57 protein-coding genes and 1 tRNA gene (1 of these 58 cut by a window edge) are annotated in these 55363 nt (G+C 67.9%); 32 read left to right on the forward strand and 26 right to left on the reverse strand.

Annotated features, from left to right (window positions below; all coding sequences use genetic code 11):
• From BLV57_RS44465 to BLV57_RS40520, 5 genes are all read right to left on the reverse strand, one after another.
• Positions 1 to 260 (reverse strand): helix-turn-helix domain-containing protein (locus BLV57_RS44465; protein WP_143047288.1); only part of this gene is annotated, 260 nt, incomplete at its 3' end.
• Positions 261 to 361: 101 nt separating this feature from the next.
• A complete protein-coding gene (locus tag BLV57_RS40505) occupies positions 362 to 1369 on the reverse strand; it encodes a beta-ketoacyl-ACP synthase III (RefSeq protein ID WP_091299516.1) in 1008 nt (335 codons plus the stop codon).
• 117 nt (positions 1370 to 1486) lie between these two features.
• Positions 1487 to 2122, reverse strand: coding sequence for a LuxR C-terminal-related transcriptional regulator (locus tag BLV57_RS40510; RefSeq protein ID WP_091299519.1), 636 nt, complete (start codon positions 2120 to 2122; stop codon positions 1487 to 1489).
• Positions 2110 to 3309, reverse strand: a complete 1200-nt coding sequence (locus BLV57_RS40515; RefSeq protein ID WP_091299522.1) for a sensor histidine kinase — start codon at positions 3307 to 3309, stop codon at positions 2110 to 2112. Before BLV57_RS40515 ends, BLV57_RS40510 begins: the two co-directional genes overlap by 13 nt.
• Positions 3310 to 3354: 45 nt before the next feature.
• Complete coding sequence (locus BLV57_RS40520; protein ID WP_218134994.1) at positions 3355 to 4890, reverse strand: APC family permease; 1536 nt, start codon at positions 4888 to 4890, stop codon at positions 3355 to 3357.
• 155 nt (positions 4891 to 5045) lie between these two features.
• Here BLV57_RS40520 and BLV57_RS40525 point away from each other — a divergent pair, with 155 nt between their 5' ends.
• A complete protein-coding gene (locus tag BLV57_RS40525; RefSeq protein ID WP_218134995.1) occupies positions 5046 to 6224 on the forward strand; it encodes a Glu/Leu/Phe/Val dehydrogenase dimerization domain-containing protein in 1179 nt (392 codons plus the stop codon).
• Positions 6225 to 6398: 174 nt separating this feature from the next.
• On the opposite strand, the gene BLV57_RS40530 is transcribed toward BLV57_RS40525, so the two are convergent.
• The gene (locus BLV57_RS40530) at positions 6399 to 8630 is read right to left on the reverse strand and encodes a beta-glucosidase family protein (protein WP_091299528.1); all 2232 of its coding nucleotides are present in this window, start codon (positions 8628 to 8630) and stop codon (positions 6399 to 6401) included.
• A 112-nt stretch (positions 8631 to 8742) separates the two neighbouring features.
• On the opposite strand from BLV57_RS40530, the gene BLV57_RS40535 reads away from it, so the two are divergent.
• Both BLV57_RS40535 and BLV57_RS40540 read left to right on the forward strand, forming a co-directional pair.
• Positions 8743 to 9219 (forward strand): Lrp/AsnC family transcriptional regulator, encoded by a 477-nt coding sequence (locus BLV57_RS40535; protein WP_091299532.1) that lies wholly within the window; start codon positions 8743 to 8745, stop codon positions 9217 to 9219.
• Positions 9220 to 9394: 175 nt separating this feature from the next.
• Complete coding sequence (locus tag BLV57_RS40540; RefSeq protein WP_091299822.1) at positions 9395 to 9799, forward strand: SsgA family sporulation/cell division regulator; 405 nt, start codon at positions 9395 to 9397, stop codon at positions 9797 to 9799.
• Positions 9800 to 9876: 77 nt separating this feature from the next.
• Here BLV57_RS40540 and BLV57_RS40545 read toward each other — a convergent pair whose 3' ends face one another.
• The gene (locus BLV57_RS40545) at positions 9877 to 10962 is read right to left on the reverse strand and encodes a S1 family peptidase (protein WP_091299535.1); all 1086 of its coding nucleotides are present in this window, start codon (positions 10960 to 10962) and stop codon (positions 9877 to 9879) included.
• Between the two features lie 445 nt (positions 10963 to 11407).
• Here BLV57_RS40545 and BLV57_RS40550 point away from each other — a divergent pair, with 445 nt between their 5' ends.
• On the forward strand, positions 11408 to 14275 hold the full coding sequence (locus BLV57_RS40550; protein ID WP_245757729.1) for an ATP-binding protein: 2868 nt from the start codon (positions 11408 to 11410) through the stop codon (positions 14273 to 14275).
• Positions 14276 to 14317: 42 nt separating this feature from the next.
• Positions 14318 to 14644 (forward strand): antibiotic biosynthesis monooxygenase family protein, encoded by a 327-nt coding sequence (locus tag BLV57_RS40555; RefSeq protein WP_091299538.1) that lies wholly within the window; start codon positions 14318 to 14320, stop codon positions 14642 to 14644.
• Between the two features lie 113 nt (positions 14645 to 14757).
• On the opposite strand, the gene BLV57_RS40560 is transcribed toward BLV57_RS40555, so the two are convergent.
• From BLV57_RS40560 to BLV57_RS40570, 3 genes are read right to left on the reverse strand one after another with little or no spacing between them, the layout of a single operon-like run.
• Positions 14758 to 15801, reverse strand: a complete 1044-nt coding sequence (locus BLV57_RS40560) for an ABC transporter substrate-binding protein (RefSeq protein ID WP_091299540.1) — start codon at positions 15799 to 15801, stop codon at positions 14758 to 14760.
• Between the two features lie 10 nt (positions 15802 to 15811).
• A complete protein-coding gene (locus BLV57_RS40565) occupies positions 15812 to 16690 on the reverse strand; it encodes an ABC transporter permease (protein ID WP_091299544.1) in 879 nt (292 codons plus the stop codon).
• On the reverse strand, positions 16680 to 17486 hold the full coding sequence (locus BLV57_RS40570; RefSeq protein WP_091299547.1) for an ABC transporter ATP-binding protein: 807 nt from the start codon (positions 17484 to 17486) through the stop codon (positions 16680 to 16682). Before BLV57_RS40570 ends, BLV57_RS40565 begins: the two co-directional genes overlap by 11 nt.
• A gap of 163 nt (positions 17487 to 17649) precedes the next feature.
• Between BLV57_RS40570 and BLV57_RS40575 the strand changes: the two genes are divergently transcribed.
• Together BLV57_RS40575 and BLV57_RS40580 are read left to right on the forward strand one after the other, a co-directional pair.
• A complete protein-coding gene (locus tag BLV57_RS40575) occupies positions 17650 to 19239 on the forward strand; it encodes a sensor histidine kinase (protein WP_091299828.1) in 1590 nt (529 codons plus the stop codon).
• Positions 19236 to 19895 (forward strand): response regulator, encoded by a 660-nt coding sequence (locus BLV57_RS40580; protein ID WP_091299550.1) that lies wholly within the window; start codon positions 19236 to 19238, stop codon positions 19893 to 19895. Before BLV57_RS40575 ends, BLV57_RS40580 begins: the two co-directional genes overlap by 4 nt.
• On the opposite strand, the gene BLV57_RS40585 is transcribed toward BLV57_RS40580, so the two are convergent.
• Complete coding sequence (locus BLV57_RS40585; RefSeq protein WP_091299552.1) at positions 19892 to 20473, reverse strand: hypothetical protein; 582 nt, start codon at positions 20471 to 20473, stop codon at positions 19892 to 19894. The two genes, BLV57_RS40580 and BLV57_RS40585, sit on opposite strands and share 4 nt — an antisense overlap.
• A gap of 72 nt (positions 20474 to 20545) precedes the next feature.
• The gene (locus BLV57_RS40590) at positions 20546 to 21919 is read right to left on the reverse strand and encodes an ABC1 kinase family protein (protein ID WP_091299555.1); all 1374 of its coding nucleotides are present in this window, start codon (positions 21917 to 21919) and stop codon (positions 20546 to 20548) included.
• Between the two features lie 77 nt (positions 21920 to 21996).
• Here BLV57_RS40590 and BLV57_RS40595 point away from each other — a divergent pair, with 77 nt between their 5' ends.
• The gene (locus BLV57_RS40595) at positions 21997 to 22665 is read left to right on the forward strand and encodes a TetR/AcrR family transcriptional regulator (RefSeq protein ID WP_091299557.1); all 669 of its coding nucleotides are present in this window, start codon (positions 21997 to 21999) and stop codon (positions 22663 to 22665) included.
• On the forward strand, positions 22662 to 23267 hold the full coding sequence (locus BLV57_RS40600; protein ID WP_091299559.1) for a TetR/AcrR family transcriptional regulator: 606 nt from the start codon (positions 22662 to 22664) through the stop codon (positions 23265 to 23267). Before BLV57_RS40595 ends, BLV57_RS40600 begins: the two co-directional genes overlap by 4 nt.
• Before the next feature lie 41 nt (positions 23268 to 23308).
• Here BLV57_RS40600 and BLV57_RS40605 read toward each other — a convergent pair whose 3' ends face one another.
• The 3 genes from BLV57_RS40605 to BLV57_RS40615 are packed head-to-tail and all read right to left on the reverse strand — an operon-like array spanning position 23309 to position 26447.
• Positions 23309 to 24895 carry an AMP-binding protein gene (locus BLV57_RS40605; protein WP_245757730.1) on the reverse strand — a complete coding sequence of 529 codons (1587 nt, stop codon included), beginning with the start codon at positions 24893 to 24895 and terminating at the stop codon, positions 23309 to 23311.
• Positions 24892 to 25500 (reverse strand): TetR/AcrR family transcriptional regulator, encoded by a 609-nt coding sequence (locus BLV57_RS40610; RefSeq protein ID WP_091299561.1) that lies wholly within the window; start codon positions 25498 to 25500, stop codon positions 24892 to 24894. Before BLV57_RS40610 ends, BLV57_RS40605 begins: the two co-directional genes overlap by 4 nt.
• The gene (locus BLV57_RS40615) at positions 25497 to 26447 is read right to left on the reverse strand and encodes an alpha/beta hydrolase (protein ID WP_245757731.1); all 951 of its coding nucleotides are present in this window, start codon (positions 26445 to 26447) and stop codon (positions 25497 to 25499) included. The genes BLV57_RS40610 and BLV57_RS40615 overlap by 4 nt, the downstream gene beginning before the upstream one ends.
• 257 nt (positions 26448 to 26704) lie before the next feature.
• Here BLV57_RS40615 and BLV57_RS40620 point away from each other — a divergent pair, with 257 nt between their 5' ends.
• From BLV57_RS40620 to BLV57_RS40660, 9 genes are read left to right on the forward strand one after another with little or no spacing between them, the layout of a single operon-like run.
• Entirely contained in the window at positions 26705 to 27484 is a 780-nt protein-coding gene (locus tag BLV57_RS40620) for an MlaE family ABC transporter permease (RefSeq protein ID WP_091299565.1), read from the forward strand.
• Positions 27484 to 28341 (forward strand): MlaE family ABC transporter permease, encoded by an 858-nt coding sequence (locus BLV57_RS40625; protein ID WP_091299568.1) that lies wholly within the window; start codon positions 27484 to 27486, stop codon positions 28339 to 28341. The genes BLV57_RS40620 and BLV57_RS40625 overlap by 1 nt, the downstream gene beginning before the upstream one ends.
• Positions 28338 to 29588, forward strand: a complete 1251-nt coding sequence (locus BLV57_RS40630; RefSeq protein ID WP_091299570.1) for an MCE family protein — start codon at positions 28338 to 28340, stop codon at positions 29586 to 29588. The genes BLV57_RS40625 and BLV57_RS40630 overlap by 4 nt, the downstream gene beginning before the upstream one ends.
• Complete coding sequence (locus BLV57_RS40635) at positions 29585 to 30598, forward strand: MCE family protein (protein WP_091299573.1); 1014 nt, start codon at positions 29585 to 29587, stop codon at positions 30596 to 30598. The genes BLV57_RS40630 and BLV57_RS40635 overlap by 4 nt, the downstream gene beginning before the upstream one ends.
• Positions 30595 to 31578, forward strand: a complete 984-nt coding sequence (locus tag BLV57_RS40640) for an MCE family protein (RefSeq protein WP_091299575.1) — start codon at positions 30595 to 30597, stop codon at positions 31576 to 31578. Before BLV57_RS40635 ends, BLV57_RS40640 begins: the two co-directional genes overlap by 4 nt.
• Complete coding sequence (locus BLV57_RS40645) at positions 31575 to 32630, forward strand: MCE family protein (RefSeq protein ID WP_091299577.1); 1056 nt, start codon at positions 31575 to 31577, stop codon at positions 32628 to 32630. Before BLV57_RS40640 ends, BLV57_RS40645 begins: the two co-directional genes overlap by 4 nt.
• Positions 32627 to 33655 carry an MCE family protein gene (locus BLV57_RS40650; protein ID WP_091299579.1) on the forward strand — a complete coding sequence of 343 codons (1029 nt, stop codon included), beginning with the start codon at positions 32627 to 32629 and terminating at the stop codon, positions 33653 to 33655. Before BLV57_RS40645 ends, BLV57_RS40650 begins: the two co-directional genes overlap by 4 nt.
• Positions 33652 to 34812, forward strand: a complete 1161-nt coding sequence (locus BLV57_RS40655) for an MCE family protein (protein ID WP_091299581.1) — start codon at positions 33652 to 33654, stop codon at positions 34810 to 34812. Before BLV57_RS40650 ends, BLV57_RS40655 begins: the two co-directional genes overlap by 4 nt.
• Positions 34813 to 34823: 11 nt before the next feature.
• Positions 34824 to 35345, forward strand: a complete 522-nt coding sequence (locus tag BLV57_RS40660; protein WP_091299584.1) for a hypothetical protein — start codon at positions 34824 to 34826, stop codon at positions 35343 to 35345.
• Positions 35346 to 35438: 93 nt separating this feature from the next.
• Here BLV57_RS40660 and BLV57_RS40665 read toward each other — a convergent pair whose 3' ends face one another.
• Positions 35439 to 36020 carry an AfsR/SARP family transcriptional regulator gene (locus BLV57_RS40665; RefSeq protein WP_143047289.1) on the reverse strand — a complete coding sequence of 194 codons (582 nt, stop codon included), beginning with the start codon at positions 36018 to 36020 and terminating at the stop codon, positions 35439 to 35441.
• A 363-nt stretch (positions 36021 to 36383) separates the two neighbouring features.
• On the opposite strand from BLV57_RS40665, the gene BLV57_RS40670 reads away from it, so the two are divergent.
• On the forward strand, positions 36384 to 36815 hold the full coding sequence (locus tag BLV57_RS40670; protein WP_091299590.1) for a hypothetical protein: 432 nt from the start codon (positions 36384 to 36386) through the stop codon (positions 36813 to 36815).
• 51 nt (positions 36816 to 36866) lie between these two features.
• Here BLV57_RS40670 and BLV57_RS40675 read toward each other — a convergent pair whose 3' ends face one another.
• From BLV57_RS40675 to BLV57_RS40690, 4 genes are read right to left on the reverse strand one after another with little or no spacing between them, the layout of a single operon-like run.
• The gene (locus BLV57_RS40675; protein ID WP_091299592.1) at positions 36867 to 37676 is read right to left on the reverse strand and encodes an SDR family NAD(P)-dependent oxidoreductase; all 810 of its coding nucleotides are present in this window, start codon (positions 37674 to 37676) and stop codon (positions 36867 to 36869) included.
• Complete coding sequence (locus tag BLV57_RS40680) at positions 37676 to 39151, reverse strand: flavin-containing monooxygenase (protein WP_091299594.1); 1476 nt, start codon at positions 39149 to 39151, stop codon at positions 37676 to 37678. Before BLV57_RS40680 ends, BLV57_RS40675 begins: the two co-directional genes overlap by 1 nt.
• Positions 39144 to 39989 (reverse strand): alpha/beta fold hydrolase, encoded by an 846-nt coding sequence (locus tag BLV57_RS40685; protein ID WP_091299596.1) that lies wholly within the window; start codon positions 39987 to 39989, stop codon positions 39144 to 39146. The genes BLV57_RS40680 and BLV57_RS40685 overlap by 8 nt, the downstream gene beginning before the upstream one ends.
• Positions 39986 to 40888: an AurF N-oxygenase family protein gene (locus tag BLV57_RS40690; protein WP_245757732.1), complete on the reverse strand. Its 903-nt coding sequence runs from the start codon at positions 40886 to 40888 to the stop codon at positions 39986 to 39988. The genes BLV57_RS40685 and BLV57_RS40690 overlap by 4 nt, the downstream gene beginning before the upstream one ends.
• A gap of 68 nt (positions 40889 to 40956) precedes the next feature.
• On the opposite strand from BLV57_RS40690, the gene BLV57_RS40695 reads away from it, so the two are divergent.
• The 4 genes from BLV57_RS40695 (at position 40957) to BLV57_RS40710 (ending at position 43101) form a co-directional block, all read left to right on the forward strand.
• Positions 40957 to 41610 (forward strand): TetR/AcrR family transcriptional regulator, encoded by a 654-nt coding sequence (locus BLV57_RS40695; protein WP_091299600.1) that lies wholly within the window; start codon positions 40957 to 40959, stop codon positions 41608 to 41610.
• 92 nt (positions 41611 to 41702) lie between these two features.
• On the forward strand, positions 41703 to 42566 hold the full coding sequence (locus BLV57_RS40700) for a trypsin-like serine peptidase (RefSeq protein WP_091299602.1): 864 nt from the start codon (positions 41703 to 41705) through the stop codon (positions 42564 to 42566).
• Positions 42567 to 42578: 12 nt separating this feature from the next.
• Positions 42579 to 42800 carry an RNA-binding S4 domain-containing protein gene (locus BLV57_RS40705; protein ID WP_091299604.1) on the forward strand — a complete coding sequence of 74 codons (222 nt, stop codon included), beginning with the start codon at positions 42579 to 42581 and terminating at the stop codon, positions 42798 to 42800.
• Positions 42801 to 42822: 22 nt separating this feature from the next.
• Complete coding sequence (locus tag BLV57_RS40710; protein ID WP_091299606.1) at positions 42823 to 43101, forward strand: DUF2277 domain-containing protein; 279 nt, start codon at positions 42823 to 42825, stop codon at positions 43099 to 43101.
• Here BLV57_RS40710 and BLV57_RS40715 read toward each other — a convergent pair.
• Entirely contained in the window at positions 43089 to 43547 is a 459-nt protein-coding gene (locus BLV57_RS40715; RefSeq protein WP_091299609.1) for a hypothetical protein, read from the reverse strand. The two genes, BLV57_RS40710 and BLV57_RS40715, sit on opposite strands and share 13 nt — an antisense overlap.
• 136 nt (positions 43548 to 43683) lie before the next feature.
• On the opposite strand from BLV57_RS40715, the gene BLV57_RS40720 reads away from it, so the two are divergent.
• Both BLV57_RS40720 and BLV57_RS40725 read left to right on the forward strand, forming a co-directional pair.
• Positions 43684 to 44421 (forward strand): carbonic anhydrase family protein, encoded by a 738-nt coding sequence (locus BLV57_RS40720; RefSeq protein WP_176969031.1) that lies wholly within the window; start codon positions 43684 to 43686, stop codon positions 44419 to 44421.
• Between the two features lie 138 nt (positions 44422 to 44559).
• Entirely contained in the window at positions 44560 to 44988 is a 429-nt protein-coding gene (locus BLV57_RS40725) for a hypothetical protein (RefSeq protein ID WP_091299613.1), read from the forward strand.
• 13 nt (positions 44989 to 45001) lie between these two features.
• Here the strand turns inward: BLV57_RS40725 and BLV57_RS40730 are convergent.
• Together BLV57_RS40730 and BLV57_RS40735 are read right to left on the reverse strand one after the other, a co-directional pair.
• Positions 45002 to 45086: transfer RNA gene (locus BLV57_RS40730), tRNA-Ser, on the reverse strand.
• A 107-nt stretch (positions 45087 to 45193) separates the two neighbouring features.
• Entirely contained in the window at positions 45194 to 45670 is a 477-nt protein-coding gene (locus tag BLV57_RS40735; RefSeq protein WP_091299616.1) for a MarR family winged helix-turn-helix transcriptional regulator, read from the reverse strand.
• A gap of 524 nt (positions 45671 to 46194) precedes the next feature.
• Between BLV57_RS40735 and ypfJ the strand changes: the two genes are divergently transcribed.
• Positions 46195 to 47112: a KPN_02809 family neutral zinc metallopeptidase gene (gene ypfJ / locus BLV57_RS40740; RefSeq protein ID WP_091299617.1), complete on the forward strand. Its 918-nt coding sequence runs from the start codon at positions 46195 to 46197 to the stop codon at positions 47110 to 47112.
• A gap of 58 nt (positions 47113 to 47170) precedes the next feature.
• On the opposite strand, the gene BLV57_RS40745 is transcribed toward ypfJ, so the two are convergent.
• The gene (locus tag BLV57_RS40745) at positions 47171 to 48709 is read right to left on the reverse strand and encodes a M28 family metallopeptidase (protein WP_176969032.1); all 1539 of its coding nucleotides are present in this window, start codon (positions 48707 to 48709) and stop codon (positions 47171 to 47173) included.
• Between the two features lie 82 nt (positions 48710 to 48791).
• Between BLV57_RS40745 and BLV57_RS40750 the strand changes: the two genes are divergently transcribed.
• Positions 48792 to 49769, forward strand: coding sequence for an NAD(P)H-quinone oxidoreductase (locus tag BLV57_RS40750; RefSeq protein WP_091299623.1), 978 nt, complete (start codon positions 48792 to 48794; stop codon positions 49767 to 49769).
• On the opposite strand, the gene BLV57_RS40755 is transcribed toward BLV57_RS40750, so the two are convergent.
• Positions 49766 to 50965, reverse strand: a complete 1200-nt coding sequence (locus BLV57_RS40755) for a cysteine desulfurase-like protein (RefSeq protein ID WP_091299626.1) — start codon at positions 50963 to 50965, stop codon at positions 49766 to 49768. The genes BLV57_RS40750 and BLV57_RS40755 overlap by 4 nt on opposite strands.
• 91 nt (positions 50966 to 51056) lie before the next feature.
• On the opposite strand from BLV57_RS40755, the gene BLV57_RS40760 reads away from it, so the two are divergent.
• The 5 genes from BLV57_RS40760 to glfT1 all read left to right on the forward strand — a co-directional run bounded on the left by BLV57_RS40760 (position 51057) and on the right by glfT1 (position 55179).
• The gene (locus BLV57_RS40760; protein WP_091299629.1) at positions 51057 to 51590 is read left to right on the forward strand and encodes a bacterial proteasome activator family protein; all 534 of its coding nucleotides are present in this window, start codon (positions 51057 to 51059) and stop codon (positions 51588 to 51590) included.
• A 55-nt stretch (positions 51591 to 51645) separates the two neighbouring features.
• The gene (locus BLV57_RS40765) at positions 51646 to 52458 is read left to right on the forward strand and encodes a class I SAM-dependent methyltransferase (RefSeq protein WP_091299632.1); all 813 of its coding nucleotides are present in this window, start codon (positions 51646 to 51648) and stop codon (positions 52456 to 52458) included.
• 70 nt (positions 52459 to 52528) lie between these two features.
• Complete coding sequence (gene wzm / locus BLV57_RS40770) at positions 52529 to 53464, forward strand: galactan export ABC transporter permease subunit Wzm/RfbD (RefSeq protein ID WP_091299636.1); 936 nt, start codon at positions 52529 to 52531, stop codon at positions 53462 to 53464.
• 6 nt (positions 53465 to 53470) lie between these two features.
• Positions 53471 to 54274: a galactan export ABC transporter ATP-binding subunit Wzt/RfbE gene (gene wzt / locus BLV57_RS40775; RefSeq protein ID WP_091299639.1), complete on the forward strand. Its 804-nt coding sequence runs from the start codon at positions 53471 to 53473 to the stop codon at positions 54272 to 54274.
• Positions 54275 to 54276: 2 nt separating this feature from the next.
• Positions 54277 to 55179, forward strand: a complete 903-nt coding sequence (gene glfT1, locus BLV57_RS40780; RefSeq protein WP_176969033.1) for a galactofuranosyltransferase GlfT1 — start codon at positions 54277 to 54279, stop codon at positions 55177 to 55179.
• On the opposite strand, the gene BLV57_RS40785 is transcribed toward glfT1, so the two are convergent.
• Positions 55173 to 55363, reverse strand: partial view of a hypothetical protein gene (locus BLV57_RS40785; RefSeq protein ID WP_091299643.1) — the end only. It continues 271 nt past the right edge of the window; only the last 191 of its 462 coding nucleotides appear in the window; its start codon lies beyond the right edge, outside the window; the stop codon is at positions 55173 to 55175. The genes glfT1 and BLV57_RS40785 overlap by 7 nt on opposite strands.

The raw sequence follows: 55363 nt of genomic DNA on the forward strand, positions 1-55363 counted from the left end.
CCGGCCAGCCGGTGGGCTTTCGGGCGCCGGCCGCGTTCGAGGGCCAGACGCTGGGCTCGGTCGGCCCGGTAGCGGCGAGGCCGGCCAGTGATCGTGGCGCCGGGCCTGGAGCACCGCGGCCCACCACCTCGGCGCACTTCCCGTGAAATCGTCGAGGGTGACCTACCCAGGACTCTCGCAATCACATCCTGGGTAAGTCCCTGATCCAGACCGTTCTGGATCTTTTCCCGTTCCTCGCACGTCAACCGGGGTCCTGGCATGACGATCTCCTATCAGCCACCACTACTTGCAACAACCGATTGAGACCAAGCCACTTTCGTCAGATCGCATCTGACGAAAGTCACTTTCGGGCTTTCGGCGGCTAGGCGGGGGTGAGGTTGGGCCAGGTGAGGACTGTGGAGCCCCAGGTCAGGCCCGCGCCGAAGGCGCTGAGGAGTACGCGGTGGCCGGGGATGAGGTCGCCGGCGCGGGCGGCGTCGGCGAGGGCGAGCGGGATCGAGGCCGCGCTGGTGTTGCCGGTGTGCTCGATGTTGGCGACGACCGCGTCGGCGGCGAGGCCGAGTTGTTTGGCGCAGCCCTGGAGGATGCGGATGTTCGCCTGGTGACCGACGAATCTGTCCACATCGGACACCGTGAGACCGGCGCGCTCCAGCACGGCGCGTGACGACTCGGCCATGCGCGCGCAGGCGTGGCGGAAGACCGCCTGGCCTTGCATAGTCAGGAAGAACTCGCTCGGGTCGTCGGACTGGCGCTTCTTGGAGCCACCCGCGGTGATCCAGAGCAGCTCGGCCAGTTCGCCGTCGCTGTGCAGGTCGAACGGGCCGAGCGCACCCGGCTCGTCGGCGGAACCCGAGCGCAGCACGACGGCGCCCGCGCCGTCGCCGAAGATCGGGACGGTGCCGCGGTCTTCGGGGTCGATCATCGTCGTGAACGTGTCGGCGCCGATGACCAGCACGGACGACGCGACGCCGCCTGAGATCAGCCCGGCGCCGGTGGCGAGCGCGTAGACGAAGCCGCTGCAGACCGCGTTGACGTCGAGCGCGCCGACGCCGTTCATGCCGAGGCGCGCGGCGACCTGCGGCGCGCTGCCAGGGCACAGCTGATCCGGGGTCGCCGTCGCGAGGAGTACGAGGTCGACTCTGTCAACTCCCGCGGACGCCAGCGCCCGCTTACCCGCTTCGACCGCCAAGTCCACTGTGGACTCACCGGGGGCGACGACATGACGTTGCGCGATACCCGTGCGAGTGCGGATCCACTCGTCCGAGGTATCAAGTCGTTGGGACAACTCGTGATTGTCGACGACACGTGAAGGCAGCCAGGAACCGAGACCACTGATTACCGCCGTACCGCGCGCTTCTTGCGTGGGCACCTGGAATTTCCTCCCGACCGACCTGAGACCCCGACCTCTCCCTTGTAGGTCCTACCCTCCGGTAGACCCGTCAGTTGTGTTCCAGGTCACATTGCGAGCAAAGCTCACGTTATGCGGTCACTCCAGGTAGGCCAGTACGGCGAGCACGCGCCGGTGACCGCTCTCACTGGCTGGGAGGTCCAGCTTCGAGAAGATGTTCCCGACGTGTTTCTGCACGGCCCGCTCGGTGACGACGAGTTTCGTGGCGATCTCGCCGTTCGCGAAACCCTGCGCCATCAGGTGCAGCACCTCACGCTCGCGCGCGGTCAGCGCGGCGAGCGGATCATGCTTACGGGTGAGCAGCTGGGCGATCACCTCGGGGTCCATCGCGGTGCCGCCGGAAGCCACCCGTTCGAGCGCCTCGAGGAACTCCTCGATCCGGGCGACCCGGTCCTTCAGCAGATAGCCGACGCCGCCGTTGCCGTCGGAAAGCAGTTCACCCGCATAGGTCTCCTCGACGTACTGCGAGAGCACCAGCACCGGCGTGCCCGCGACCTCACGCCGCGCGCGCAGCGCCGCGTGGATGCCCTCGTCCGAGAACGTCGGCGGCAGCCGGACATCCACAATGGACACATCGGGCCGGTGCTCGCGGACGGCCTCGACGAACGAGTCGGCGTCCTCCACCCGCGCGAGCAGCTCGTGCCCCGCGCTCTGCAGCAGGTGCCGCATGCCCTCGGCGAGCAGCACGTTGTCCTCGACCATCACGACCCGCACGGGACCTCCAGCGAAATACGGGTCGGTCCCCCTGCGGGACTGTCCACCTTGAGCGTGCCATCCAGCGCGGCCAGCCTGCGCCGCATGCCCCCCACCCCGGTGCCGCGCGTCTCGTCGACGCCGCCTTCGCCGTCGTCGACGACCTCGGCGAGCAGCACGTCCACATGCCGGGTGACGGTGACCTGGGCGCCGGTCGCGCCGCTGTGCTTGGCGACGTTGGTGAGCGCCTCGGTGATCACGAAGTAGACGGCCGACTCGACCGGCGCCGCGACCTTCTCCAGCTCGCCGACCGTGAGTTCCACCGGCACCGGGCAGCGCGCGGCGACCGCCGCGAGCGCGCCGTCGAGGCCGCGGTCGGCGAGGATCGGCGGGTACATGGTCCGCAGCACGCCACGCAGCTCGGTCATCGCGTCCTCGGCGCCTTCCCTCGCGCCGGCGAGCAGCTTCGCGACCTTCTCCGGGTCCTTCTCGCGCTCGGCCATCCCGACCATCATCGCGAGCGAGACGAGCCGCGCCTGCGTGCCGTCGTGCAGGTCACGCTCGATGCGCCGCAGCTCGGCGCCGTGCGCGTCGACCGCGCCAGCCCGGCTCTCGCGCAGCGTCTCGACCAGCTGATCCTTCTCCGACGGCGCGAGCATCCTGGTGCTGAGCCTCGCGGAGACCCTGGCGAGCCCGGGCGCTCCGCGCCACGCCGCCAGCAGCCCGATCGCGATCGTCGGCACGCCGGTGGCGAGCGCCGTGTCCCAGCTGCGGATCGGCACGTTCACCAGCATGGTCGCCGGTTCGTTCCCCGGGTAAGCCCACCAGAAGAAGGTCGTGGACAGCGCCGCGAACGGCAGCAGAACGCACGTCAACCCCACGATGCCGAGAATCGTGCCGACGAACATCTCGACCGGCACCCAGCGCAGGTCGCGGCGGGTGCCGGGCTCGGCGAGCAGCGGGCCGAGCCGCTTCGCCCGCGGCCCGTGGCCTGGGATCACCAGGTCGAGCAGCTTGCCGGCGCGGTGGCGCTCGTAGTCGGTGAGCTTGCCCAGCAACCGCAGTGCCTGTGGCATGACGAACGCGCCCGCGGTGAACAGCGTCAGCACCCCGGCGAGCATGAGCGCCGGGAGCGCGAACATGCACACGAGGCCCATGACGAAGCTCTGCACCGAGTACAGGAGCGCGCGTCCCGTTCGCTGGATCATGCCGTCGATTGTTCACTGCGCCGGTCGGCCGCGCGGTGGGGGTGGCTACACCATTTCGTGTAGCGGATCCCGCACCTCGCGACGCCGCCCGATCAGCTGGAACAGCACTCCGATGCCGATGACCAGCGCCAACGGGATCAGCTGGCTCCAGAAATAGGGCCAGCGCTGGCCCGCGAACGAGGACGGCAGCGAGTCGTCGGGGCTGCCAGAGGTGCCGAACCAGCCGACTCCGATGCCCGGCCAGATCAAGGTCGCGACGGTGAACGCGACGAACGCCGTCGGCACCAGCGTGACGATCGCGACACCCCAGGTCCCGCCGCCGACGCGGAACGGGCGCGGCACGTCCGGCTGCTTCCGGCGCAGGGCGAGCAGTGAGGGGAACGTCACGACGTAGGAGATGAAGGTCGTCGAGATCGTCAGCGCGAGGCCCGCGCTGAAGTACTTCTCGGCGTCGCCGCCGGTGATCGCGAGCGCGGCGACCATGACCAGGGTGGCGAGCACGCCGGAGAGCACGTTGATCCGGATCGGGGTGCCGTGCTTGGCGGAGATCTCGCCGAAGTAGCGCGGGCCCGCGCCGTCCGCGCACGCGACGGCCTGCGCCCGGTGTGCGCCGATGGCCCAGCCGACGCCGCTGGTCAGCACGCCGACGATGAGCCCGGCCGCGCAGATCATGCCGAACACGTGCCCGGCGCCGGTCAGCGTCACCGTGCCGTCGCCGGCGATCGAGCCGCCGTAGACGGTGAGCACGCTCTTGCAGGCGTCGATGAACCCGCCGAGGCTCTTGATCCGGTCGGCGGGGACGACCAGCAGGATGCCGAGGATCGGGCCGCCGTAGAGCAGGAACGCGCCGATCCCGGAGCGGAGGATGGCGAACGGGACCGTCCGCTGCGGATCGGTCATCTCGTCGGTGGCGGTGCTGGGCAGTTCGAAGCCGACGTAGTTGTAGATCACGAACGGCACGAGCGCGAGGAATCCGGCGTAAGTCGGCGCGAAACTGGAAGCCGTCAGCGGCTGTACGCCGTTTTTGATCGCGTAGACCACGACTGAAACGGTGAAGAAGCCGAGAAGCACGATTCGGGCGAGTGCTCCGGCAGTCGGAACCCATTTGCCGACTTTGAGTGAAGCGGCCACGCAGAGCACGCCGAACCAGATGAAGAGGACGCCCGCGATGTACTTACCGGCGGTGCCGAGTGGAATGAAGAATTTCTCGGTGGTTGCCACGGCGATGATGGTGAGACTGCCACCCATCCAGATCGGGTTCGTGAGCCAGTAAAGAACCTGGTTGATCCCCGCGACCGTCTTGCCGAACGCCAGTTTCGTCCAGATGTAAGGGCCGCCCTCGACCGGGAACGCGGTGCCGAGTTCGGCGACCAGCAGGCCGTACGGGAGAAAGAAGAGCACGGCGAGGATGACCATCCAGGTCAGCCCCTGCGGGCCCTGCGCCGCGACGCTCCCGATGGTGTCGAGCCCGACCAGCGTGCACAGCAGGAAGAAGACGACATCCTTGCGGCGTAACGACTTTTGCAACCGAGAGCGCTGCTCCTCGAACCCGCCGCCCAGACCGTCCACAATGTCCACCACTGGTGTACCCCCGCTCGCCCGGTGAGAGCGCTTACCGTGACGCCGGACACAGTGCTTGTCAAGGCGCGGACAAGCGTTGTCAGGAAGCTTGACAGGCGGGCACGAGCCCGGCTATTGACTGAATCGTCTCTTTGCGCAACCTGGACAGGAGCACCGTGGGCGACGAGCCTTATCTGCAGATCAGCTGGCATGACCGCGAGACCGGAAGCCGCGGCTACCTGGTGATCGACCGACTCGTCCGCGGCGTCGCGAGTGGCGGCCTGCGCATGCGCGCCGGATGCACACTTGACGAAGTACGCGGGCTCGCCGCCGGAATGTCCGCCAAAGAAGCTTTGAATTACGACCCGAACGGACGATATGTTCCGCTGGGCGGAGCAAAAGGCGGCATTGATTTCGACCCGCACGATCCACGCGCCGTCGACGTGCTGCGCCGATATTTGCAGGCGATGCGGCCGTACATCGAACGGTTCTGGACGATGGGCGAGGACCTCGGCCTGCGCCAGGACACCATCGACGAGGTGCTGGCCGAACTCGGCATGGACTCGTCGATCCCGGCCGTCTACCCGCTGCTGGACGACGAAACCAAGGCCAGGAAACGACTTTCGGACGCCTTCGCGATCGACGTCGACGGTGTCAGCCTCGACGAGCTGGTCGGCGGCTACGGCGTGGCCGAAGCGGCACTGACCGGCGTCGACCGGCTGGGGCTGCCCCGCGCGGGCACCCGCGCGTTCATCCAGGGCTTCGGTTCGATGGGCGGCGCCACGGCGCGGTACCTGGCGCGCGCGGGTCTTTCGGTGGTCGGTATCGCCGACGCGGTCGGGGTCATCCACAACCCGGACGGCCTCGATGTGGAAAACCTGTTGCTGACAAGGAATTCCTACGGCGAGATCGATCGCGCGGAGCTACGCCGCGAGGACCAGCAGCTGCCGCTGCGCCAGTGGCTCGACATCGACGCCGAGGTGCTCGTGCCCGCGGCCGTTTCGTACACGATCAACGCGGAGAACCAGGCTTCGGTCCGCGCGCGGCTGATCGTGGAGGCCGCGAACATGCCGGTGACCGCGGACGCGGAGGCCCCGCTGACCGAACGCGGCGTGCTGATCCTGCCCGACGTGGTGGCGAACTCGGCGACCAACGCCTGGTGGTGGTGGACGCTCTTCGGTGACGTCGAAGCCGACGCCGACCAGGCCTTCGCGAAGATCAGCGAGGCCATGGCGAAGCTGGTGACCTCGACGCTGGACCGGGCCGAGATGGGCGGGGTGACCCCGCGGGCGGCCGCGGCGACGATCGCGGCCGAGGCCTCGGCCCGCATCGACCGCCGCTTCGGAACGCTCTAACTCCCGGGCGGGCGCCCGCCCGATCCGCATGAGCGCCACTTTCGCAACGCTGAAGGTTGTGAAAGTGGCGCTCACGTCACCCGGGGCCGGGCTGGCGGACTTTGCAAGGGTGGCCCTTGTGAGGCTGAGCGTTACAAGGGTGGCCCTTGTAACGTCTCGCGCTCGGGGCGTGGGTTAGTTGGGGAAGAGGGCGGGGAGGGGGTTCATGGGTGGGATCACCGCTTGGGCTGCTCGGGGCAGGCCGACCAATGAGACGGCGCCGAGCAAGGCGCTGTAGGCCGCGGCGCTCGGGCAGGTCAGGACGTTGGCCAAGGCGTCGCCTACCGAGTCACCGCCGGAGGGGGCGCCTGGCGGCGGAGGCGGGGTCGGGGCGCTCGTGACGGCGCGGGGCACCGAGAGGTGGCCGGTCAGGGGCAGGTCGCGCGAGGACGTGCCGACCGAGATCCCGTAGTAGCCCGCCGTCCGTACCCACTGGTGCGCGGACGAATCCCAGTGCGAGAGGTCGCGCGGCGTCAAGGAAAACCGCACCCGTTGCGTCTCGCCGGGCGCCAGGAAGACCTTCTCGAAGCCTTTCAGCTGACGGGGCGGTTCACGGTCGGAGGCCGGGTGCGACACGTAGAGCTGGACGACCTCGGCGCCGGGGCGGGAGCCCGTGTTCGTGACCGAGGCTTCGACGACGTCGCCGGAAATCCGCAGCGACGACAGCTCGAACCGGGTGTACGAAAGGCCGAAACCGAAGGGGAACAAGGGGTTCAGGCCCTGCTGGTCGTACCAGCGGTAGCCGACCGCGAGGCCCTCGGTGAAGCGGCCGTCCGGGAACGCGCGGGCAGGCACCTGGCCGAGTGAGGCCGGGAAGGTGACCGGGAGCTTGCCGGACGGGTTCACGTCGCCGTACAGCAGCGAGGCCAACGCTTCGCCGTACTCCTGGCCGGGGTACCAGGCGGCGAGTACGCCTTTGACGCGGGCGAGCCAGGGCATGGTGACCGGGCCGCCGGTGTTCAGCACGACGACGATGTTCGGGTTGGCCGCGGCGACCTTGTCGATGAGGGCGTTGTCGGCCAGCGAGATGTCCGGGGCGTCCTTCGATTCGGTCGACCACTTGGCGGCGAAGACCACGGCGACGTCCGAGGCGGCGGCGACGCGGGCGGCTCGGTTGGGGTCCGTGCCGTCGTCGAAAGAGACTTTGCCGTGTGCGGCGATGCCGTCGTACGGGGTGTCGATGGCTTGGGCGACGACGTGGGCGCTGCCGCCGCCCGAGCCGAGCACACCCGCGCCCGCCGCGGTGCCGATCACCGCGACCGAGTCCGACCGGCGCAGCGGCAGGACGTCGTCGGCGTTCTTCAGCAACACGGTGCCTTGCTCGGCGACCTCGCGGGCGATGGCGGCGTGACGCGGGGTGGTCACCACCGCCGACGGGGAACCGGTGGCCGGGCGGTCGAAAAGGCCGAGGCGGAACATCTGGCCAAGAATCCTGCGGACCATGTCGTCGAGGCGGGCGCCGGGGGCGAGCCGCTTGCCGAAGTAACAGCCGTCCGGCATCTGCAGGTCCAGACCCGCGTTGGCGGCGGCGACGCTCGCCGTCATGCCGTACCAGTCCGAGGTCACGAAACCGTCGAAACCGAACTGTCCTTTGAGGACTTGGGAGAGCAGGTACGTGTTGTTGCAGGCGTGCACGCCGTTGAGATAGTTGTAGCCGCACATCACCGAGCCGACGCCGCCGTCGCGGACCGCGCGCTCGAACGCGGGCAGGTAGATCTCCTGCAACGTCCGTTCGTCGACGGTCACGTTGCCCAGCGACGTGTTCCGCAGCGTTTCCTGGCTGTACGCCGCCAGATGCTTGGCCTGCGCGATCACCCCGTGCTGCTGGATGGCGCGGATCTGAGCGACCGCGAGTTCCCCGGTCAGCTCCGGGTCCTCGCCGAAGGTCTCGTACGACCGCCCGGCACGCGGGTCGCGCGCGACGTCGATCGCGGGCGCGAGTGCGACGTTCGCGCCTTTGCCACGCACCTCCGCGCCGAGCACGTCGCCGTACGCGGCCGCGAGCGACCGGTTCCAGCCCGCCGCCATCGCGGTCGGTGAAGGCAGCTGCGTGACGCCGGTCTGGCCGTTGCCGATCCCGGCCGATCCGTCGGAAAGCCCGAGCCGCGGCACGCACAGTCGCGGGATCGGCTGGACGAGCCCGGCGTAGACGGGGCCTGCCAGATCGAACGGCCCGGCCGAACCGTGCACCATGTTCAGCTTCTCGGCGGGGGTCATCGCAGCGAGCACTTGGTCGACGCGCTGCGGTATCGGCGCTTCCGAACCGACCCAGGGACACACCGGATCGGCGGCTTTGGCGAGTGGCGGCAGCCCGCCCGCGGCCAGTCCGAGCACGGCCATGATCACGAAGGGTCGCCGAATGTGCATGGAGCGTGAATACCTTTCATGATCCACGGTCGTCAACCGGCGTCCGGATACTGCACCACTGAGCACTCTTTAAAACCCGAACGGCTGAACGCCGGGCGGATAACCTGGCAGGGTGCACCCCGATCTCGACCGCCTCGACCACGCCATCCTGAGCATCCTGCAGACCGACGCCCGCACCATCGCCGAGACGATCGGCGCGAAGGTGGGCCTGTCCGCGGCGGCCGTGCAGCGCCGGATCAAGCGGCTGCGTGAAGCAGGCGTCATCGAGCGCGAGGTCGCCGTGCTCGATCCGGCCGCGCTCGGCATGCCGATGACGTTCATCGTGATGGTCGAAATGGAACGCGAGCGGCTCGAAGTGCTCGACGCCTTCCGCAAACAGGTACAAGCCGAGGAACACGTCCAGCAGTGTTACTACGTCACCGGCTCCGCCGATTTCGTGCTGGTCGTCACCTGCCGGGACATGTCGGAATTCGAAGCATTCACGCACCGTATGTTCTTCAACAACGGAGAGGTACGGCACTTCACCACCAGCGTCGCCATGGAGCGGGTGAAAGTGGGCCTCACGCTGCCACTCGAGCAGCAACGCTGACCGTCCACTGTGGCCACAAGAGGTTTGTGTCCCGCGTTACACCATTTTGGACGGCTTCCACCAATAGCGTGAACGTGAATGCTTTGTCGTCACGAACGTCCGGCCCGCACATCTCACCCTCGACCGACGAACGAGTTCGCAGACAAGCGAGCGAGGGATTCATCGAGGAGTGGCCGTGCAGACCGACGCAGTTCACCAGAGCCAGTTCGTGTTGCTGAACGACAGCACCACGCCGGTCCTTTCGCGCTTGTCCTACCACGCCGATGAGCCCTTCGCGGTCACCGTCGCCTTCCGCACCGAGCGCGGCCGCTGGGTCGAGTGGACCTTCGCCCGCGACCTGCTGGTCGACGGCCTGGTCGAGCCCGCCGGTCTGGGCGACGTCCGCATCCGCCCCGATCTCGTCCAGGACGAGGAACTCATCATCCTGGAAATCGAGTCGCCGGACGGCTATGCGTCGTTCGAGCTGGAGCGCGCCGACATCGAGCGCTTCCTCGCCGCGTCCTACGAACTGGTGCCGCTCGGCGCCGAGGTCGACTACTTCGACGTCGACACCCTGATCGATGAGATCACCAATGTCTAACTAACTCCCGCGGTAATAGGCAAAGGGCGGGTTGAGTGCTCTGGAGGCACTCAACCCGCCCTTTGTCGTTGTCGGGACTAGCCGCGGATCAGGGTCGCGCCCAGCGCGGAGAGCGCCTTGTTCAGCGGGAAGAAGTACATGGTGGTCGAGTTGCCACCGGACAGCAGGCCCTGGCCCTGGTTGCCCGCGATGATCGAGCCGCCGGAGTCACCGCCCTCGGAGTGGATGTTGGTCGCGGTCATGCCGTAGACCGTGCCCTCGGCGTAGCGGACCGTCTGGTTCTTCGCACCGATCGTGCCGCAGGTCCAGCCGGTGGTCGAACCGCTCTTGCAGGCCGACGTGCCCGTGGCGGCCTCGGTCGAGCCTGCCACCCGGGTGCCGTTGTTGATCACGCCGCGCGGCGTCCAGTTCGAGTTCGTGCGCGCCAGCGAGTAGTCGTTCGTCGGGAAGCTGTAGCGGCTGAACGAGCCCATAGCGACCTGGTTGTAGCCGGTCAGTGAGCTGCCGATGGCCGCGCAGTGCCCGGCCGAGACGAAGCCGCCGGTGACCGAGAAGCCGATCGAGCAGCGTGCCCGGTTGGCGATGTAGTACGCGTCACCGCCGCGGACGTCGTACTGCAGCGACGGCCGGTCGGCCGACTCGACCACGGTCACCGCGCCCTTGTCGACGCCGGTCTTGGCCAGGTAGGAGTCCACGTCGCCCGCCTTGCCAGGCTCGACGGTCACCGTGACGCGGTTCGTCTTCGAGTCGACACCCCAGGTGGTGACCGACTTCGGCGCGGTGGCTTCGGCCGAGTTCAGTCTGTCGACCGTCGAGTTGAGCTGGGTCGCGCTGAACCGGGCCACCCCGGCGTCCGCGCCCGCCGCCTTGACCTGGTCCAGCTTCGAAGCGTCGGTGACGTCGACGTGCAGCCGCTTGGTCGTGGCGTCGTAGTACGAGCCGGCGAAGGTGTCGCCGAGCGCGGCCGTGAGTGACTCCGAGAGCGTGGACGCGGCGTTCTCCGTCGCCAGCGCGGCGACCGCCTGGTCGTAGGTGAGTCCGAGGTCCTGCTGCATCGCGGGCATCATGTCCGGGTTCAACGGGGTGAACGCGGCGGCGGGCGACGCGGCGATCGCGCTGACCGCCAGTGCGGCGGCCGCTGCTGCTCCGAGCACCTTCTTCATGGTTCTCCCTCGACTACCGATTACGGTGCGACTCCGGTCGGTCACACCCATGGGTGACCTTGCGGCAGGCACCCCGGGGACACAATCCGGCTGCGAAGAGATAGGTATACGCAATCTTTTTGGGGTAGAGCCGCTGCCCCAGCCGGGCTTCGCCCCTTGCAACCCCCAGGTCCGCGTAGGTCCTTAAGTAGGGTTTCGGTCAACTACTTTGCGCCACGTACACCTCTACCTGATCGAGCGAATCGACGCCCAAACGTGGGAAGAACCGAAGTTTCGTACGCTTCGTGATTTTTTCCCGAACAAACCATCGGTCACCGACGAGTTCCAGCCCGCAGAAGTGTGAGCGGGCGGTCGTCACGCGGATCTACCGACCGGTTTACTCCCGGTTAGCTACTGCTTAAGCTCCGGGCAAAGAGGACGACGTGCTCAGCCGTCGAGGAGCGCCATGGTGTGGATGGCCAGCCAGCGCCCGACCTCGGTGTCGGTGCGAACCCGCTCGCCGAAGCTCGTCGGGAGAGAGAAAGAACTCGGCACCATCGTCGAGGTGGTCACCGAGCGCCCTGCCGTCGTGCTCATCGAGGGCGAAGCGGGCATGGGCAAGACCCGGCTGATGACGGAACTGGCCGGTCGCCCCGAACTGCGCGGCGTCCGCTTGCTCACCGGCACCTGCCAGCCGCTGCGCGACCCGTTCCCGTACGGCCCGATCCTCGAAGCGCTGCGGTCGTTGTCCGAACCACTCGGGCCGCTGAGCCCGGTCGCCGGCGTGCTGCGCCCGCTGCTGCCGGAACTCGCGGAAATCCTTCCACCGCAACCGGAACCGCTGGCCGACCCGGCCGCCGAGCGGCACCTGCGGTTTCGCGCGATACGAGAACTGCTTGGCGCGTGCGGCCCGGCGCTGCTGGTGCTCGACGACCTGCACTGGGCCGATGAGGACACCCGTGACCTGCTGCGGTTCGTCGTTTCGATGATGCCGCCCGACCTGGCGGTCGTCGTCGGTTACCGTGGTCCGTTCGGCTCCTCCTTCCGCTCGGCCGAGCACGCCCGCGTCACACTCGGCCCGCTCGACGTGTCGGCCGTGCGACGGCTCGCCACCGGGATACTCGACCTGCCAAGGGTTTCCGACGAGTTCGCGGCGAAGCTGCACGAGAGCACCGCTGGAATCCCTTTCGTGGCAGAGGAAACGCTGCGCGCACTCAAGGAGTCGGCCGGTTCGCAGCCGCTCGGCGAGACGCTGACCGACCGGCTGCTGGAAAGCCTCGAAGTCCCGGTGCTGCTGCGCGAAGCCATGACCGAACGACTGGAGACGCTGCCCGAGCCCGCGGTCAAGCTGGCCAGGGCGGCGGCCGTGCTGGGTGTGCCGATCGAGGCCAAGGTGATCGGCAGGCTGGCCGGGCTGGCTGGGGACAACCTGCGGTCCGCGCTGCTGACCGCGATGGACGGCGGCGTGCTCGGCGAGGTCGACGAAGACCGGTACGGCTTCCGGCATCCGCTCGCGCGCAAAGCCGTCTACGACACCATCAGCGGGCCCGAACGCACGATGCTGCACGGCGAAGCCTTGGCCGCGCTGGCCGGTTCGCCGGTGCCGCCGGTGCTTCAGCTGGCCAGGCACGCGAGATCCGCCGGACGGCTCGACCAATGGCAGCACTACGCCGAGGCAGCCGCCGACCAGGCGACCGCGCGCGGCGACACCTCGCTGGCCATCGACGTGCTGCAATCACTGCTCTCGGCCGGGAAACTGGCTGAAGCCGACGTCGCGCGGCTCGCCACGAAACTCAGTCAGATCGCGCTGCGCGGGTTCCGGCGTGACGTCATCGCCACGCTCGAGCATGTGCTCGAAGACCCACCGCACGACCCGGCCACGCGCGGGACGATCCGGCTCAGTCTCGGCAGCCTGCTGGTCCGCACGGTCGGGCAGCTCGGCCGCGGCCGCGTCGAAGTCGAGAAGGCCATCAGCGAGCTGGTCGACCGGCCCGAGCTGGCCGCGCGCGGCATCAACCTGCTGGCCCAGCCCATCGACGGGCTCACCTCGCTGGCCTGGCATCAGCGCTGGTCACGTCGCGTCGAAGACGTCTTCGACCAGCTCACCGACCCCGAACTCCGGCTCGCGCTGACCGTCGACCGCATCGCCAGCCGAGCGCACACCGGCGACGGCACCGCCTGGGCCGAGTTCGAAGCGCTGCCGGAGGAAACGAGCAGCGTCGCCGAGCGCGTCCAGCTCGCGCGGCTGTGGTGCAACCTCGCCGACGGCCAGTCCTGGCTCGGTCATCTCGGCCGCGCGGACCGCCTGGTCACCGAGGGCACGCGCCGCGCCATCGACGCGGGCGCGCTCTACGCGGCCGGGCTGGTGCAGGGCACCAGGGTCCGGCTCGACTGGGTCACCGGGCGCTGGGACGGGCTCGCCGAGCAGGCGGAAGCGTTGCGGGACAAGTACTCCGACCTCGGCCCGATCGTCCAGGAGACCTCGCTCGTGCTCGGCGCGCTGGCGGCGGTACGCGGTGAATTCGCGGCCGCGCACCGGCATCTGGCCGAGACCAGCGTGCTGGCGCCCGAGCACGGCGCGATCCCGGTCGTGCTCTCGGCCGCCGGCGTACTCGTGCGCGTCAAGCTGGCCACCGGCGACCTGGCGGGCGCACTCGCCGCCGCCGACGAAGGCATGACCGTCGCGCGGCGCAAGGGTGTCTGGGTGTGGGCGGCCGACCTGGTGCCCGCTGCCGCCGAGGCCTACGCGCAGGACGGTCGCTGGGATGAGGCCGACGGCGTCGTCGAAGAGTTCGCGCGCGGCATCGAGGGCCGCGACGCACCGGCCGCCGAAGCCGCTTTGCTCGCCGGACGGGCGGCTCTGCTTGCCGCGCGCGGCAAGCATCAGGCCGCGACGGTCGGCTTCGAGCAGGCCAGGGAGCGCTACGCGGAACTGCCGATGCCCTACCCGGCGACGGGCGCGCAGGAACGCGCGGCACTCAGCAGGCTCGCGGCAGGCGACCGGTCCGCGATCGAGGAACTCGCCTGCGCTGCGGAGTCCTACGAACGCCTCGGCGCGACCCGCGACGCCGGGCGCTGCCGTCACCAGCTCAGGGAGAACGGGGCGTGGGCGCCGTCGCAACGCGGACGCCGCGGTTACGGCCGCGAGCTTTCGCCGCGCGAGCGCGAGGTCGCGCGGATGCTGGCCGACGGCCGGACCAATCGGGAGATCGCCGACGGGCTGTTCCTGTCACCCCGCACGGTCGAGCAGCACGTCGCGAAGGTCCTGCGGAAACTCGGCGCGCGATCGCGGGCCGACGTCGCGCGCCACCTGTCGACCTACGCGCTCCCGTAAATCCGGTTGCCCGGTGCACGGGACGGACATATACATCGGCTCATGCATATCAAGGCGGAACCGCCGTACTACGCGGTGATCTTCACGTCGCGGCGCACCGAGGGCGACAACGGCTATGCCGAGGCCGCGGCCCGCATGGGTGAGCTGGCCGCTCAGCAGCCGGGTTTCCTCGGCTGGGACGCCGCGCGCACCGGCCCTGAGCTGGGCATCACCGTCTCGTACTGGAAGGACGAGGAGTCGATCGCCGGGTGGCGGAACCACCTCGAGCACGCGCCGACCCGCGAGCACGGGCGCGCGAACTGGTACGAGGACTTCGAAGTGCACGTGGCCCGCGTGGAGCGCACCTACCGCTGGACCAAAGAGTCGTGAGTGTTCCGGCCGGTTCTAACCGGCCGGAACACTCACGACCCCAGTAGAAAGAACGCCTTCCCCGCGGCGGGCGGGGAAGGCGTTCTTCACCCGGTATGCCGGGTGACCGGGCCTTAGTCGAGCTGAGCCTTGGCGGCGTCCACGAACTGGGTCGTGTACGTCTTGCTCAGGTCGATCTTGTCCTTCTTCGGCTTGACGTTGCTCGACGACTCACCGAGCACCTTGAGCACGTTCTTCGCGCCGTCGGCGTCCATCCGGCCGTCGGCGGTGAACATCGGCAGGCTGTCCTTGAGCGACTTGACGTACAGCGCCTTGTCGCCGCCGGCGAACGACGGCGGCATGATCGCGGCCACCTCCTCGGGCGTGTGCTTCTTGAGCCACTGCAACGAGGCGACGAACGCGTTGGCCAGCTTCTGCACGACGTCCGGGTGCTTTTTGACGAGTTCGCAGCCCATGTAGAGCGAGCTGGCCGGGTAGAGGCCGCCGAGTGCGGCGCGGGTGCCTTCCTCGGTGCGCATGTCGTAGAGCACCTTGGCCTTGCCGGTGTTCGTGAGCTGCGCGATCGTCGGGTCGGTGGTCATCCCGGCGTCGATCGAACCCTGGTTGATCGCCGAGATGAACGTCTGCCCGGCGCCGACCTTGACCGGCGTGTACTGGTCGGTGCCGACGCCCGCCTTGGTCGCCAGCGCCTTGGTCAGGAAGTCCGTCGACGAACCGAGCGACGTCACGCCGAGGTTCTTGCCCTTGAAGTCGGCCGAGCTGCGGATCTTGTCGGCCTTGTCGGTGGCCACCACCTCGGCCTCACCGGGCACGTTCGCGAACTGCACGACGCTGGTGATGCACTGCTCCTTGGCCTGCAGATCGACCGTGTGGTCGTAGAAACCGACCACGGCCTGGACCTCGCCGGTGAGCAGCGCGGTCTCCGCGTTGGCGCCGGACGGCTGGTCGAACAGCTCGACGTCCAGTCCCTGCTTGTCGTACTCGCCAAGTTGCTTGGCGAGCTGTCCTGGCAGGTAGATGACCTTCGACAGGCCGCCGATCATGATCTTGACGTGCGGTTTGCCGTTGTCGCCCATGCTCACTTCGCGCGAGTCGCGGCACGCGGTCAGCGTGAGCACGAGCGCCGCGGCGACCGCGACTGTCCTTTTGAGACGCATGGCCGTCACCTCAGATCTGGGCCGACGACGCGGACATGTTGGGACGCCAGCGCAGCAGCTTGTGCTCCAGCCGCCCGATGCCCCACTCGGCGAACAACGCGACCACCGTGATGATCAGCATGCCCGCGTAGATGCCTGCCGAGTCGAACGTGCCCTGCGCGTTGGCGATGAGGAAGCCGAGGCCGACCTTGGCGCCGGTGTACTCACCGACGACCGCGCCGATCAGCGCGAAGCCGAACGCGACGTGCAGCGAGGACAGGATCCACGAGGTCGCGCTGGGCAGCACGATCGAGGTCAGCACCTGCCAGCGGCTCGCGCCGAGGATGCGGGCGTTGTCGATCAGGTTGCGGTCGACCTCACGGGCGCCGGTGAAGGCGTTGAAGAACACCGCGAAGAAGACGAGCACGACGACCGTGGCGACCTTCGACGACAGCCCGAGACCGAACCAGATGAAGAACAACGCCGCCAGCACGATGCGCGGCAAGGCGTTGGCGGCCTTGATGAACGGGGCGAGCACGTCGGCCAGGTACTGGCTGCGGCCGAGCACAACACCGAACAGGACGCCCGCCACCGCGCCGATCGCGAAGCCGATCACGGCCTCTTCGACGGTCACCAGCAGCTGGTACCAGATCGAGCCGAAGTCGGTGCCCTCGGTGAACCATTCGACTAGCCGCTGCCAGATCGCCGACGGCTTCGAGTAGAAGAACGGGTCGATCCAGAGCGTCGCGGTCAGTTCCCAGCTCCCCAGCCAGACCACGAGGATCGCGGCACGCAGTGCCCAGATGTTGCGCTTGCGCTTGGTATTGGCCTTGCGCTGCTTGTTCAGGATGTCGGCTTCGGTTTCCATGACGGGGACAACCGGAGCGGGGGTCAACGTTTCATGCGACACGGTTGGCACCCTTCTCGCGAGCCTTGTCGACCTCGCCACGCAGTGATTCCCAGATTTCGCGGTAGATCAGGCGGAACTCCTCGGTCAGCCGGAGATCCTCGACGTGCCTCGGGCGCTCCAGCGGGATCTCGAAGACGTCCTTGACGGTCGCCGGGCTGGTGGTCAGCACGACCACCTTGTCGGCGAGCGCGATGGCCTCGTCGAGGTCGTGCGTCACGAAGATGACCGCCGCGCCGGTGCCGGACCACAGCCGCAGCAGCTCGTCCTGCATGAGCGCGCGGGTCTGCACGTCGAGCGCGGAGAACGGCTCGTCCATCAGGAGGATCTTGGGGCTGGTGACCAGGGTCTGGGCGAGCGCGACCCGCTTGCGCATACCGCCGGAGAGCTGGTGCGGGTAGTACTTCTCGAACCCCGCGAGGCCGACGCGCTCGATCCACTCGATCGCCTGCGCGCGGGCTTCGGCCTTCTCGACGCCGCGGAAGCGCGGGCCGGACGCCACGTTGTCGAGCACGGAACGCCAAGGCATCACCGCGTCGGTCTGGAACATGTAGCCGACCCCGTCGGGGATGGACTTCACGTCCGCGCCGTTGACCTTGACCTGGCCCGCCGACGGCGGCTGCAGGCCGGAGACCAGCGAGAGCGTGGTCGACTTGCCGCAGCCCGTCGGGCCGACGACCGCGACGAACTCGCCGGGGTTCACGGTCATGGTGAGGTCACGGACCGCCGTGTGCACGGCGCCGGACCCGCTCGGGAAGCGCTTGGTGGCTCCGATGAGCTCGATCAGTGGTGGGGCCATCGTCGGTGACTCCTTCGTCACGTGCTGGGGGTCACACAGACGTTAAGAGTGGATCAAGAGGCCGTGAAGCTTGGCCACTTTCTGCGCAGGGTCCGCGCATATTGAGCGTTTTGCTCATTCTGCGCAGCGCCGTGACCTGCAGGTACCGTGCTGGAGCATGAAGATGCGGTTCAGCCGCCAGATCCTGCTGCTGCAGGTCGGCGTTGTCGTGCTGATGCTCGGCCTCGGCCTCGCGCTGGTCACCTGGCAGCTGCGGACGACGCTCAACGAGCAATACGGCCAACGCGCGCTGGCGATCGCGCGGTCGGTCGCGGTCGATCCGGTGGTGATCGCCGAGGTGGCAGCGAAACGCCCCGGCGGCGAACTCGAGCGCCGGTCGAAAGACGTCACTTCGCGAACGGATTCCCTGTTCGTGGTGATCACCGACGATCAGGAGATCCGGCTCGCCCATCCCGACGAAAAGCTGATCGGGCAACGGGTGAGCACCTCCGCCAAGGAGGCTCTCGCGGGCAACGACGTGGTCAGCGCGGTGCAGGAGGGAACCCGAGGGCTGTCGGTACGCAGCAAGACGCCGATCAGGACGGCGGAGGGACGCGTGGTCGGCGAGGTCAGCGTTGGCTTCACGGTCGCCGATCCGACTGAGGACTTCAACCGGCTTTTGACGACCACTTTGCTGTTCGCGGGCGGGGCGTTGCTGCTGGGCGTCGGCGCGTCGGCGTTGCTGAACCGGCGCCTGCGCCGGGTCACACATGGCCTTGAGCCGCAAGAACTCTCGGAGCTGCTGTACGAACGCGAGGCCGTGCTGCATGGGATCGGCGAGGGCGTGCTCGCGGTCGACGCCTCGAACCGCGTGTCCGTGCGCAACGAGGAAGCCGAACGCCTGCTGAGCATTTCACTTCCGCTCAACGCCGAACTGTCCTCATTGGACCTCTCACCGCGGTTGCGCAAGGCGCTCGACGAGGGCCTGCCCGTGGACAACCTCCTCGCCGTGGCCGGTAACCGGGTGCTCGTGATCAATTCACGGGCGGTCGTCAGGGACGATCACGTGATCGGCACCGTGCTGACCTTCCGCGACCGCACCGACCTCGACACGCTCAGCCGCGAGCTCGACGGCATCCGCGCGCTCTCCGACGGCCTGCGCGCGCAGCGGCACGAGTTCTCCAACCGGCTGCACACGTTGTCCGGCCTGCTGCAGCTCGGGCACACCAGCGAGGCCGTCGAGTACCTGCAGACGATCACCGAGTCGGCCGGGAACATCTCGACCGAGGCCAGCGAGGCGGTGTCCGACCCGTACTTGCAGGCGCTGCTGGTCGCGAAAACCGAACAGGCACAGGAAAAGGGCATGACACTGCGCGTCTCGGACGACTCGTGGGTACCCGCGTCGGTGACCGATCCGGTCGCCGTCAACACGGTCGTCGGCAATCTCGTCGACAACGCACTGCACGCGGCGCGGATGGGTCCGCGGCGGCCTGCCACGGTCGAGATCGCGCTGCTCGCGGACGGCGACACCCTGCATGTGTCCGTTGTGGACAGTGGGCCCGGCGTCGCGCCCGAGCTGCGTGACCGGCTGTTCGACGAGGGCGTCTCGACGAAACTCAGCCCCGGGCATGGGCTCGGGCTGGCGCTGGCGAGGCAGGCGGCACGGGCGCGGGGCGGTGACGTCTGGCTCGCGAATCCGGGTGACGAGGAGAGCGGGGCGTTGTTCGTCGCGGCTTTGCCGGGCATGCTGAGCACGGGGAGGGCAGAGGGATGATCCGAACTTTGATCGTGGACGACGATTTCCGGGTCGCCGGCGTGCACGCCGGGTTCGTCGAAGAGGTGCCGGGCTTCGCCGTCGTCGGCACCGCGCACACCGCGGCCGAGGCCAGGGCCCGCGTCCGCGAGCTGTCGCCCGACCTGATACTGCTCGACGTCTACCTGCCCGACGAGTCCGGTCTCGTCCTGCTGCCCGAGCTGCAGACCGACACGATCGTGCTGTCGGCGGCCACGGACGGTAAGTCGATCCGGCGCGCGATCGGCGCCGGCGCGTTGAACTACTTGATCAAACCGTTCACCACACGCCAGCTTTCGGAACGGCTGCGCAGTTACGCGCGTTATCGCGGACTGCTCACCGATGATCGGGTTTTGAATCAGGATGACGTCGACCGCGCGTTTCGCGCACTACACGAGCAGGATCGCGCACTCACGCCGAAAGGTCAGTCGTCCGCGACTTCGCGGCTGGTCTCGGATCAGCTCCGTAATGCCGCACAGCCGTTGTCCGCGGCCGAAGTCGCGAACGAACTCGGCATGGCGCGCGCGACGGCCCAGCGGTATCTGACCGCACTGGCGGAATCAGGTTCGGTCGAGATGCGGCTGCGCTACGGCGCGACCGGCAGGCCGGAACACGAGTACAGCTGGAAAGACGCTTAGCCGCGAGTGATCGTGACCTTCACGAACTGGTCGACGTACTGCTGCATGAACTCCTCGACCGGGTCCTTCTGCTTGGTGGGCTTCGGGAGGTCGATCCGGGGCGACGGCGCGGTCGAGGTCGACTTGGCCGGCTTCTTCGAGGTCGCCGGCGTGCGGGTTTGCTTCTGCCCGGCGGGCTTCTTCGCCACCGGAACCGGCGCGGGGCCGGGGTTCGGCGGCTGCTCGACCTGCACCGGAACCGGGGCGGGTGGCTGCTCGGCGGCCCGCTCCTGGATCTCGACCGGCACGGGCGCGGCGGTCTGCGTCTCGGGCCCGTCGAAGGCGCCGCCGGTGATCCAGCCGGTCATCACCAGCGCGACCGCGGTGCAGGTGCCGAGCCAGGTCTTGATCCGGCGCTGGATGACGACCGACTTGGGTCGTAGATCCCAGTCCTTGTCATGCTGCTCACTGCCGTCCAGCGGGGAGCGGCCGATCACGGTGCGGCGGCGCTGCGGCAGGCTCGCCGCGACGATCCCCGTCCGGTCGAGCAACTCGACCTCGGGCACGGTCGTCGTGCCGCGCGGAGCGGTGCGCACCATTGAAGAACCTCCGGCTTTTGTCGCAGACGTCTGCATTCTGGTGGGTTTTCCACCGGCGTGGCGAAAGTTGACTCAATCGGGTGACTGCCAGCCCTCTTCGAGTTTGCCCAGCGGTGTCACCGGCGCCTCACCGTACAGCCATTCGCGCGCGATGCGATGCCAGTTCCCGCGTGCGTACAACTGGCCGAGCAGGCCGAAGGTGTACAGCTCGACGCGGCGCGCGAAGAGGTGCGCTGGCGGAAGGTGCTGCCAGCGCAGTTTCCGGAAATGGGCCGAGCGCGGGTCGATCGACGCGATGAACGCGTCGGTCGCCAGCTCGGGTGTGACGGCGATCTCCTCGTCGTCGAGGTACCAGCCGACGGCGTCGCGGATGTAGGCGAGCATGACGTCCGGTTCGATCAAATCCGGATCGGGGAAGACACCGATGCCGTCGAGCAACGCGTGCACGTCCCGCGCACGGCCTTCGCTCGCCGCGCGCAGCACCTCGAGTTCAACGTGGACGTCCTCTTCGGGCATCGTCTTGAACAGTCCGAAGTCGAGGAACGCGACCCGGCCATCCGGGCAGAGCAGCAGGTTTCCGGGATGCGGGTCGCCGGGAAAGCGGTGCTTCCGGTACAGGGAGCCACAATAGAAGCGGTAGGCGATCTCGGCGACGCGGTCGCGCACGTCCTGCGGCTCGCGCTGGATCTCGGCGAATCCCGCGCCCTCGACGAATTCCGTGACCAGCACATGTTCCCCGCAAAGCTCGGGCACGCTGTCCGGCACGACGATGAACGGGTGCCCTCGGAAGGCGGCGGCGACCTCGGCCTGTGTTTCGGCCTCACGGCGGTAGTCGAGTTCTTCGATGATGCGCGTGCTGATCTCGTCCGTCATCGGCCCGGCTTCGAGTCCTGGCAGCAGTTTCTTCGAAAATCTGAGGAACAACGCCAGATTCTTCAGGTCCGCGCGGACCGCGGTGGCGATTCCCGGGTATTGCACCTTCACCGCGACGACACGGCCGTCCGCTAATTCCGCGCGGTAGACCTGGCCGATGGAAGCGGCCGCGATCGGGGTCTCGTCGAACTTCGCGAAGGCGTCGCCGAGTGGCTTTCCGAGGTCACTCTCGATTACTGAGCGCATCCCGCTGAACGACACAGGCGGTGCTTGATCACGCAATGCGGCCAGTTTTCGCTGGAAATCGGCACGCGCGTCCTCCGGCACGATCCCGATGTCGATCACGGAGAGCATTTGGCCCAGCTTCATCGCCGCGCCTTTCATGCTGCCGAGCATGTTGACGATCTGATCTGCGGCTTCGAGCGCGCGGCGCTCGAGAATGCGCGTGCGCTCTGGCTCGGAACGCCCTAGTGTGCTGGCTTTCGTGCCCATCTGACGCGCGGCCTGGCCCGCGGCGAACACCCCGAGCCTGCCCGTGCGGGCAAAACGGGACGTCGGGATCTCACTCGGCATCGACAACCTCCGGTTACTCAACAGTAACACTAGATAAGCGTTCCGTAATAGGAGATATCCCGTAGGCTCCCTCCCCGATGGAATCCCCGCACGTATCCGGTACGGCGAAGCCAAAGGCACGCCGCGGGCGTCCACCTGAGCAAGGACTCGCGGAACGCCGGCGCCGCCAGCTCGTCGAATCCGCCTGCGCGGTGTTCGCCTCGCGTGGTTACGAAGCCGCGAGTATCTCGGACGTCGCGAAGCACGCGGGCGTCGGCCAAGGCACCGTATACCGGTACTTCGAAAGCAAACGCACGTTGCTGGACCATGTGCTGGACCACAGTGTCGAGCGCATGCTGGACGCGGTCCGGACCGGCGCGACCCATGAACGCCCGCATTCGCTGGAAGAGTTCACCGCGCAGGTTCGTTCGATCGCCGAACGACTATTCGAGCTGATCGAAGCGGAACCGGACTTGATCAAGCTGGTGGTCGTCGAGGCCACCGCGATCGACGACGAGCTCAAAGCCAGGCTCGTCGGCTTGGAGAACACGCTCACCATGATGATGGCGTCCTATTTGGACCATGGCGTGCGCGAAGGCTGGCTGCGCAAGGGACTCGACAGCCGCTGGGCCGCGCACGCGATGAACTCCCTGCTGGTACCGGGCTTCTTGCTGGCACTACGCGGCGAAGCCACCCCGGAAAGACGCGCCAGATACGTCGACGCGCTCGTATCCTTCATCGTGTACGGAATGCGCGGCCCCCGATGACCGACAGAGCGGCGGCTCGCAGCGAAGAACTGATCGCGGCCGCGTACAAGGTCTTCTCCACCCAGGGCTACCGCACGACCGGCGTCGCCGACATCGTGCGCGAGGCAGGCGTCAGCCACGGGACGTTCTACAACTACTACGACAGCAAACGCCACATCCTCGACGCGGTGCTCGACCACGCGGTCGGCAAGATCATCATCGGCGTCATCGGCTCGGACGCCCCCACCGAAGCGACTTCGCTGGACGAGCTGTCCGACCAGTTCCGCGCGATCCTCACCCGGCTTTTCTCGGTCATCGAAGCGCAGCCCGGCCTGATCGAGTTCCTCATGCTGGACGCGCCCGCAATCGACAGCGAGATGATCACGCGCCTGCTCGAGCTGACGTCGTCGTTCAGCACGCTGGCCATGAGCTATCTCGAGAACGGGGTCCGGCGGGGGTTCCTCGATCCGCATTTGGACACCAAGATCGCCGGGGAAAGCCTGCTGGCGCTGATGATCTCGGCCGTGGTGTCGACGATGGGCGGCTCGCTGCGGCCTGCTGAGCGCGATGCGCAGATCGAAGCGCTGGTGGAGTTCGCGTATCACGGCATGGCCGCCGTCTAGGGGTCGTGAGTGGTACGGCCGGTTCTAACCGGTCAAAACACTCACGACTCTTGGAGGAGGCGCTTGACGATCTTGCCGGTCGCATTGCGAGGCAACTCCGAGCGGAAGAGGATCTCCCGGGGAACCTTGTACCCGGCCAGGTTTTCCTTGACGTACTGCCGAAGGTCGGACTCGGTGAGCGGCGAGTTCTCAGCGAGCACGACAAAGGCACGCAGGCGCTGGCCGAATTTTTCGTCGGGCACGCCGATGGCCGCGGCCTCCACCACCGCCGGGTGGCGGTCGAGCAGGTCCTCAACCTCCTGCGGGAACACGTTCTCGCCGCCGGAGACGATCATGTCGTCGTCGCGGCCCTGGAGGTAGAGCCTGCCCTCGGCGTCGAAGTAGCCGACGTCGCCCGTGGACATCAAGCCGGACAAGGACAACTTGGTCTCGCCGCTGGTGTAGCCCTCGAACAGCGCGCCGCTCGCGACGAAGATGCGGCCGGTCACGCCCTGCGAGACCTCGGCGCCGTCGTCGTCGAGGAGCTTGACGATCGTGCCGCGGGCGGGGCGTCCGGCCGTGTCGGGGGCGACGCGCAGGTCGGCGGGGGTCGCGATGGAGACGAGGGCGACCTCGGTGGAGCCGTAGATGTTGTAAAGCGTGTGGCCGAACTGGGTCATCCACTCCAAGGCGAGATCGCCGGGCAGCGCGGAACCCGCCGCGGCCACGACCTCCAGGCCGGACAGGTCGTAGGCACGCAGGACGGCACGGGGCAGGTCCAGGATCCGGCGCAGCATCACGGGGACCGGGACCAGCACCGAGGCGCGATGAGACGCCAGGTCGGCCAGCGTGGTCTCGGGGTCGAACTTGCGGCGGACGATCTGGGTCGCGCCGAGTTGCAGGCCCAGCAGGAGGAAGGCCAGGCCCCAGGTGTGGAACATCGGCGCGGCCACGACGTAGGACGACTTGCGGCGCAACGGGATTCGCTCGATCAGGCCGGCCACCGGGTCCAGCGAGTCGGCCTTCCTGGCCACGCCCTTGGGGGCGCCGGTCGTGCCCGAGGTCAGGATCACCACCTGTCCGGCGCGCGAGGGCATGGGGACGTAGCCGTCGAAGTTGTCCTGGATCAGCTCGTCGAGCGTCGGTTCGGGGACGCGCTCGTCGTGCCACGCCACGAACCTCGGGCGGTCGCCGGAGCCGATCAGCGCCTCGAACTCGTGGTCGTAAATGACCGCGTCGGCGCGCTCGCGGTCGAGCACGTCGGCGAGCTGCGGGCCGGCGAAGGCCGTGTTGAGGAGCAATGCGTCGGCGCCGAGCTTGCCCAGTGCGGCCAGTGCGTCGACGAAGCCCCTGTGGTTGCGGCACATCACCGCCACTCTGCTGCCCGCGCGGATGTCGTGCGCCGACAGTGCCGCCGCCAATGCCGAAGAACGCCTGTCCAAGTCTACAAAGGACAGTGTGCCGCGCTCGTCGATCAGCGCCGCGCGCTCGCCGTGCTGGATGGCGGCGGCCGCGACCAGCGTCGCGGGTGACATGCCCCAGCGCAGCGCGGCGACGCCGATGCGCAGCGCCTTGTCGGGCCGCATCGGCCTGGCGACGCCGCCGCGGGCGAGGATGCCGACATTGACCAGTTCGTGCAGAAGGTTCACGCGACAATCCCATCGAACATGATCTGCATACCCGCTCGGATCCAGCGATCCCGCTCCGTGGCGGGATCTTCCGCCGACAGCAGCGACATCCCGCAGGCGATCATCATCCCGTTGAGCGCCTGCGCGGTGATCTCGGTGTCCATGCCCTTGCGCAGGAAGCCCTTCGCGACGCCGTTGCGCAGATACTTCTCGGTGCCGGCGGCCATCCCGCGGTAGATCTGCTGGATCATCAGCGTCATCTCCGGGTCCGCGCCCAGCGCCTCGACGAACAGCAGCCTGGTCAGCGCCCGGTCCTCGGCGAACAGGGTGAACAGCCGCGCGCAGATGTGCTCGGTCTGCGCGCGGTAGTCGGCGAGTGAATTAGTCCTTTGTGGATCGTCCTCGGCCATCACGCTCATCAGTCGCGCGGCCGCCTCGTTGACGACGTGCACCAGGATGTCGCGTTTGTTCTCGAAATACCGGTAGAACGTGCCATGCCCGATTTGGAGTTCCGCGGCGATGTCGGCGATGCCCGCGGCGTGGTAGCCACGCTGGCTGAACACCTTGAACGCGGCGTCGACGATGTCCCGACGCCGCTGTTCGGCACGCTGCTCCGTGGTGGTCATCCCGCGCTCACCTGGTCATCGTAAGGTTTCGACGCGAGACATGTCGCCCCGCGAGTTGACGTAGTCACCTCCTTGACAAACTCCCCTATCCGGCGGATCGCCCGGCGTGCTTCGGGCAGGATGTCCGCGCCCGCCTGGAAGACGTGCACCTGCTGCTCCCAGACCTGAAGCTCGCACTCCGAGCCCGCGGCGGCGAGCCGCTCGGCCATCAGCTCGGCATCGGCCAGCAGCATCTCCGTCGACCCGACCTGGATCAGTGTCGGCGGCATGTCCGCGAGCTCACTGTCCACAGGGCACACATGGGGGCCGAGTTGTCCTTCCACCACAATGCGTTCGTTCAGCTCGACGATCAGGTTCAGTGACTGCGGAACCAGGTACGCGTCCGTGTCCGCGTTGGGATGCGCGATCTTCCGCGTTGGGTCGATCTCGGTCAGCGGCGAAAGCGCCGCGACACCGGCGGGCCGCGGCAGGTCCAGCTCGGCGACGGCCAGCGCGACCATGAACGCCAGATATCCGCCAGCGGAGTCACCGGCGACGACGATCTGGTCTGCCCGGAAACCGTTGGCCAGCAACCACTTGTATCCGTCGACACCATCGGAGACGGCCGACGAGATCGGGTTACGCGGCAGCATCCGGTAGTCGACGTTCAACACCGGCGCGTCCGCCGCCGCGGAGATCCGCGAGACCAGGCGCCGATGTGTGCGCAGTCCACAGCAGACAAAGCCGCCGCCGTGCAGATAGAGCACCACGCGGTCCTGGCTCACGCCGAGCGACTCGACCCATTCGGCGCGGCAGTTCGGCAGCCGGACCGGCCGCCGGTCGGTGCCCTTGCGCGCGGGCAGCAGCAGGCCCGCGTAGTCGACGAGCCCCCACGGCCAGGAGAACGAGGGATACCGGACCCCCGCGATGAGCACCGGCCGGACGAAGGTGCGCAGCGCGAGGGCCAAGACTCGCGCTCCGGGGCTTACTCCGTCTACGTGAACTACGCGAGCCTGCGTTTCCTCCGCGCCCGGACCGTCGTTGACCTCGGGAAAGGGAACACTCATCGCTGCCACCTCCGCCGTTGGGGGCATCCAGGTCTGTACAGAATGACGTGTCAGTCTCTAATGTGCCACTATGACCCAGGACACATTTCGAGCACTGACCACTGAGGTTGCCGACTAGTTGACGATGTGTCAATATCACCGATCCTGGAGGTGAGCGCATGCAGATCCTGGAGCGGGTGCCGCGATCGTTCGTCACCTTCGGCAGGGTCTTGGTGCTCGCGGTCGACGCGCTGCGCTACATCCCGCATCGGCGGTTCCCCTGGAAGGAATTCGTCCGGCAGGCCTGGTTCATCACCAGCGTTTCCATGGTGCCGACGCTTCTGGTCGCCGTTCCGTTCGGCGTGATCGTCTCCGTTCAGGTCGGCAGCATTTCGCAGCAGGTCGGCGCGACCTCGTTCATGGGCGCGGCGAACGGGCTCGGCGTGATCCGGCAGGGCGCGCCGATCGTTGTCGCACTGTTGCTCGCCGGCGCCGTCGGCTCGGCGATCTGCGCCGACCTCGGCGCCCGCAAGATCCGCGACGAGATCGACGCGCTCGAGACCATGGGCCTGTCCGCGGTGCAGCGACTGGTCGCACCCCGGCTCGCCGCGACGCTGCTGGTCGCGGTGCTGCTGTGCGGCATGGTCTCGTTCACCGGCGTCGTCACCGGCTACGTGTTCAACGTCCTCGTGCAGAGCGGCACACCCGGCAGCTACGTCGCGACCTTCGCCGCCTTCGCGCAGCCCGCCGACCTGGTGCTCGCCGAGCTCAAGTCGGTCATCTTCGGCGGGATCGTCGCGGTGGTCGCCTCGTACAAGGGACTCACGGCCAGCGGCGGGCCGAAAGGCGTCGCCAACGCGGTCAACGCAGCCGTCGTGCTCTCGGTCGTGCTGCTCTTCGCGGTGAACGTGATCATCACGCAGCTCTACGCCGTGCTGTTCCCGCAAAGGATCGCGTGATGGCGGTCGGCTCGAAACACCCCGTCCTCCCCCGGCCGATCACGGCCGTGGCCGGGAAGCCGTACGACGCGCTCGTCGGGATGGGCCACCAGATCACCTTCTTCGTCAAGGCGTTCGCCGCGATCCCGTTGACACTCAAGAACTATCGCGCCGAGGTGTTCCGGCTGCTCGCGGACATCAGCTGGGGCAGCGGCGCGATCATCGTCGGCGGCGGGACGATCGGCGTGATGGCGCTGCTGGCCGTGTTCACCGGCGCGTCCGTCGGGATCGAGGGTTACAACGCGCTCGACATCCTCGGCATGGCGCCGCTCACGGGTTTCGTTTCGGCGTACGGGAACACGCGTGAGATCGCGCCGCTGATCGCCGCGGTCGCGTTCGCCGCGCAGGCGGGCTGCCGCTACACCGCGCAGCTCGGCTCGATGCGGATCTCGGAAGAGGTCGACGCGCTGGAGTCGATGTCGATCCGGCCGCTGCCGTATCTGGTGACCACCCGGATGCTGGCCGGGTTCCTCGCGATCATCCCGCTCTACTCGGTCGGGCTCGCCGGGAACTACCTGGCCACGCAGCTGATCCTGAGCGGGCTCTACGGCCAGTCGTCCGGCACGTATCTCCATTACTTCCAGGCGTTCCTGGTGCCGATGGACGTGTTCCTGTCCGTGGTCAAGGCGGTCACGTTCGTCGTGGTCGCGACGCTGATCCACTGCTACTTCGGCTACTACGCGTCGGGCGGCCCGCAGGGTGTCGGCATCGCGTCCGGCCGGGCGATCCGCGCGAGCATCATCGTGATCGTCGTGCTGGACATGCTGATGACGCTGGCGTTCTGGGGCTTCGACCCGGGAGTGCGGATCTCGGGATGACCTACATCGACCCCTCAGGACGAGGACCGCGCGCCGCGACGCTGGCCGTGCGCGGTGTCGTCTACCTCGCTGTGCTCCTGCTGATCGGGACGTTCCTGCTGCTGCAGTCGCGGGGCGCGTTCCGCGACGATTTCGCCGCCACCGCGGTGGTTTCCGACGTCGGAGACGGGCTGCCGGTCGGCTCGGACGTCAAGGTGCGCGGGGTGCTCGTCGGCACGGTCGCGGCCGTCGAATCGCAGGCGGGCACCGCGCGGCATGTCGTGCATCTGAGCTTGCGGCCGGAGCAGGTCAACGGGATCCCGGCTTCGGTGAAGGCGCGGATCGTGCCGACGAACATCTTCGGATCGCCTTCGGTCGAGCTGGTGCCCGCTCCCGGCGACACCACGCCGTTGACCGCCGAAACCGTGATCACCAGCGACGATTCGCAGGAGACCGTCCAGCTGCAGACCGCGATGACCAAGCTCAAGGACATCCTCACGGCGGTCCAGCCGTCCAAGGTCAATGCCGCGCTGACCGGGATCTCACAGGCGCTGGCCGGACGTGGCGAGCAGCTCGGGAGCATGGTCGGCAGGCTCGACGGCTATCTGACCGCGTTGAACGCGCAGACTCCGACGTTCAGCCACGACGTCACCGCGCTGGCGTCCGCGCTCGAAGGCTTGCAGCGCACCGCGCCCGCACTGCTGGACACGGTGGACAGCGCGCTGGTCACCACAAAGACCATTGTGGACAAACAGCAGCAGCTCGCGGCCTCGCTCGCCGGTGGCGCGGTGGCCGTCGACACCGTGCGCGGGTTCATGAACGACAACGCCAACCGGGTGATCACGGTGATCAAGCAGAGCCGCCCGATCGTCGGCACGATCTCCAAGCAGAGCGGGGCGATCCCGGTGTCGTTCGACGCGCTCGGCCGCGGCGCGACGGCCGTGTCCAGCGCCTTTCCCGGCGGCAAGCTCACGATCGACCTGGTCATCTCGCTGTCGCCGTTCCACCTTTACACGCCCGCCGACTGCCCGCGGTATCCCGGCATGAACGGCCCGAACTGCGGCCGCCGTTTCGAGAACCCGCTGCCGCCACCGGCGCCGGTGCCCGACGAAGCACCCGAGGTCGTGCCGCAGGGCGGTACGGTCGGTCCGGTCGGCAGCCCGCAGGAGATCGAGCAGCTCAACAACCTGATCGGCGGCTCGGGCTCGCTCGGCGACCTGCTACTCGGGCCGATCCTGCGCGGCTTGACGGTGGTGGTCCCGCGATGAGCGTCCGAGGCCCGCTGATCAAGCTCGCCGTGTTCGCGGTCGTCGCGATCATGGCGACGACGTTGATCTGGACCACGCTGCAGAACACGGTCAGCGGCGAGACTTACGGCTACAGCGCGGAATTCACCGATGTGTCCGGGCTCAAGGTCGGTGACGACGTCCGGATCGCCGGGGTCAAGGTCGGCCGGATCGAGGACATGGAGCTCGTCGACACGCGTGCCGAAGTCAGTTTCTCGGTCCAGCGTGACCAGCCGATCTTCGAGAACACGCGTGCGCTGATCCGGTACCAGAACCTGGTCGGCCAGCGGTATCTCGCGCTGCTTCCCGGTGCGGGGCAGGCGAAACCGCTCACCGACGGCGCCCGCATCCCACCCGAACGGACCGAACCGTCGCTCGACCTGACCGCGCTGCTCAACGGCTTCGAGCCGCTGTTCGCGATGCTCGAACCGGCCGACGTCAACCGGCTGTCCGAGAACATCGTGCGGGTACTGCAGGGCGAAGGCCCGGCGCTGACCAGCCTGCTCACCCAGAGTTCGCAGCTGACCAGCGCGATCGCGTCGCGTGATGACGTGATCGGCCAGGTCATCACGAACCTGACGGGCGTGCTCGATCATTTGTCCGGCAAGGGCGATCAGCTTCAGCAGCTCGTCGGGCAGACGAAGAAGCTCGTCGACGGCCTCGCGGCCAACGCCGATCCGATCTTCGGCGCGGTCGAGCGGATCGACAAGGTCAGCGGCGCGATCACCGGGCTGATCGGCGACATCCGGCCGGCGCTCAAGGACGACATCGGCAAGTTCAACCAGGTCGCGGCGCTGTTCCTCAAGGAGGGCCCGACCGTCGAGGCGACGCTGCAAGGGCTGCCGGGCTTCCTCGCCGGGCTCGCGCGGATCAGCCATTACGGCTCCTGGTGGAACCTCTACGCGTGCGCGATCGACATCAATCTCGCGCCGCTGCCGTCGGGGATCCTGCCGAAGCTGGGCGGGGACAAGCACACGGAGGTGTGCCGATGATGGCCTGGCTGAAGTCGCGAAATCCCTTGTGGGTAGGGGTGATCGGGGCCGCGGTGATCGCTCTGCTGGTCGCCGGATCGGTCGCGTTCGGGGAACTCGGGCTCGGGGATGCCCGCCACGAAGCCGAATTCGCGCACTCCGGTGGTATTCGCGCCGGTGACGAGGTGCGGGTCGCGGGCATGGGCGTCGGCGAAGTCACGGCGACCCGGCTCGACGGCGACAAGGTGCTCGTGTCGTTCCGTACCCGTCGCAGCGTGCACTTGGGGACGGCCACGCGCGCGTCGATCAAGCTCGCGACGCTGCTCGGCGGGCGGTATCTCGAACTCTCACCGCTCGGCGAGGGTGACCTTTCGGAGCGCATCGCGCTGGCGCGGACTTCGGTGCCGTTCGACCTGCAGAACGTGCTGCAGACCGGCACTCCGGCCGTCGAGCAGATCGACGCCGTGAAGCTGCGCGAGTCGTTGCAGGTGCTGACCGACACGTTCCGGGGCACCCCGGACGCGGGCCGCAAGGCACTCGACGGGCTGTCACAAGTGTCCGAAGTGGTCAGTAAGCGGCAAGCCCAGATCAGTCAGCTGATTTCGAGCGCGGACGGGATCACCAAGCTGCTCAACGAAAACCGGACCCAGGTGTTCGCGCTGATGGGTCAGGCGGACGTGCTGCTCAAGAAGCTCGTCTCGCGCAAGCAGCTGATCACGAACATCCTCACGGACTTCCAGCAGCTCACCACGCAGCTGCAAGGACTGCTGAACGACAACCGCCCGCAGCTGCAACCGCTGCTCGCGAACCTCGGCGGCGTCACGGACATCCTGGAGCGCAACAACGCGGCGGTCAGCGAGGCGTTGAAGCTGCTGGCACCCGCCGCGCGGTATCTGACCAACTCGGTCGGCGACGGCAACTACCTCACGATCAACCTGCCGTACGCGATCTTCCCCGACAACCTGTTGTGCCTCACCGGCGCGGTCAAGGGGTGCAAATGAAGGCACTCGTCCTCGTGCTGGGCGCCGTCGCGGCGGTCGTGACCAGTTCCTGCGCGGCCGTGGAGTCCCCGCACATCACGGTGAAAGCGCAGTTCAGGGATGCCGTCGGGCTGTATGTCGGCAATGACGTCGCGATGCTCGGCATCCCGATCGGCAAGGTCACGAAGATCGAGCCGCGCGGGACGTCCGTGCAGGTCGAGCTGGAACTCGACGCCGGCGCGAAAGTTCCGGCGGGTGCGGGCGCGGTCACCGTCTCGCCGTCCGTGGTCACCGATCGACATGTCGAGCTGACGCCCGCGTACCGCGGCGGGCCGACGTTGCGGGACGGCGATCTCATCCCGCTGGAGCGCACGCGGACGCCGGTCGAGATCGACCGCGTGATCAAGGCCGTCGACACGCTCGCCGGCGAGCTGACGAAGACCGGGGTGCTGAAGGACGCGACCGATGTCGCCGCCGACAATCTCGCGGGCAGCGGCGACAAGATCAGGGCGACCGTCGAGGCGCTGTCCGGGGCCGTCGACGCGATGACCGACAAGCGTGACGCGCTGACCGGGCTGATCAAGAACGTCGACACGCTGACCAAGGCGGCCGCGGACAACCAGGCGGTGATCACGTCGTTCACGCAGAACCTGACGCAGGCGAGCGAGCTGTTCGCGAAGGACGCTCCGGCTCTCGGCGACGCGCTGACCAGGCTCAACGGCCTGCTCGACGAGGCCGTCAAGCTCATCGGCGAGAACCGCGACACCGCGCAGAACACCTTGCGCAGCCTCAAGGTCACCACGGGCACGCTCAGCGACCACACCCGTCAGCTCGCCGAGTCGGCGGACGTGCTGCCGCTGCTGTTCCAGAATCTCGCCAATGCCGCCGACCCCGCCACCGGGCAGCTGCGGGTGCACATCGACCCGGCCGAGGTGCTGCTCGACGGTCAGCTGATCAACATCCTTTGTGGACGCGTCGGCGTGCGGCTGCCCGGGTGCGGCTCCGGCAAGCTCGGCGACTTCGGGCCGGACCTGGGGATGACCGAACTGCTGTTGGGGGCGACCAGGAAATGAGAGTCCTCCTCGCTTTCGCGTGCGTGCTCCTGCTGGCGGGCTGCAGTGTCACCGCCGCCGATCTGCCGCTGCCCGGCGGCGATGTCGAAGGTGAGACCTACGAGCTGAACGCGGTGTTCACGGACGCGCTGAACCTCCCGGACAAGGCGCGGGTGAAGCTCGACGGCGTCGTGATCGGGACGGTCGAGAACATCAGCGCGAAGGACTTCACCGCGCGGGTGCGGATGGTGGTGCAGAAGGCCGTTTCGCTGCCCGAAGGCACCACAGCCGAGCTACGCCAGGCGACTCCGCTCGGCGATGTCTTCGTCGCACTGCATCGCGGCAAGGGACCCGCGCTGGCGCCTGGCGCGACGCTGGGCGTCGAGTCGACCTCGTCGGCGGCGACCGTCGAAGACACGCTGGCCGCACTGTCCACTTTGATCAATGGCGGCGGGCTGGGGCAGCTCAAGACCATCACGCACGAGGTCAACGCCGCGCTCGACGGCAAGGCCGACCAGACACGTCATCTCATCGGCGAGCTGGACACGACGCTGAAGACGTTGAACGCCCGCACCGCCGACATCGATCGGATCTTGGCTTCCATCAAGGCTTTGAGCGGGCTCGCGCAGCAACGGCAGGGCACGATCGACGCGGCGCTGGCCGACATCACGCCCGCGTTGCAGGTGCTGTCGGAGCAGACCGGGCGGTTCACGGAGGTGCTCACCAAGGTCGCGGACGCCGGCGACACCGGCGCGCGCGTGCTCGGCCAGACGAGCGCGGACCTCAAGGCGATGCTGCGCGATCTGAGTCCCGTGCTCGACGGTTTCGGCGCGCTGCACGACAATCTGGGACCGACGCTGCGGAGCCTGGTCGGGCTCGGCAAGTTCGTCGAAGGCGCGACCAAGGGCGAATCGGGCGTCGGCATCGCGCGGTTCGCCGGGATCACCAACCTGCCCGTGCTGGGGCTCGGCGACCTCAACGGCGCGCTGGGCACCATCTCGGACAACATCAGCGACCTGATCAGGAAGCTGGGTGCGCCGCGATGAGGATCTGGCTTTCGGTGGTCGGCCTGGTGACGGTGTTCGCCGTCGGGCTGACGTATCTGCTGCTCGGCGTGGTCCGCATCGACCCGACCGCGGAAGTCATGACCATGCGGGTCAACCTCGCGCAGTCCGGTGGCCTGCTGGGGCGGTCGGACGTGACGTTCCGCGGCTATCGGGTCGGCAACGTCAAGCAGATCCAGCTGGTGCCCGGCGGGGTGGCCGTCGACATCGAGGTCGACTCCGCCGCGAAGATCCCGGCCGACACCGAGGCGGTCGTCGCGAGCCTTTCGGCGGCTGGTGAGCAGTACCTCGACTTCCGGCCGCGCACGGACGCCGGGCCGTTCCTGGCGAACGGGTCGGTGATCGAGGAGAAGAACACCAGCACGCCGACGCCGTTCGCGCAGCTGCTCGGCCACGTGAACGGCCTGGCCGGGCAGGTCGACCCGCGCAAGCTGACGCTGGTGATCGACGAGCTCGCGAAGGCGTTCAACGGCGCCGGTCCCGACCTGAAGAAGCTGTTGGACGGCGGCGACTTCCTGCTCGCCGGGCTGGAAGGTGTGCTGCCGGAGACGGTGAGCATCCTGAACAACTCGTCGGTCGTGCTGGACACCGCGAACGGGCTGACCGACGAGCTGGCGCGGCTCGGCACGGCCGGGGTCCGGCTCGGCGACCAGCTGCGGAAGTCCGACCCCGAGATCCGCACCCTGCTCGACCACAGCCCGGCGGCCTTCGACCTCGTCGACGGTCTCATCAAGGAGAACCAGCCGACCATGGCGGCGCTGCTCGGCGACCTGTCGACCGTCAGCGAGGTGGTCAGCATGCGGCTGCCCGCGATCAGCGCGTTCCTCCCGGAGCTGGCCAACGGCGGCAACGCGCTGGCGGCGATCGTCCGCGGCGGCGCGATCCAGACGCTGGTCGACGCGTATCCGCGCGCCGGCTGCGACTACCACACCCCGCGCCGCCCGCCGACCATCGGCGGCAGCCCGCCTCCCCCGCTCGACGTGCACTGCACCGACACCCGCGTCACCGTGCAACAACGCGGCGCCCAGAACGCGCCGCGCCCAGGGGAACCGGTGCCGGTGCCCGTTCCTGTTCCCGCCCCCGCTGCCCCGGAGGTGACGTCGTGGTTCACCCGCTATCCGCAGCTGCTGGGCCAGTAAGGAGAATCGTCGTGGACGTACTCGAAGAAGAAGAAACCGTTGCCGTTACGGAAAAGCGCTCGTTCCCGGTCCGCAAGCTCGGCCTCGCGCTGCTGGTGCTGGTCGTGCTGGTCGCCGGCGCGTTCTTCGCGTGGCAGTACAAGGCAAAGTCGGACGTCCGCGCGGCGGGCGACGCCGCGCTGGCGACCGCCCGCTCCTACGCGGTCACGGTGACGACGTACGACTTCCAGAACCTGGACCGCAACTTCGCGGACGTGCTCGACGGCGCGACCGGCGAGTTCAAGGACCAGTACACCGGCGCGTCGGGCTCCCTGCGCCAGCTGATCCAGGAGGCCAAGGCGACCGCGCGCGGCACGGTCGTCGAGTCCGGCCTGAAGTCGGCGACGGTCGACCGCGCCGAGGTCCTGCTCTTCGTCGACCAGTCGGTCACCAACGCGGCGACCAAGGACCCCCGCGTCGACCGCAACCGCGTCCTCATGACCCTCGAACACCACGACTCCCGCTGGCTCGTCTCCTCCCTCCAGCTCCTCTAGCCAAAAAAATCCCAATGTGGCATTGGTCAGGTTTCAGGCCGCCAATGTGGCTTTCGTCAGCTCGGATCTGACGAAAGCCACATTGGGATTTTTTCAGCGTGGGAGCGGGTCGCCTGCGAGGAGGCGGGCGTGGGCTTGGCGGAGCTCGGGGCCGGGGTCCAGGCCGAGTTCTTCGGCGAGGTGGGTGCGGGCGCGGTGGTAGGCGAGCAGGGCTTCGGCGCGCCTGCCCGCGTGGTGGAGCGCGTGGACGAGGAGCGACCAGAGGGATTCGCGGAGTGGGTGTTCGACGACCAGGCCTTGGAGTTCACCGACCACCTCGGCATGGTCGCCGCAGGTCAGGCGGGCTCGGAGGTAATCCTCGAGTACGGCCAGGCGGGTTTCGCCGAGGCGGGCCAGGTCGGCCTCGGCGCCGCCGAGGAGCGCGACGTTGGCCAGCGGATCACCACGCCAGAGATCGAGCGCGCGGCCGAAGAGTTCCACGGCTTCGGCATGCCTGGACTCGCGCGACGCTTGCCTGGCAAGGCGCACAAGATCTTGGAAGACCGTCAGGTCCAGCTCACCCGGCCGGACCACGATGAGGTATCCGCCCGGCCTGGTCTCCAGCCTGGCCACCCCACCATCCACAGAGGACAGAATGCGGCGGACGGCCGCGATCTGGTTGCGCAGATTCGCCACCGCCGATGATGGCGGATTGTGCCCCCAGATGACGTCTACCAGCTTCGATACGCTGACGTCTTGATTCGGTGCCAGTAACAATGCCGCCAAGAGCGATCTTCGTCCTGGCGCCCTTACCGGCACGACAGCCCCCGCCGCCCGCAATTCGAGCGGTCCCAACACGCGAAACTCCACAGCCACCCCACTGTCTTTCGCAATGCCAACTCAACGCAGGATCGCAGTCGGCGCACGGAACGCAACAGTCCTGCCTACATGGCTGCCCCATGGGGCAAGCGTATTCCGTGTATCGAACTCGTGCGGACTTTATATGCGCCAAGCGGATGCTCGAATCGTCCCGGTTGATACGACTCGAGGGGAATTCACATGAAAAGATCATCCAAGCTCATCACCATGCTGGCGGCTTTCGCGCTGCTGATCAGCGGCTTCTTCGGGGTCGCGGCGTCGGCGTCACCGGAGCCCGCCGCACCGCCGAGCGCCGTCGCGAAGGTCGGCGAGCAGACCGCGCAGGCTTCGCTCGACAAGAGCCGCGCCGGCGTCCAAGGCACGATCTCGTACCGGCATCAGTGGTGTGGCATCCAGGGTTTCTACAACCTGAACCTCACCGGACTCGGCGCCTACAACGGCCAGGCGGTCGCGGTCACCATCTCCGAATCGGGTGACGGCGGCTCGGAGTTCATCGGCTCGGCCGTCATGACCGTGCACAACGTCTCGGTCTGGAACGGCAACGTCACGGTCAAGGTCAACGTCCAGTGGGGCTCCCCGCTCTGCGTCTGGACGCACTACGTCGCCATCTGAGATAAAGCGGGCTTTATCCCACTCCGGGATAAAGCCCGCTTTATCCCGGGCTCAGACGCGGAGGCCGAGGCGGGCCAGGATGGCCAGTGGGCGCTGGTAGTAGGGGCCGAGCAGGCGCGGGATCGCGTCGAAGACGTAGGCGTCCGCGCCGATGAGGATGCGCGGGCGGTTGCGCTCGACGCCGCGGATGATCGCGCGGGCCGCACCTTCGGGGCTGGTGCGGGCGATCTGGGCGAACTTCTCGGCGTCGCCCGACTCGGTGCCGCGGGCGTCGCGGGCGATGTTGGTGCGGATGCCGCCGGGGTGCACGCAGCTGACCTTCACCGGGCGCTTGCCGATCAGCATCTCCTGGCGCAGTGACTCGGTGAACCCGCGCACCGCGAACTTCGCCGCGTTGTACGCGCTTTGCGTGGGCACGCCGACGAAACCGAACACGCTCGACACGTTGACCAGGTGCCCGTCGCCCGACGCGATGAGGTGCGGCAGGAACGCCTTCGAGCCGTGCACGACGCCCCAGAAGTCGATGTTCATCACCCAGTCGAGGTCTTCCCAGCGCATCTGCTCGACCGTCGCCTGCAGTGCCACGCCCGCGTTGTTGACGACCAGGTTGATCGCGCCGAAGTCGGCGACGACCTCGTCGGCGTGGCTGAGCACGGCCTGCCGATCGGCGACGTTCAGCTCGTACGCCTTCGCCTCGGCGCCCGCTTTTTCGCACAGCGCGGCCGTTTCCGCGACACGCGTCAAGCTGATGTCGGACAGCGCCAGCCGCATCCCGCGCTCGGCGAGCCCCAGCGCGAGCGCGCGGCCGATGCCCGAACCCGCGCCGGTGATCGCCGCGACCTTGCCGGCCAACCGTTTCATCAAGCCACTCCTGTCAGTTTGCGTGCCCGTGACCCGGTGAGCTCGAAGTCACCGGTGTCCACCTTGCGTGTGCGCAGCCAGTACTGCCAGGTGAAGCCGGGCCAGATGGTCCGGTTCACCCCCTTCGAGTCGAGGTACCAGCTCGTGCAGCCGCCGGTGCTCCACACCCCGCTCGCGAGTTTGCGCTGGATCTCCTCGTTGAACGAAGCCTGCACGCTCGGCCGCACCTCGAACGCCTCCGCGCGGCTGCGCCGCACCATCCGCATCGCGTCGAGCGCGTACCGGATCTGCGCTTCGATCATGAACACGACCGAGTTGTGCCCGAGGCCGGTGTTCGGGCCGAGCAGGAAGAACGCGTTCGGGAACCCGTTGACCGTGATCCCGAGATGGGTCTGGATGCCTTCGTCGCGCCAGCGTGTCGCCAAGTCGACATCGTCGCGGCCCTTGATGTCGAGGTAGTCGAACGAGTCCGTCACGTGGAACCCGGTCGCGTAGATGATCGCGTCGACCTCGCGCTCGACGCCGTCGCTCGTGACGATCGAGTGCTCGCGGACCTCGTGGATGCCGTCGGTGATCACGTCGACGTGATCGCTGGTCAGCGCCCGGTAGTACTTGTTCGAGCCCAGCACCCGCTTGCAGCCCAGCGTGTAGTCCGGCGTGACCTTGCGCCGCAGCTCCGGATCGGCGATCTGCTTCGCGATGTGCCGCTTGCCGAAGTACTCCCCCACCTTGAGGATGCCGGGGTGGCCGTTGAAGCCGACGGCCAGCGACTCGGCCGTCCAGTACACCGCGTTGCGATAAGCCTTGCGCACCAACGGAACCCGCTCGAAGAGCCGTTGCGTCGACTCCTTGATCCTGCCGTTGCCACGCGGCAGCACCCACGGCGGCGTCCGCTGGTAGAGATGCAGCTCGGACACCTCGCCGACGATCTCCGGCACGAACTGGATCGCCGACGCGCCGGTGCCGACCACGGCGACCCGCTTGCCGTGCAGGTCGTACTCGTGGTCCCAGGTCGCCGAGTGGAACGAGTGCCCCTGAAACCGCTCGATTCCGGGCAGCTGGGGGATGTTCGGGATGTGCAGCGCGCCAACGCCCGCGACCAGGAACTGCCCGCGGTACTCGCCCTTCGAGGTGCCGACGACCCACTCGTTGTCGCCCCACTTCGCGGAGGTCACTTCCTCGCCGAACCGGATGTGCTCACGCAGGCCGTATTTTTCGGTCAACTCCTTGAGATAGTCCCAAATCTCGGGCTGTCGCGAATACGCGCGCGACCAGTCGGCCTTGGGCTCGAAGGAATACGAGTACATATGCGACGGCACGTCACAGGCGCAGCCGGGATAGCTGTTGTCACGCCAGGTGCCGCCGATGTCGTCGGCCTTCTCGAGCAGGACGAAGTCGTTCCGGCCCTGCCGCTTGAGCTGAATGGCCATACCCAGCCCGGAAAACCCGGTGCCGATGATGATCACTTCAGGCATGCGCGATCCTCCAGATCCGGGCCGCCACCTCGGCGGATCGTTCGTACGGCAGCATGTGCCCCGCACGCGGGAACACGGTGAACTCGGCGGCGGGCAGCGCGCGGGCGATCGCGCGCGCCGTGGTCGGCGGAGTCAGTTTGTCCGCGTCCCCGACCAGCACGGCCGTCGGAATCTTGCGGAACGCGCTCAGCGCCTTGGTCCGATCGTGCCGCAGGATCGAACCGCGGAACCCGGCCATGCTCGCCGGATGCGCGCGGGCCATCTGCCTGGCGGTCTCGACCACGGAAGTCCTTTGTGGACGAGCACCGAACAACAATGGACGCAGCAGCAGGGAAGGCAGCGCGCGAGCACGCGGATCACGCCTCGCCGTCCGCAAGCCCGCGATCTGCTCCACCTTGAGCAGCCACGGCTTCATCCGGAACGGGCCCGCGCTGGTCGCGACGAACACCGCGCCCGCGACGCGCCGCCGCACGAGTTCGGGGTGCCGCTCGCCGAGCGCCATGATCGTCATCCCGCCGAGCGAATGCCCGGCGAGCACGACCTTTCCGGCGACCCGCTGCTCGATCAGCTCGGCGAGATCGTCGCCCAGCCGCGCGATCGACGGCTCGCCGACGCCGGAACGCCCATGCCCGCGATGGTCGTAGCGCAGCACCCGCACCTCGGGCCCGAGCTTGGCGACGACGTCGTCCCACGACGTGTGATCGCAGGTCCAGCAGTGCGCGAGCACGACCGTCACCGGCGCGGCCGGTCCTGATTCGACGACGCGCAGCGCGACGCCGTCGCTCGTGATGAACCGGTTGCGCGGCGGTACGGCGGTTTCCGTCGGCAGCGCGGTCATCGAGCCGTCCTCGGCAGCAGCTGCGACCGGTGCCAGAGCGCGCGGACCAGCCGCCCCTTGAGCATCCCTGATTCCTCGAAGAACGCGATGAGCTTCTCCGCCATGAACGCCAGCGTCTGCCGGTAATGCGGGTTCTCCAGCGCGGCGCGGCGGCCGTCGCGCGGCCGGATGCCGACCGCCTTGTACACGCGCGGGTGGATCAGCATGAACGCGACGAGATTGGCCGCGATCGCGATGACCATCCGGTTGACGAACAGCTCGAAGCGGTTCAGCTGAGCGGCGCTGCGGACCAGTTCGGTGCGCGCGAAGCTGATGTGGCGCGCCTCTTCCAGCACGTGGATGCGGTTCAGCATGCGCATATGCGGCTGGACGTTCTCGTCGTTCATGGTCTCCCGCTGGCCGCGGTCGAGGATCTCCTCGATCAGCAGCGCGAGCCCGTAGCTGGCAGGGCCGACGGGCAGCAGCGAAATGAACTTCATCGCCCGCGCGGCGGCCCGCGGCTGCCGGTAAGCGCGAACACCGGACTTCTCGATGAACCTGGCGAACATCGTCGAGTGACGGCATTCGTCGCCGATCTCGGTCAGCGTGTAGCGCACGCGAGGCGTCGCCGGATCACCCTCGGTGACCAGGCGCAGCAGGATGTGCATGAGCGCGGCCTCGGCGTAGATGCCGTAGCTGACCATGCTGACGGCCTCGTGTTTGCCCAGCTCGAGGCGCTGTTCCGGGGTCATCTCCTGCCACAGCTCGGTGCCGTAGAGGGTGACGCGGTGGTCGGGCATGAACGGGACGCCTTCGGCCCAGGGCGCGTCCCAATCGATGTCGACTTCAGGGTCGTAGTAGCGGTCGGCCGACGAAGTGAGCAGGCGCCGGGCGACTTTCTCCTTGTCAGGTGCGGTCATCATTGAACCCCTGTTACCTGAAGTAGCCAGTACCAGCAGTACGCGATACTTCCGGTACTATCCAACGCATGCCCGGGAGTGTCAACCGTCACCGGACGGACGCCCGCACCGAGCGCTGGCGCGAGCACAAGCTCGCGCTGCGCCGCGAGTTCGTCGACGCGGCCTTCCGCGCGCTCGCGAAACAGGGCCCGGAAGTCAGCATGGACGAGATCGCCGCCGAGGCAGGCACCGTCAAACCCAAGCTGTACCGGCATTTCGCGGCCAAATCGGACCTGGCGGGCGCCGTGTCCGAGCGGATGGGCGAGATCCTGTGGCAGCGCCTGCTGCCCAACATGAACCTGCGCGACGCGCCGCGCGTGACGATCAGGCGCGGCCTCGAGGCGTACGTCAACGTCGTCGACGAGTACCCGAACGTCTTCAAGTTCCTCATGCGCACCGACTCCGAGCCGCTGATGGAGAGCGGCAAGGAGATCGCCGGCGTCATCGCGAACGTGCTCAAGGAGTTCCTGAGCGCCGCCGACCTCGACCCCGAGCTGGCCGATCCGAGCGCGTACGCCGTGGTCGGCGCGGTCGGCGCCGCCGCGGAGTGGTGGATGCGCACCCGCACGATGTCCAAGGACAAGTTCGTCACGCACCTGACGACCATGACCTGGGGCGCGCTCGACGCGGTGCTCCGTGAACAGGGCATCGCACTCGATCCGGACCGCGCCGTCGAGCTGTGAGGTTGCTGTGCATCATCCGGGCGTAGGTGTTTTCCGCGCCCGCCCTATGGTGATCTGGTTTCAACGACCTGCCGGACGGGGAAGGAGTAACCATGCGCGTGTCGCGGCCGGTTCTCCTGGTGCTCGTCTGTGCGCTGGTCGCGCTGCCGATCGCTGGCTCCGCGGTCATCCTCCAGCCGGACGACACCGCGGCGGTCACCGACGTACCGGTGATCGAAACACCGGCCCCCGAGGTCGCGCCGCACACGGTTGAAGCCGCGCCCGAGACCGCCGCGGCCGGACCGGCGGCCGCGACCGAAGCCGCACCGGTGGTACCAGCAGGCCTGGCGCCGATCGGCGCGCTGTTCTCCGGCGACGGCCACTACTGCACCGCCAGCGTGGTGCACAGCGATGCGGGCGACCTGGTGCTGACCGCCGCGCACTGCCTCCACGAGGGCGAGGGCGGCGACTACATCGACGACATCTCGTTCGCGCCCGGCTATCACGACGGCGTCGCGCCGTACGGCATGTGGACGGCCGTGAAGACGCTGGTCGCGCCCGGCTGGATCGAGTCGTCGGACCCCGACCTCGACGTCGGCTTCATCACCGTCCGCCAGAACGGCAACCCGCACCCGATCGAGAGCGTCACCGGCGCGAACCAGCTCGGCGTCGCACGCGGCTTCGACAACAAGATCACCATGACCGGCTACCCCGACGACACCGACGCGCCCGTGGTCTGCACGAACACGACCTCACGCGAGTCGGAGTTCCAGATGCGCGTCGATTGCGCGGGGTTCCCGGAAGGCACGAGCGGCGGCCCCTGGGTCACCGACGCCGATCCGGTCACCAAGCTGGGCACCGTGATCGGCGTGATCGGCGGCTACCAGTTCGGCGGCGACGAGGCCGACACCTCGTACAGCAGCTACTTCGACACCGACGTCCAGAGCCTGTACGCGCAGAGCACCGCGCTCGGCTGAGATGATGCGTCCATGAAGCCCATCGTGGACGTCCCGATCACCGGCGAGCCCATCCGTCTCGGCCAGTTCCTCAAGCTGGCGGGCATCGCCGAAGACGGCTCCCACGCCAAGGACCTGCTCGACGCCGACGAGGTCACCGTCAACGGCGAGACCGAGATCCGGCGTGGCCGCCAGCTGGTCAACGGCGACGTCGTCGGCGTCGGTTCGCAGCAATGCCGAGTCACCCTGGGCTGATTTCGCGCCTATCCTCGGACGCATGTGCCGGAACATCACCACCCTGCGTGGCTTGGAACCGTCCGCGACCGCCGAGGAGATCGAGGCGGCGGCGCGCCAGTACGTGCGCAAGATCAGCGGCGTGCAGACCGTCACCGACACCACCCGTGAGGCGTTCGAAGCGGCGGTCGCCGAGATCACCGCCATCAGCACCCGCCTGCTGGCCGAGCTGCCGCCACGCCGCCAGCCGCCCGCGACCGTCCCGCCGCTGCGCCGCCCCGAGGTCCGCGCCCGGATCGCCGCCAAGGCTCAGGGGCAGTGAGGCGGTAGCCAGCCGGCGGGCATGATCGACTCAGGTGCTCGGCGCGGCTGGTCCACGCCGTAGCTGAAACCGACGAGCGAGCCAGGGCAGGTCTTCACCGCGCCCGGCCCGCCGCCGGTCCCCGACCCGCGCCACGCGAGCGGATCGATGCCCACCCGCCAGACCTTCCAGTAGTCGCGCCCCGCGGTGTGACCCGTGCACGGATCGCCGGCAGGCACGCCCTCGACGCGGCACACGTATGCGGGGTCCCCATAGCCCCCTAAACCTTCCCCGGCCTTGACGTCGAACCCCGCGCGCTCGAGCGCGACGCGGGCGTTGCCGGAATCCGGCGGCGCACACCGCACCTCGACGCGCGTCCCGAAGTCGACGGCGACGGTCACGCAGGAATTCTCGTTGTGGGATACCGGGACGATGGCGGTGGCGGCGGCCAGCAAGATCGCGATCATGAATCCGAACTTACGGATTTTCCGGACATTTCTCCAGTACCCCTATTTCGCGCAAGGGGACTTGTGAGCACTTTGATCACGGGTCAATGATGTGCCGATCAAATGGGCGTCATCCCGTCAGGTGAAAGGCTTCCCCGTGGCCAGAAAAGCCGTCACAGCCACCCTTGTCCCACTGACACTCGCCGCCTTGGTGCTCGGCACCGCTCCGGCGCATTCCCAGCTGCCGCACCAAAGCCCGATCGACATCACCCCGCGGGCGATCGAGGTGAAGACGAACCTTCCGCCCTTGCGCGTCTTCTACGGACGCTCCGATCTCGACCTCGAATACATCCGCAAGGACGCCGCCAGCCCGACCGGCTGCACCACTCGCGACCACGAGGAAACCGAAGAAGCGATCGTCAAGCCGGGCGCGGCCTACGTGACGTTGGCGGGCACCCGTTACGACCTCATCCAGTTCCATTTCCACACGCCGTCGGAACACCGGTTCAACGGCCGCTCGACCCCGCTCGAAGTCCATTTCGTCCACCGCAGCGCGGCGGGCAAGCTCCTCGTCATCGGCGTGCCGCTGCGCGCGGGCGCTCCGTCCACTTTGGACACGGTGCTCGCGAACCTGACCCCGGAATGCGGCGAGCCGGTGCACATCCCCGAGCTGAACCTGAACTCGCTGCTGCCGGTGAACCGCGCGGCCCTGCGCTACGACGGCTCGCTCACCACGGCGCCGTTCAGCGAGGGCGTGCAGTGGTTCGTGATGCAGGAGAGGACCGTCAGCGCGGACACGATCCGGCGCTTCCAGGCCTTGTTCAGCGAGGGCAACGCGCGGGCGACGCAGCCGCTGAACGACCGGAAGGTCCAGCTCGGCCTTCCGGGTATCTAGCCAGCTTGATCATCGTTCCGAACGCGTGTTCGAGTTGTCCCCACAGTTGTCCCCACCTGTGGACAACTCGACATCTGTGCAGGTCAGAGCTCCCGATTCCCCGTGGGCTACTCTCCGGCGGACTGAGGAGGTGGGCCCATGGGGGCTTCAGGTTGGGCATATCGCGGCAAATTCGACGGCGACCCGGAGCGGACGCTGGCAGAGATCCAGCAACGGATCTTCCTCGACGACGACTACCTCTGGGAGGACGACGAGGAGCCGCGCCCATCGTCGATCGAAGAGCTGCTGGAGAACGAGGTCATCGAAGAGACCGGCACCCATTCGGCCCTGGATGTGACCCGGTTCATCGGCGCGGGCGAGGAGTTCGACTTCGGCACCATCCGGCCGATGTCGAGCGACGAGATCCTGGCGGCGTTCGGCACCGCACAGCCCGCGATCGCCGACTTCGAGCGCCTCAAGAACGCCGAGATCGTGCCGGACCTACCGCACTGGAGCGCCGTGTACACCCCGCTCTACGCCGACGGCATCCCGGTCGAGCTGGGCATCTGGGGCATCTCCGGCGACTGAGCCCGGTGAAGAGCGGAAGCGGAGGGATTTGAACCCCCGGTTGGTTTCCCAACGCTCGCTTTCAAGGCGAGTGCATTCGGCCGCTCTGCCACGCTTCCCTGCCCCAAGCCTACTGGGTCAGGTCGCGACGCCGATCCGCCGCTCCCGATCCAGGGGTCGTGAGTGTTCCGGCCGGTTAGAACCGGTCTAAACACTCACGACCCTCCTAGGGCTCCAGCTCGGTCAGGTGCTCGAGCACGCGGCCGAAGGCGGCGCCGATGGTCGCCTGCTCGGCCGGGGAGAGCAGGTCGATCAGGTGCTCGCGGACGCCGTGGACATGCGTGGGGGCGGCCTTCTTCAGCAGGTCGAAGCCCGCTTCGGTGAGCTCGGCGATGACGCCGCGCTTGTCCTCCGGGTCGCGGTCGCGGCGGAGCACGCCCGCGGCCTCCATGCGGCCGACCTGGTGGGAGAGCCTGCTCTTGGTGGAGCCGAGCATCTCGGCGAGGTCGCTCATGCGCATGCGCTTGTCGTCCTGCATGTCGACGCAGACGAGCACCTCGTAGTCGGTGAGGGACACGTCGTGCTGGTCGGCCAGCTCGCGGTGGAGGCGCTGGCGCAGGCGCAGGGTGGCGACGATGTAAGCGCGCCAGGCGAGTCCCTCCGACTCAGACAGCCATCGCACGTCTTCACGCTCCTCGCTCATGCCTGGCAGAGTAGAACGTTGATCGCGACCACCGACGCACCGCCTGCTGGGTTATAAAACTCTGCCAAAGATCGCCCGAAGGGGGATTACGAAACGGTTGAGAGTCGGCGATGAAAGGCGCATCCTTACTTGTCAGAGGGTGGATTGGCCCGTACAAGGCGAGTCACCAGACTGCGCCGGTGCGTGACCTTCCAACCGGGAAGGACAGGTGGTTGCGTGATCGCTGATTTCCCGCGGTTGACTGCCGGCTGTGTCCCCGCGAGCGGTGCGGACTGATCCCGACCCGCCCGCGATTGCGAACAGCACGCATGGGTTTTTCGTAAATGCGCTCGGCAAGATTCTCGCGCATTCGGCGTAGTTCGAGCCTGTTTCGGCCACGGCCTCTTCGACCGTGCCGGCAGTGCTGAACGCCGGCCCGGCAGCGGCCAACCGCCGATTCGGATTTTTCGACCTCGATTGACCAGGGGCGCGGCGCTGGGGCTCAGTGCCGCGCCCCTGGCCTGCGCGCGGGCTACGCTGGGGCCGTGCGATTCGATGATGACTCCGGGCTGGACATCTCCGAGATCCAGGACTCGCGTGGTGAAGGTGGCGGCGGCGGGATCGGGGGCCGGGTGGCGCTCGGCGGCGGTGGGCTCGGCATCGTCGGGCTCGTCATCTACTTCCTGTTCTCGCAGTTCGGCGGCGGGCTGAGCCAGCCAGCGGGCGGGCTGCCCGGGCTGGAAAGCGGCGGCTCGACCGGGAACAACACCTCGCTCGCGAACGAGTGCAAGACCGGCAAGGACGCCAACACCAAGCACGACTGCGCGATCGTCGCGATCGTGAACTCCATCCAGGACTACTGGACGCAGGAGTTCTCCCGGTCCGGCTCGACCTACCGCAAGTCGCCGACCAAGTTCTTCACCGGCGGCGTGAACACCGGCTGCGGCAGCGCGAGCTCCGACGTCGGGCCGTTCTACTGCCCCGCCGACTCCAAGGTCTACATCGACCTGTCGTTCTTCGAGGAGCTGCGCACCCGGTTCGGCGCGAAGGGCGGCCTGTTCACCGAGGCCTACGTGCTCGCCCACGAGTACGGCCACCATGTGCAGAACCTGACCGGCGTGTCCAAAAAGGGCACCGGCACCGGCCCGACGTCGGGCTCTGTCCGCCTCGAACTGCAGGCCGACTGCTACGCGGGCGTGTGGGCGAAGCACGCCACGACGACCCCGGCCGAGAGCGGCAAGCCGCTGATCACCGACGTCACCCAGGACGACATCAGCCGGGCGCTGGACACCGCGTCCCGCATCGGTGACGACTACATCCAGACCAAGCTCGGCGGCGGCCGCGTCGACCAGTCGAAGTTCTCGCACGGCTCGTCGGCCCAGCGCGAGAAGTGGTTCACGACCGGCTGGGAAACCGGCCAGCCCGCCAAGTGCGACACCTTCTCCGCCCGCGACCTCGGCTAGCCCCGGGCAGTGAAAAAGCCCGCCATCTCGGATGAGATGGCGGGCTTTTTCAGCTAGCTCAAGCGGCCACGTGGTCGGAGTCCACGCCCGCTTCGCGGTCACCGAACGACTGGAGCCGCAGCGAGTTGGCCCGCTTGGCCTTGGCCTTCGCGGTGCTGCCGGCAGGCGTCACGCCGTTCACGTCGGCGGTGCTGTACGCGAAGCTGCCGAGCGCCCAGGCGACGGCGTCGGCGTTGCGGTCCAGTGCCACCCGGTCGACGTTGCCCAGGTTGTCGCAAGCCTGGTGGTAGCACTTGTCGTAGGCGACGTCGGCGGTGCCGCCGAACTTCACCACCTGCGCCGCGGTCTTCTTGCCCTCGGCGCCGGTGAACAGGCCACCGGCCGGGATGCCGACGGCGATGAACTGGCCGTAGTCCGAGCGGCCGGTGAAGTCCGTGCCCTCGATCGGCAGGTTGCGCGACGCGAAGTAGTCGGTGAAGTTCTTCTCGATCTGCGCCGAGCCGTACGGGCCGGGGCCCGCGCCGACGCCGTCGGAGTCGTCACCGTCGTAGGCGAAGTACGCCGCGTTCGGCGAACCGATCATGTCGAAGTTCAGGTACAGCGCGATGTTCAGCTGCTCTTCGAAGCTCAGCTGGTTGACATAGTACGTCGAACCGACCAGGCCGAACTCCTCGGCGCTCCACCAGCCGAAGCGGACCCCGTTGTTGACCTTCGGGGTGGCGCCGAGCTGCAGCGCGGTCTCGAGCAGCGTGGCGGAGCCGGTGCCGTTGTCGTTGATGCCGGGGCCTTCGGGGACGCTGTCGAGGTGGGAGCCGAGCATCACCACGTTGTCCTTGCGGCCCGTCTTGGTCTCCGCGATGACGTTGTAGCTGGTGCGCGGCTCGAGGACGGTCCGCAGCTCCAGCGTGACGGCCTGGCCCGCCTTGCCTGCGAGCGCGGCGCCGTCGGCGGCGGTGATGCCACCGGTCGGGATCTTCGCGACGGCCGGGTCGCCCAGCGTGCCGTTGAGGGAGCCGTCGGTGTTGTTGTAGACGATCGCGCCGACGGCACCGGCCGCCGCGGCGGTCGCCTGCTTCTGCGCGAAGGTGCAGCCACCGCGCTTGATCAGCACGATCTTGCCGGTCACGCCGGTGTAGTCGCCTGCTTCACAGCCGGAAGTGTCGTCGACCGCGGCCAGCGCGAGCGGCGCGGTGATGCCGCCGACGGGCGTCGACGGGGTGTAGGTCATGGCGATGATGGGCGTCGCGGCGCCGCCGACCGTCAGCTTCTCGGCCAGCGTCTGGCTGAAGGTGAACGGGAACTCCTGGCGCGTCACGTCGAAGCCCGCTGCCTCGAGCTTGGTGGCGACGTACTCGGCGGACTTCTTGTGTCCCTCGGTGCTCGCGGCGCGGGTCTTGCCGTTGGCGTCCGAGATGCGTTGCAGTGCGATGAGGTGGCGGTTCACGCCGTTGACATCGACCTTCTGGACCAGCTTCTTGGCCAGCGCGGTGGGGTCTTCCGCCTTCGCCGCGGTGGCGGCGGGCGCGGTGCCCAAAGCCAGCGCCGCGCAGGCGGTCAGCACGACCGCGGGCATGTATCTTTTGCGAGCTTTATGCATGGCGGAGACTTTTATGCGTACTGACTGATACGTCAATGCTGCATTCGGCGGTAGTCCACTCAGCGGGAGATACCCTCGGATCATGTACGCGATCACCATCCGTGAACCTGGTGGCCCTGAAGTACTCGAGTGGACCGAGGTCGAAGATCCGGTCCCCGGCCCCGGCGAGGTGCTCGTCGACGTGGCCGCGACCGCGGTCAACCGCGCCGACCTGTTGCAGCGCCAAGGCCTCTATCCCCCACCGCCCGGCGTGACCGACACGCTCGGCCTCGAATGCTCCGGCACGATCGCCGAACTCGGCGAAGGCGTCGAAGGCTGGCAGGTCGGCAATGAGGTCTGCGCGCTGCTCGCGGGCGGCGGTTACGCCGAAAAAGTCGCCGTTCCCGCAGGTCAGCTGCTTCCGGTGCCCGCGGAGGTCGAGCTGCTCACCGCGGGCGGGCTGCCCGAGGTGGCCTGCACGGTCTGGGCGAACGTGGTCATGCACGGCAAGCTCGGCAAGGGCGACGTGCTGCTCGTGCACGGCGGCGCCGGCGGCATCGGCACGCACGCGATCCAGGTCGGCAAGGCGCTCGGCGCCACGGTCGCGGTGACCGCGGGCTCGCCGGAACGCCTCGAACGCTGCCGCCAGCTCGGCGCCGACATCACGATCAACTACCGCGAGCAGGACTTCGTCGCCGAGCTCAAGAAGGTCACCGATGGTGCCGACGTCATCCTCGACAACATGGGCGCTTCGTATCTGGATCGCAATATCGACGCGCTCGCGATGAACGGCCGCCTGGTCGTCATCGGCTTCCAGGGCGGGGTGAAGGCCGAGCTCAACATCGGCAAGCTGCTCGGCAAGCGCGGGAGCGTGTTCGCCGCTGGCCTGCGCGGCCGCCCGCTCGAGGAGAAGGCCGCCATCGTCTCCGACGTGCGCGCCCACCTCTGGCCACTGCTCGAGAACGGCTCGGTCAAGCCGATCGTCGGCCAGGTGGTCCCGCTGGCGGAGGCGTCGAAGGCGCACGAGGCGCTGGCGGAGGGCTCGGTGTTCGGGAAGGTGATCTTGGCGGCGAAGAGCTAGCGCAGCTCATCGAGGACGCGGACGAGCTGGTTCACCTCGAAGGTGTTCGAGTAGTGGGCCAGCCCGATCCGCACCGCGCCGCCCACCTCGCCGACGCCGAGCGAGGCGAACACGCCGTTAGTGCCGTCGTCGGCGAACGCGCACAGCCCCTGCTTCGCCAGGTACTCGGCGACCTCGGGCGCCTTCTTGTTCGCCACGGTGAACGCCAACGCCGGGATCCGGCGCATCGCGTCGCCGATGACCATCACGTGGCGTAACGCCCGCAGTTCCGTGGACAGCTGCGCGGCGAGCCCCGCGTGGTACGACTTCGCCGAGCCGAGCGAGGTCACCAGCCGCTCGCGGCGTGACCCGGCCGCGGCGTCGTCGAGCCCGGCGAGGTAGTCGACCGAGGCGACCAGCCCGGCCAGCAGCGGGTACGCGTGCGGCCCGAGCTCCAGCCTGGCCGGCCCGCGCGCGTTGGCGTCGAGCGAGACCGACGGCAGGCGTTCGAGCAGCTCAGGGTCGCGGAAGACGAGCGCGCCGACCGACGGGCCGCCCCAGGCCTGCGCCGAGACGACCATCACGTCGGCGCCGAGCGCCTGCAGGTCGAGCGGCACGAACGGGGCCGCGTAGGTCGCGTCGACGACCACCAGCGCGCCGACGCGCTTGGCGAACTCGATCACCGTCGGCACATCCGGCCTGGTGCCGACCGAGCCGGACGCCAGCGTCACGGCGACGGCCTTCGTACGGGCCGAAACGAGGCTCTCGTACTGCCACGCGGGCAGCTCGCAGGTCTCGATGTCGATCTCGCCCCAGCGGACGACGGCGCCGACGCGCTTCGCGGCACGCTGCCACGGCGCGAGGTTGGCCTCCTCGTCGAGCCGGGAGACGACCACCTCGTCGCCGATGGTCCAGCGCTCGGCCATGGCCTCGACCAGGCGGCGCAGCATCACGGGCGCGCTGGATCCGAGCACGACTCCGGCCGGATCGGCCCCGACCAGGTCGGCGACCGCCCGGCGAGCCGCCGTGACGATGCTCTCGGCGCGCTGAGAGGCTGGAAACGCCCCGCCAGGGCCGGACACCGGTGCGCGCATCGCCGTCGAGACGGCCGATGCGACCTGTTCCGGTACCAGCATTCCGGCAGCGCCGTCGAAGTGAATCCAGCCGTCACCCAGCGCGGGAAACAACCCACGGATACGAGCGACGTCGAACGCCATGGTGGACACCGTACGGATGCTTGCAAGTGCGATGTGTTCGGGGTTGGCCTGGCAGACACCGGATGCGCCGGTGACCGCTACCCTCGGGCACATGACCGAGCCGAATTCCTCGCACCCCGAATCCGCACCCCACGTGGTGGTCGTCGGCCCGGACGGCACCCCGGTCGACACCGGCGAGCACGATCAGCGCGACGCCGAGGCCGTCGGCGAGCTCATCGAAGAGCCCGCGAAGGTCATGCGGATCGGCACGATGATCAAGCAGCTGCTCGAAGAGGTCAGGGCGGCTCCGCTCGACGACGCGAGCCGCAACCGCGTCCGCGAGATCCACCAGACGTCCATCCGCGAGCTGGAGAAGGCGCTGGCCCCGGAGCTGCAGGACGAGCTGGAGCGGCTCGTCTCGCCGTTCACCGACGACTCGACCCCGTCGGACGCCGAGCTCCGGATCGCGCAGGCCCAGCTCGTCGGCTGGCTCGAAGGCCTGGTGCACGGCATCCAGACCGCGTTGTTCGCCCAGCAGATGGCGGCCCGCGTGCAGCTGGAGCAGATGCGCCGCGGCCTTCCGCCTGGCGCGTCGGCCGGCGCGGGCGCCGAACAGGGCCTCTCCGGAAGCGGGCAATACCTTTAGCGGTTACGCGGGGATCTAAACTCGCCGGAATCCCCCTGCGAGAGGACCCCACACCGTGCGACAGCTTCCACTCGACGCCCGTATCCGCCGTGCGCTCGCCGACCGGCTCAAACGGGCCGTGGCGGACGCGGTGAAGCCGCTGCTCGCCGAGCAGACCGAGCGGCTGGAGCACCAGGTCGCCGAGGCGCGCGCGGAGGCCCAGCGCGCCTACGACCGGGTCATCGAGTTCGAAATCCGCTCGCGCCGCGACCTCGTGTACGCCGCCGACCAGCGTGCCGCGCGCGAAGCCGCCGAATTCGTCATCGAGCACATGCCGAGCGCGCCGCGGTTCAGCGAGCGCCTCGGCGTGCTCGGGCACGGACTGAAACTGGCTCCCGAAGACGGCATGGCGCTCGAATTCGGCGTGTTCACCGGAACGAGCCTCAAGCTGATCGCCGAAACCCGCCAGACCGGCGGCGTCTACGGTTTCGATTCGTTCAAGGGCCTGCCCGAGCAGTGGGGCGTCGACTTCGCGCCGGGGCACTTCGCGGTCGACGAACTGCCGGACGTGCCCGGCGCCGAACTCGTGGTCGGCTGGTTCGACGAGACGCTGCCGGGATTCCTCGACGAGCACCAGGGTCATGTCGGCCTCTTGCACGTCGACTGCGACCTCTACAGCTCCACCAAGACCGTGCTGGAGCTCGTCGGCCCGCGCCTGCGTCCGGGTTCCATCGTCGTATTCGACGAGTTCTTCAACTATCCGGCCTGGAAGGACGGGGAATACCGGGCCTGGATCGAGTACGTCGAGAAAACCGGCATTTCGTTCGAATACGTCGGGTATTCCTACGTCGACGAGCAGGTCGTCGTACGAATCGGCGAAGCAGATTAGGGCTTGTGCCGGAACGCGCAGCGATGGGGCAGGGCAAGCACACCGAGTCACGTAGGTACCCTCGTATCTCGTGCACGCCACCAGCACGGTTCACGACACCAGTGACCACACGGAGACAGCCGTGACCTCGGCGCCGATCGAGTCAGACCGCCGGTCGTTCGCGCGGACGTTCACCGACCTCAAGACCGGGTTCGCCAATCACGAGTTATGGGCGCACCTCGGCTGGCAGGACATCAAGCAGCGCTACCGCCGCTCGGTGATCGGCCCGTTCTGGATCACCATCGCGACCGGTGTGATGGCGCTCGGGCTCGGCATCCTGTACTCCGCGCTGTTCCACATGAAGATCGAGACGTTCCTGCCGTACATCACGACGGGTTTCATCGTCTGGAACTTCATCCTCGCCTGCATCACCGAAGGCGCGGAGACGTTCATCGCGAACGAGGGCATGATCAAGCAGATGCCCGCGCCGCTCACGGTGTACGTGCTGCGCACGGTGTGGCGTCAGGTGCTGATGCTGGCGCACAACCTGATCATCTACGTGATCGTCCTGCTGGTGTCCATCGGGACGCTGGGCAGCCCGTATCACATGAGCGAGGACAACTCCGGCCCGCTGCACCCCGGTCTCGGCTTCGGGATGCTGATGGTGATCCCCGGGTTCATCCTGCTGGTGACCAGCGGCGTCTGGGTCTCGCTCCTGTTCGGCATCATCTCGACCCGCTTCCGCGACATCCCCCAGGTGATCAACAGCCTGGTGCAGCTGGTGTTCTACATGACCCCGATCGTCTGGTCGCCCGACGTGCTCGGCGAGCGCGGCCGCAGCATCGGTCACACGGCGATCCAGTTCAATCCGCTGTATCACTACGTGCAGGTCGTCCGGGGGCCGCTGCTCGGCCAGCAGGTCGACTGGTGGAGCTGGGTGATCGTCATCGGGCTCACCGCGCTCGGCTGGGGTATCGCGCTCTTGGCGATGAAAAACTACCGTTCCCGCGTCTCGTATTGGGTGTGACAGCTAGTGGTCAGCATTGACGTCTGGAACGCATCGGTCGACTTCCCGATCTTCGACGCCAAGACGCGGTCGATGAAGAAGCAGGTGCTGGGCAAGGTCGGCGGCAAGATCGGCTCCGACACCAAGGTCCCCATCATCGAGGCGCTGCACGACATCACCGTGTCGCTCAAGGAAGGCGACCGCGTCGGCCTGGTCGGCCACAACGGCGCGGGCAAGTCCACGCTGCTGCGGCTGCTGTCGGGCATCTACGAGCCCACCCGCGGCTCGGCGAAGATCGTCGGCAAGATCGCGCCGGTCTTCGACCTCGGCATCGGCATGGACCCGGAGATCTCCGGCCTCGAGAACATCATCATCCGAGGCCTCTTCCTCGGCATGACCGCCAAGCAGATGGAAAAGCGCGTCGACGACATCGCGGAGTTCACCGAGCTCGGCGACTACCTCCAGATGCCGCTGCGCACGTACTCGACGGGTATGCGCGTCCGACTGGCGCTGGGCGTCGTGACCTCGATCGACCCCGAGATCCTCATCCTCGACGAAGGCATCGGCGCCGTCGACGCGGCGTTCCTCGCCAAGGCCAAGGACCGCCTCAAGGACCTGGTGAAGCGCTCCGGCATCCTGGTCTTCGCCAGCCACTCCGACGAGTTCCTCTTCGAGCTGTGCGACTCGGCCATCTGGATGGACGAGGGTCACCTGAAGCAGCGCGGCACCCTGCGCGACGTGCTGACCCAGTACAAGGGCCGCGACCCGTTCGAGCACATGAGCCCCGAGAACCGGGAACGCTTCGCGGTGGCCACGAACGGCGGCGAATGACCATGAGCGACCACCCGCTGCCCCCCGGCGCGGTCGTCGGCGTGGTCGTCACCCGCCACCGCCGTGACCTGCTGGCCGACTCGCTCAAGATCATCGCGGCCCAAACCCGCCAGGTCGACCACCTCATCGTGGTCGACAACGGCCCCGACCAGTCCGCCCGCGACGTGGTCGAGAGCTACCCGCTCCCCTTCACCTACCTGCCATCGCACCACAACCTCGGCGGCGCGGGCGGCTTCGCACTCGGCATGCTCCACGCACTGTCGATGGGCGCCTCCTGGCTCTGGCTCGCCGACGACGACGGCCGCCCTGCCGACGAGAACGTCCTCCAGATCCTGCTGGACGAGGCCGAAAAGCGGAACCTGGCGGAGATCTCGCCGGTCGTGGCCAACATCGACGCACCGGCCAAGTTGGCCTTCCCGTTGCGCCGCGGTCTCACCTGGAAGCGCTCTTCCGAGGAGCTGGGCCAGGACTTCCTGCCGGGCATCGCGTCGTTGATGAACGGCGCACTGTTCCGCGCGTCCACTTTGGACGTCGTGGGCGTGCCAGACCTGCGCCTGTTCTTCCGCGGCGACGAGGTCGAGCTGCACCGCCGCCTCGTCCGCTCCGGCCTGCCGTTCGGCACATGCCTGCGCACCACGTACCTGCACCCGGACGGCTCGGACGAGTTCAAGCCGATGCTGGGCGGGAAGTTCCACGCGCAGGACCCGGAGAACGAGGTCAAGCGGTACTACACGTATCGCAACCGCGGGTTCCTGATGGCCCAGCCGGGCATGCGCAAGATCGGCGCACTGGAGTACATCCGGTTCGGGCTGTACTTCGTCGGGGTCAAACGCGACCCGAAGGCCTTCCTGCAGTGGCTGAAGCTCGTGCGTCAGGGCCGCAAGGAGAAGTTCTTCCGCTACTGAGGTTCGGAGTGGGCAATGCCGAACATTTGCCTTGCCTTCTCCTGGAACAGCAGATCGTGGTGCACCTCGTAAAACCGGTCCAGCTCGTGGATGTCCACGGTCTTGGCCCAGGTGCCGACATCGATCTGGGTGAACCCGCGCTTCTGGGCAGCGGATCTCTCCGGACCGACGTAGTAGAGACCGA

Origin of the sequence: Amycolatopsis xylanica (genome assembly GCF_900107045.1) — a bacterium.
Classification (GTDB): Bacteria; Actinomycetota; Actinomycetes; order Mycobacteriales; family Pseudonocardiaceae; genus Amycolatopsis; species Amycolatopsis xylanica.

Coding starts and splice junctions, on each gene's coding strand:
- BLV57_RS40515 (WP_091299522.1), bottom strand. CDS start 3,309: ATGATCCAGCGAACGGGACGCGCGCTCCTGTACTCGGTGCAGAGCTTC.
- BLV57_RS40530 (WP_091299528.1), bottom strand. CDS start 8,630: ATGCACATTCGGCGACCCTTCGTGATCATGGCCGTGCTCGGACTGGCC.
- BLV57_RS40545 (WP_091299535.1), bottom strand. CDS start 10,962: ATGAAGAAGGTGCTCGGAGCAGCAGCGGCCGCCGCACTGGCGGTCAGC.
- BLV57_RS40550 (WP_245757729.1), top strand. CDS start 11,408: ATGGTGTGGATGGCCAGCCAGCGCCCGACCTCGGTGTCGGTGCGAACC.
- BLV57_RS40555 (WP_091299538.1), top strand. CDS start 14,318: ATGCATATCAAGGCGGAACCGCCGTACTACGCGGTGATCTTCACGTCG.
- BLV57_RS40560 (WP_091299540.1), bottom strand. CDS start 15,801: ATGCGTCTCAAAAGGACAGTCGCGGTCGCCGCGGCGCTCGTGCTCACG.
- BLV57_RS40570 (WP_091299547.1), bottom strand. CDS start 17,486: ATGGCCCCACCACTGATCGAGCTCATCGGAGCCACCAAGCGCTTCCCG.
- BLV57_RS40575 (WP_091299828.1), top strand. CDS start 17,650: ATGCGGTTCAGCCGCCAGATCCTGCTGCTGCAGGTCGGCGTTGTCGTG.
- BLV57_RS40580 (WP_091299550.1), top strand. CDS start 19,236: ATGATCCGAACTTTGATCGTGGACGACGATTTCCGGGTCGCCGGCGTG.
- BLV57_RS40585 (WP_091299552.1), bottom strand. CDS start 20,473: ATGGTGCGCACCGCTCCGCGCGGCACGACGACCGTGCCCGAGGTCGAG.
- BLV57_RS40590 (WP_091299555.1), bottom strand. CDS start 21,919: ATGCCGAGTGAGATCCCGACGTCCCGTTTTGCCCGCACGGGCAGGCTC.
- BLV57_RS40595 (WP_091299557.1), top strand. CDS start 21,997: ATGGAATCCCCGCACGTATCCGGTACGGCGAAGCCAAAGGCACGCCGC.
- BLV57_RS40600 (WP_091299559.1), top strand. CDS start 22,662: ATGACCGACAGAGCGGCGGCTCGCAGCGAAGAACTGATCGCGGCCGCG.
- BLV57_RS40610 (WP_091299561.1), bottom strand. CDS start 25,500: ATGACCACCACGGAGCAGCGTGCCGAACAGCGGCGTCGGGACATCGTC.
- BLV57_RS40620 (WP_091299565.1), top strand. CDS start 26,705: ATGCAGATCCTGGAGCGGGTGCCGCGATCGTTCGTCACCTTCGGCAGG.
- BLV57_RS40625 (WP_091299568.1), top strand. CDS start 27,484: ATGGCGGTCGGCTCGAAACACCCCGTCCTCCCCCGGCCGATCACGGCC.
- BLV57_RS40630 (WP_091299570.1), top strand. CDS start 28,338: ATGACCTACATCGACCCCTCAGGACGAGGACCGCGCGCCGCGACGCTG.
- BLV57_RS40635 (WP_091299573.1), top strand. CDS start 29,585: ATGAGCGTCCGAGGCCCGCTGATCAAGCTCGCCGTGTTCGCGGTCGTC.
- BLV57_RS40640 (WP_091299575.1), top strand. CDS start 30,595: ATGATGGCCTGGCTGAAGTCGCGAAATCCCTTGTGGGTAGGGGTGATC.
- BLV57_RS40645 (WP_091299577.1), top strand. CDS start 31,575: ATGAAGGCACTCGTCCTCGTGCTGGGCGCCGTCGCGGCGGTCGTGACC.
- BLV57_RS40650 (WP_091299579.1), top strand. CDS start 32,627: ATGAGAGTCCTCCTCGCTTTCGCGTGCGTGCTCCTGCTGGCGGGCTGC.
- BLV57_RS40655 (WP_091299581.1), top strand. CDS start 33,652: ATGAGGATCTGGCTTTCGGTGGTCGGCCTGGTGACGGTGTTCGCCGTC.
- BLV57_RS40670 (WP_091299590.1), top strand. CDS start 36,384: ATGAAAAGATCATCCAAGCTCATCACCATGCTGGCGGCTTTCGCGCTG.
- BLV57_RS40675 (WP_091299592.1), bottom strand. CDS start 37,676: ATGAAACGGTTGGCCGGCAAGGTCGCGGCGATCACCGGCGCGGGTTCG.
- BLV57_RS40680 (WP_091299594.1), bottom strand. CDS start 39,151: ATGCCTGAAGTGATCATCATCGGCACCGGGTTTTCCGGGCTGGGTATG.
- BLV57_RS40685 (WP_091299596.1), bottom strand. CDS start 39,989: ATGACCGCGCTGCCGACGGAAACCGCCGTACCGCCGCGCAACCGGTTC.
- BLV57_RS40690 (WP_245757732.1), bottom strand. CDS start 40,888: ATGACCGCACCTGACAAGGAGAAAGTCGCCCGGCGCCTGCTCACTTCG.
- BLV57_RS40695 (WP_091299600.1), top strand. CDS start 40,957: ATGCCCGGGAGTGTCAACCGTCACCGGACGGACGCCCGCACCGAGCGC.
- BLV57_RS40700 (WP_091299602.1), top strand. CDS start 41,703: ATGCGCGTGTCGCGGCCGGTTCTCCTGGTGCTCGTCTGTGCGCTGGTC.
- BLV57_RS40705 (WP_091299604.1), top strand. CDS start 42,579: ATGAAGCCCATCGTGGACGTCCCGATCACCGGCGAGCCCATCCGTCTC.
- BLV57_RS40710 (WP_091299606.1), top strand. CDS start 42,823: ATGTGCCGGAACATCACCACCCTGCGTGGCTTGGAACCGTCCGCGACC.
- BLV57_RS40715 (WP_091299609.1), bottom strand. CDS start 43,547: ATGATCGCGATCTTGCTGGCCGCCGCCACCGCCATCGTCCCGGTATCC.
- BLV57_RS40725 (WP_091299613.1), top strand. CDS start 44,560: ATGGGGGCTTCAGGTTGGGCATATCGCGGCAAATTCGACGGCGACCCG.
- BLV57_RS40735 (WP_091299616.1), bottom strand. CDS start 45,670: ATGAGCGAGGAGCGTGAAGACGTGCGATGGCTGTCTGAGTCGGAGGGA.
- BLV57_RS40745 (WP_176969032.1), bottom strand. CDS start 48,709: ATGCATAAAGCTCGCAAAAGATACATGCCCGCGGTCGTGCTGACCGCC.
- BLV57_RS40750 (WP_091299623.1), top strand. CDS start 48,792: ATGTACGCGATCACCATCCGTGAACCTGGTGGCCCTGAAGTACTCGAG.
- BLV57_RS40755 (WP_091299626.1), bottom strand. CDS start 50,965: ATGGCGTTCGACGTCGCTCGTATCCGTGGGTTGTTTCCCGCGCTGGGT.
- BLV57_RS40760 (WP_091299629.1), top strand. CDS start 51,057: ATGACCGAGCCGAATTCCTCGCACCCCGAATCCGCACCCCACGTGGTG.
- glfT1 (WP_176969033.1), top strand. CDS start 54,277: ATGAGCGACCACCCGCTGCCCCCCGGCGCGGTCGTCGGCGTGGTCGTC.